This is a genomic window from Pseudoalteromonas sp. SWXJ133 (assembly GCF_015864365.1).
Lineage (GTDB): Bacteria > Pseudomonadota > Gammaproteobacteria > Enterobacterales > Alteromonadaceae > Pseudoalteromonas > Pseudoalteromonas arctica.
Map to the genome: position 1 here is coordinate 1 of NZ_JADYXJ010000019.1, position 57,671 is coordinate 57,671.

At 39.3% G+C, this 57,671-nt stretch carries 51 protein-coding genes (1 of these 51 running past the window's edge); 20 read left to right on the plus strand and 31 right to left on the minus strand.

Annotated features, from left to right (window positions below; translation table 11 throughout):
• Positions 1 to 161 precede the first annotated feature (161 nt).
• From trpS to rpe, 3 genes are read right to left on the minus strand one after another with little or no spacing between them, the layout of a single operon-like run.
• Positions 162 to 1,166 (minus strand): tryptophan--tRNA ligase, encoded by a 1,005-nt coding sequence (trpS, locus tag I6F40_RS13640; protein WP_166378176.1) that lies wholly within the window; start codon positions 1,164 to 1,166, stop codon positions 162 to 164.
• A 32-nt stretch (positions 1,167 to 1,198) separates the two neighbouring features.
• The gene (locus tag I6F40_RS13645) at positions 1,199 to 1,864 is read right to left on the minus strand and encodes a phosphoglycolate phosphatase (protein WP_166378178.1); all 666 of its coding nucleotides are present in this window, start codon (positions 1,862 to 1,864) and stop codon (positions 1,199 to 1,201) included.
• Entirely contained in the window at positions 1,864 to 2,547 is a 684-nt protein-coding gene (gene rpe, locus I6F40_RS13650) for a ribulose-phosphate 3-epimerase (RefSeq protein ID WP_166378180.1), read from the minus strand. Before rpe ends, I6F40_RS13645 begins: the two co-directional genes overlap by 1 nt.
• Before the next feature lie 161 nt (positions 2,548 to 2,708).
• Between rpe and I6F40_RS13655 the strand changes: the two genes are divergently transcribed.
• Together I6F40_RS13655 and I6F40_RS13660 are read left to right on the plus strand one after the other, a co-directional pair.
• Positions 2,709 to 3,011: a hypothetical protein gene (locus I6F40_RS13655; protein WP_166378182.1), complete on the plus strand. Its 303-nt coding sequence runs from the start codon at positions 2,709 to 2,711 to the stop codon at positions 3,009 to 3,011.
• A 3-nt stretch (positions 3,012 to 3,014) separates the two neighbouring features.
• Entirely contained in the window at positions 3,015 to 3,200 is a 186-nt protein-coding gene (locus tag I6F40_RS13660; protein WP_081709141.1) for a DUF2970 domain-containing protein, read from the plus strand.
• Here the strand turns inward: I6F40_RS13660 and I6F40_RS13665 are convergent.
• The 9 genes from I6F40_RS13665 to I6F40_RS13705 form a co-directional block, all read right to left on the minus strand.
• Complete coding sequence (locus I6F40_RS13665; protein WP_166378184.1) at positions 3,157 to 4,014, minus strand: Dam family site-specific DNA-(adenine-N6)-methyltransferase; 858 nt, start codon at positions 4,012 to 4,014, stop codon at positions 3,157 to 3,159. The genes I6F40_RS13660 and I6F40_RS13665 overlap by 44 nt on opposite strands.
• Before the next feature lie 53 nt (positions 4,015 to 4,067).
• On the minus strand, positions 4,068 to 5,420 hold the full coding sequence (locus tag I6F40_RS13670; RefSeq protein ID WP_166378186.1) for an SPOR domain-containing protein: 1,353 nt from the start codon (positions 5,418 to 5,420) through the stop codon (positions 4,068 to 4,070).
• Positions 5,421 to 6,491, minus strand: a complete 1,071-nt coding sequence (gene aroB, locus I6F40_RS13675) for a 3-dehydroquinate synthase (RefSeq protein ID WP_166378188.1) — start codon at positions 6,489 to 6,491, stop codon at positions 5,421 to 5,423.
• 27 nt (positions 6,492 to 6,518) lie between these two features.
• Complete coding sequence (gene aroK / locus I6F40_RS13680; protein ID WP_004589350.1) at positions 6,519 to 7,037, minus strand: shikimate kinase AroK; 519 nt, start codon at positions 7,035 to 7,037, stop codon at positions 6,519 to 6,521.
• 184 nt (positions 7,038 to 7,221) lie between these two features.
• Entirely contained in the window at positions 7,222 to 9,321 is a 2,100-nt protein-coding gene (locus I6F40_RS13685; RefSeq protein ID WP_166378190.1) for a type IV pilus secretin PilQ, read from the minus strand.
• On the minus strand, positions 9,308 to 9,847 hold the full coding sequence (locus tag I6F40_RS13690) for a pilus assembly protein PilP (RefSeq protein WP_166378192.1): 540 nt from the start codon (positions 9,845 to 9,847) through the stop codon (positions 9,308 to 9,310). Before I6F40_RS13690 ends, I6F40_RS13685 begins: the two co-directional genes overlap by 14 nt.
• A complete protein-coding gene (locus tag I6F40_RS13695; RefSeq protein WP_166378194.1) occupies positions 9,844 to 10,449 on the minus strand; it encodes a type 4a pilus biogenesis protein PilO in 606 nt (201 codons plus the stop codon). The genes I6F40_RS13690 and I6F40_RS13695 overlap by 4 nt, the downstream gene beginning before the upstream one ends.
• Positions 10,439 to 11,011, minus strand: a complete 573-nt coding sequence (locus I6F40_RS13700) for a PilN domain-containing protein (protein ID WP_166378196.1) — start codon at positions 11,009 to 11,011, stop codon at positions 10,439 to 10,441. The genes I6F40_RS13695 and I6F40_RS13700 overlap by 11 nt, the downstream gene beginning before the upstream one ends.
• Positions 10,999 to 12,078: a pilus assembly protein PilM gene (locus I6F40_RS13705; RefSeq protein ID WP_166378198.1), complete on the minus strand. Its 1,080-nt coding sequence runs from the start codon at positions 12,076 to 12,078 to the stop codon at positions 10,999 to 11,001. Before I6F40_RS13705 ends, I6F40_RS13700 begins: the two co-directional genes overlap by 13 nt.
• A 130-nt stretch (positions 12,079 to 12,208) precedes the next feature.
• Between I6F40_RS13705 and I6F40_RS13710 the strand changes: the two genes are divergently transcribed.
• Positions 12,209 to 14,701, plus strand: coding sequence for a penicillin-binding protein 1A (locus I6F40_RS13710; protein ID WP_166378200.1), 2,493 nt, complete (start codon positions 12,209 to 12,211; stop codon positions 14,699 to 14,701).
• A gap of 64 nt (positions 14,702 to 14,765) precedes the next feature.
• On the opposite strand, the gene metL is transcribed toward I6F40_RS13710, so the two are convergent.
• Both metL and metB read right to left on the minus strand, forming a co-directional pair.
• Positions 14,766 to 17,111, minus strand: a complete 2,346-nt coding sequence (gene metL, locus I6F40_RS13715; RefSeq protein WP_166378202.1) for a bifunctional aspartate kinase/homoserine dehydrogenase II — start codon at positions 17,109 to 17,111, stop codon at positions 14,766 to 14,768.
• 5 nt (positions 17,112 to 17,116) lie between these two features.
• On the minus strand, positions 17,117 to 18,364 hold the full coding sequence (gene metB / locus I6F40_RS13720) for a cystathionine gamma-synthase (protein WP_197193061.1): 1,248 nt from the start codon (positions 18,362 to 18,364) through the stop codon (positions 17,117 to 17,119).
• Between the two features lie 289 nt (positions 18,365 to 18,653).
• Here metB and metJ point away from each other — a divergent pair, with 289 nt between their 5' ends.
• A complete protein-coding gene (gene metJ, locus I6F40_RS13725; protein ID WP_007586263.1) occupies positions 18,654 to 18,974 on the plus strand; it encodes a met regulon transcriptional regulator MetJ in 321 nt (106 codons plus the stop codon).
• An 82-nt stretch (positions 18,975 to 19,056) separates the two neighbouring features.
• Here metJ and I6F40_RS13730 read toward each other — a convergent pair whose 3' ends face one another.
• Both I6F40_RS13730 and rpmE read right to left on the minus strand, forming a co-directional pair.
• Entirely contained in the window at positions 19,057 to 20,298 is a 1,242-nt protein-coding gene (locus tag I6F40_RS13730) for a malic enzyme-like NAD(P)-binding protein (protein ID WP_007582028.1), read from the minus strand.
• A gap of 687 nt (positions 20,299 to 20,985) precedes the next feature.
• Entirely contained in the window at positions 20,986 to 21,201 is a 216-nt protein-coding gene (rpmE, locus tag I6F40_RS13735) for a 50S ribosomal protein L31 (RefSeq protein WP_007582029.1), read from the minus strand.
• 230 nt (positions 21,202 to 21,431) lie between these two features.
• Here rpmE and priA point away from each other — a divergent pair, with 230 nt between their 5' ends.
• The 5 genes from priA (at position 21,432) to I6F40_RS13760 (ending at position 26,538) form a co-directional block, all read left to right on the plus strand.
• Positions 21,432 to 23,618 carry a primosomal protein N' gene (gene priA, locus I6F40_RS13740; RefSeq protein WP_166378206.1) on the plus strand — a complete coding sequence of 729 codons (2,187 nt, stop codon included), beginning with the start codon at positions 21,432 to 21,434 and terminating at the stop codon, positions 23,616 to 23,618.
• Between the two features lie 20 nt (positions 23,619 to 23,638).
• A complete protein-coding gene (locus I6F40_RS13745) occupies positions 23,639 to 24,166 on the plus strand; it encodes an SPOR domain-containing protein (protein ID WP_007582031.1) in 528 nt (175 codons plus the stop codon).
• A gap of 79 nt (positions 24,167 to 24,245) precedes the next feature.
• Positions 24,246 to 24,764 (plus strand): ATP-dependent protease subunit HslV, encoded by a 519-nt coding sequence (gene hslV, locus I6F40_RS13750; RefSeq protein ID WP_002958366.1) that lies wholly within the window; start codon positions 24,246 to 24,248, stop codon positions 24,762 to 24,764.
• An 11-nt stretch (positions 24,765 to 24,775) separates the two neighbouring features.
• A complete protein-coding gene (hslU, locus tag I6F40_RS13755; protein WP_166378208.1) occupies positions 24,776 to 26,104 on the plus strand; it encodes an HslU--HslV peptidase ATPase subunit in 1,329 nt (442 codons plus the stop codon).
• 59 nt (positions 26,105 to 26,163) lie between these two features.
• The gene (locus I6F40_RS13760; protein WP_166378210.1) at positions 26,164 to 26,538 is read left to right on the plus strand and encodes a gamma-butyrobetaine hydroxylase-like domain-containing protein; all 375 of its coding nucleotides are present in this window, start codon (positions 26,164 to 26,166) and stop codon (positions 26,536 to 26,538) included.
• Between the two features lie 25 nt (positions 26,539 to 26,563).
• Here the strand turns inward: I6F40_RS13760 and I6F40_RS13765 are convergent, their stop codons facing one another.
• From I6F40_RS13765 to I6F40_RS13775, 3 genes are all read right to left on the minus strand, one after another.
• Positions 26,564 to 28,450, minus strand: coding sequence for a methyl-accepting chemotaxis protein (locus I6F40_RS13765; protein ID WP_166378212.1), 1,887 nt, complete (start codon positions 28,448 to 28,450; stop codon positions 26,564 to 26,566).
• Positions 28,451 to 28,571: 121 nt separating this feature from the next.
• Entirely contained in the window at positions 28,572 to 29,603 is a 1,032-nt protein-coding gene (locus I6F40_RS13770; RefSeq protein ID WP_166378214.1) for an MJ1255/VC2487 family glycosyltransferase, read from the minus strand.
• Positions 29,600 to 30,139, minus strand: coding sequence for a phosphatase PAP2 family protein (locus tag I6F40_RS13775; protein WP_166378216.1), 540 nt, complete (start codon positions 30,137 to 30,139; stop codon positions 29,600 to 29,602). Before I6F40_RS13775 ends, I6F40_RS13770 begins: the two co-directional genes overlap by 4 nt.
• A 205-nt stretch (positions 30,140 to 30,344) precedes the next feature.
• Here I6F40_RS13775 and rraA point away from each other — a divergent pair, with 205 nt between their 5' ends.
• Entirely contained in the window at positions 30,345 to 30,842 is a 498-nt protein-coding gene (gene rraA / locus I6F40_RS13780; RefSeq protein WP_002959955.1) for a ribonuclease E activity regulator RraA, read from the plus strand.
• 1 nt (position 30,843) lies between these two features.
• On the plus strand, positions 30,844 to 31,893 hold the full coding sequence (locus tag I6F40_RS13785; RefSeq protein ID WP_166378218.1) for a formimidoylglutamase: 1,050 nt from the start codon (positions 30,844 to 30,846) through the stop codon (positions 31,891 to 31,893).
• Here the strand turns inward: I6F40_RS13785 and I6F40_RS13790 are convergent.
• Positions 31,890 to 33,554: a GGDEF domain-containing phosphodiesterase gene (locus tag I6F40_RS13790; protein WP_166378262.1), complete on the minus strand. Its 1,665-nt coding sequence runs from the start codon at positions 33,552 to 33,554 to the stop codon at positions 31,890 to 31,892. The genes I6F40_RS13785 and I6F40_RS13790 overlap by 4 nt on opposite strands.
• Before the next feature lie 120 nt (positions 33,555 to 33,674).
• Positions 33,675 to 34,922, minus strand: a complete 1,248-nt coding sequence (hutI, locus tag I6F40_RS13795) for an imidazolonepropionase (protein ID WP_024594426.1) — start codon at positions 34,920 to 34,922, stop codon at positions 33,675 to 33,677.
• Positions 34,923 to 35,041: 119 nt separating this feature from the next.
• Between hutI and hutC the strand changes: the two genes are divergently transcribed.
• From hutC to hutH, 3 genes are all read left to right on the plus strand, one after another.
• Complete coding sequence (gene hutC, locus I6F40_RS13800) at positions 35,042 to 35,749, plus strand: histidine utilization repressor (RefSeq protein ID WP_007582045.1); 708 nt, start codon at positions 35,042 to 35,044, stop codon at positions 35,747 to 35,749.
• Between the two features lie 66 nt (positions 35,750 to 35,815).
• On the plus strand, positions 35,816 to 37,489 hold the full coding sequence (gene hutU / locus I6F40_RS13805) for a urocanate hydratase (RefSeq protein WP_166378220.1): 1,674 nt from the start codon (positions 35,816 to 35,818) through the stop codon (positions 37,487 to 37,489).
• Positions 37,490 to 37,491: 2 nt separating this feature from the next.
• Positions 37,492 to 39,027, plus strand: coding sequence for a histidine ammonia-lyase (gene hutH / locus I6F40_RS13810; RefSeq protein ID WP_166378222.1), 1,536 nt, complete (start codon positions 37,492 to 37,494; stop codon positions 39,025 to 39,027).
• Here hutH and I6F40_RS13815 read toward each other — a convergent pair.
• Entirely contained in the window at positions 39,024 to 39,794 is a 771-nt protein-coding gene (locus tag I6F40_RS13815; RefSeq protein ID WP_166378224.1) for an NADP-binding protein, read from the minus strand. The two genes, hutH and I6F40_RS13815, sit on opposite strands and share 4 nt — an antisense overlap.
• Positions 39,795 to 40,360: 566 nt before the next feature.
• Here I6F40_RS13815 and secA point away from each other — a divergent pair.
• From secA to I6F40_RS13830, 3 genes are all read left to right on the plus strand, one after another.
• Positions 40,361 to 43,075, plus strand: a complete 2,715-nt coding sequence (gene secA / locus I6F40_RS13820; RefSeq protein ID WP_007582061.1) for a preprotein translocase subunit SecA — start codon at positions 40,361 to 40,363, stop codon at positions 43,073 to 43,075.
• A gap of 68 nt (positions 43,076 to 43,143) precedes the next feature.
• Entirely contained in the window at positions 43,144 to 43,542 is a 399-nt protein-coding gene (mutT, locus tag I6F40_RS13825) for an 8-oxo-dGTP diphosphatase MutT (protein WP_007582062.1), read from the plus strand.
• Positions 43,543 to 43,564: 22 nt separating this feature from the next.
• Positions 43,565 to 44,665, plus strand: coding sequence for a phosphotransferase enzyme family protein (locus I6F40_RS13830; protein WP_166378226.1), 1,101 nt, complete (start codon positions 43,565 to 43,567; stop codon positions 44,663 to 44,665).
• Between the two features lie 36 nt (positions 44,666 to 44,701).
• Here the strand turns inward: I6F40_RS13830 and I6F40_RS13835 are convergent, their stop codons facing one another.
• The 3 genes from I6F40_RS13835 to pmbA form a co-directional block, all read right to left on the minus strand.
• A complete protein-coding gene (locus I6F40_RS13835; protein WP_166378228.1) occupies positions 44,702 to 46,777 on the minus strand; it encodes a M13 family metallopeptidase in 2,076 nt (691 codons plus the stop codon).
• Positions 46,778 to 47,030: 253 nt separating this feature from the next.
• Complete coding sequence (locus I6F40_RS13840; RefSeq protein WP_166378230.1) at positions 47,031 to 47,510, minus strand: DUF721 domain-containing protein; 480 nt, start codon at positions 47,508 to 47,510, stop codon at positions 47,031 to 47,033.
• Between the two features lie 72 nt (positions 47,511 to 47,582).
• Positions 47,583 to 48,932: a metalloprotease PmbA gene (gene pmbA, locus I6F40_RS13845; RefSeq protein ID WP_007582066.1), complete on the minus strand. Its 1,350-nt coding sequence runs from the start codon at positions 48,930 to 48,932 to the stop codon at positions 47,583 to 47,585.
• A gap of 144 nt (positions 48,933 to 49,076) precedes the next feature.
• Between pmbA and yjgA the strand changes: the two genes are divergently transcribed.
• Both yjgA and hemN read left to right on the plus strand, forming a co-directional pair.
• A complete protein-coding gene (gene yjgA, locus I6F40_RS13850) occupies positions 49,077 to 49,610 on the plus strand; it encodes a ribosome biogenesis factor YjgA (protein WP_007582068.1) in 534 nt (177 codons plus the stop codon).
• Positions 49,611 to 49,734: 124 nt separating this feature from the next.
• Positions 49,735 to 51,108, plus strand: a complete 1,374-nt coding sequence (gene hemN / locus I6F40_RS13855; protein WP_166378232.1) for an oxygen-independent coproporphyrinogen III oxidase — start codon at positions 49,735 to 49,737, stop codon at positions 51,106 to 51,108.
• 93 nt (positions 51,109 to 51,201) lie between these two features.
• On the opposite strand, the gene I6F40_RS13860 is transcribed toward hemN, so the two are convergent.
• From I6F40_RS13860 to I6F40_RS13870, 3 genes are all read right to left on the minus strand, one after another.
• The gene (locus tag I6F40_RS13860; protein ID WP_010553820.1) at positions 51,202 to 51,717 is read right to left on the minus strand and encodes a DUF2489 domain-containing protein; all 516 of its coding nucleotides are present in this window, start codon (positions 51,715 to 51,717) and stop codon (positions 51,202 to 51,204) included.
• 12 nt (positions 51,718 to 51,729) lie between these two features.
• On the minus strand, positions 51,730 to 52,326 hold the full coding sequence (gene yihI / locus I6F40_RS13865) for a Der GTPase-activating protein YihI (RefSeq protein ID WP_007582074.1): 597 nt from the start codon (positions 52,324 to 52,326) through the stop codon (positions 51,730 to 51,732).
• Positions 52,327 to 53,077: 751 nt separating this feature from the next.
• Positions 53,078 to 53,710, minus strand: coding sequence for a c-type cytochrome (locus tag I6F40_RS13870; RefSeq protein WP_007582080.1), 633 nt, complete (start codon positions 53,708 to 53,710; stop codon positions 53,078 to 53,080).
• Between the two features lie 281 nt (positions 53,711 to 53,991).
• Here I6F40_RS13870 and yihA point away from each other — a divergent pair, with 281 nt between their 5' ends.
• On the plus strand, positions 53,992 to 54,660 hold the full coding sequence (gene yihA, locus I6F40_RS13875; RefSeq protein ID WP_166378234.1) for a ribosome biogenesis GTP-binding protein YihA/YsxC: 669 nt from the start codon (positions 53,992 to 53,994) through the stop codon (positions 54,658 to 54,660).
• A gap of 9 nt (positions 54,661 to 54,669) precedes the next feature.
• Here the strand turns inward: yihA and I6F40_RS13880 are convergent, their stop codons facing one another.
• The 3 genes from I6F40_RS13880 to polA all read right to left on the minus strand — a co-directional run.
• Positions 54,670 to 55,188 (minus strand): DUF1285 domain-containing protein, encoded by a 519-nt coding sequence (locus I6F40_RS13880; RefSeq protein ID WP_166378236.1) that lies wholly within the window; start codon positions 55,186 to 55,188, stop codon positions 54,670 to 54,672.
• Entirely contained in the window at positions 55,185 to 55,772 is a 588-nt protein-coding gene (locus tag I6F40_RS13885; protein ID WP_007582084.1) for a YceI family protein, read from the minus strand. The genes I6F40_RS13880 and I6F40_RS13885 overlap by 4 nt, the downstream gene beginning before the upstream one ends.
• A 490-nt stretch (positions 55,773 to 56,262) precedes the next feature.
• On the minus strand, positions 56,263 to 57,671 hold the 3' portion of the coding sequence (polA, locus tag I6F40_RS13890) for a DNA polymerase I (RefSeq protein ID WP_166378238.1). The gene runs 1,327 nt beyond the window's last position; the window shows 1,409 of its 2,736 coding nt (coding positions 1,328-2,736); the start codon falls outside the window, past its right edge; it ends in the stop codon at positions 56,263 to 56,265.

The window sequence follows — 57,671 nt, forward strand, 5'->3', positions numbered from 1 at the left end:
GAACGAGTGAAACGTTATATTCTTCCAGAAAAAAGAAAACGGCCCAAAAGTAGGACCGTTCGAATTTCAAAAACTCGGTACACCATTAAGTCAAAGCATGCTTAACTGAATGGTGTTAGCTTAGTAAAGCGGCATTTTTTGTGTTTAAATTTATATATAATTTAACCGCGAGGTATAAACCCAAGTGCGTCGTATACCGACTTCAGTGTCTTCTCAGCACGTACACTGGCTTTTTCAGCACCTGATTTCATTATGCTATTAAGTAGGTTTTGATCTTCTCTGATCTCTTTAAAACGTGCTTGAATTGGCTCTAACATACTTACTACTGCATCGGCAGTGTCTTTCTTCAAGTGACCATACATTTTGTCTTCATACTCTGGCACTAAGTCTTCAATTGAGCGCTTAGTTGCAACACTCAATAAAGTAAGCAAGTTTGATACGCCTGGTTTTTCTGTGCGATCAAAATAGATGCGCGCTTGCTCATCTGAATCTGTTACTGCTTTTTTAAGTTTTTTCTCAATCTTTTTAGGCTCGTCTAGCATCATTATAAAACCATTTGGGTTTTCGTCAGACTTAGACATTTTTTTAAGTGGATCTTGCAAGCTCATTACGCGAGCGCCAAACTCAGGAATGTACGGCTCTGGTAGCGTAAAAATGTCGCCATATACATTATTAAATCGTGTAGCAATATCGCGCGTTAATTCAAGATGTTGTTTTTGATCATCCCCTACTGGCACTTTATCTGCTTGATATAATAAAATATCAGCCGCTTGCAAAGCTGGATAAGCAAATAACCCCACATTAATATTATTGGCATGTGTTGCTGACTTATCTTTAAACTGCGTCATACGATTAAGCTCACCCATTTGCGCATAACAGTTTAAAACCCAACCAAGTTGAGCATGCTCAGGCACTTGAGATTGTACAAATAATGCAGATTTTTCCGGATTGATACCACATGCTGTATATAACGCAACTCCATCCAGTACGCGAGCGCGAAGTAATTCAGGGTCTTGGCGTACAGTAATCGCATGCAAATCTGCAAGCATAAAGTAGCTATCACATTCTTCCTGTAGCTTAACCCACTGGTTAATAGCGCCAACATAGTTGCCTATTGTCATACCACCGGTTGGCTGCATGCCACTTAATACTACTGGTTTACTCATGATTTTCCTTTATTTAGCTTAATTAATAATATTTAACGCTGCGTTAGAACAGGTATTATATCTAAGAAGTTATCACATAGGTACTGTGGATTATAACCCTCAAGGTTTTCACCTTGGTTATAGCCATAACTAAGTGCAATTACGTCTATATTAGCGGCTTTAGCTGCAAGTATATCGCTTTTAGAATCACCTATCATTATTGCTTTATTAGGCTCCGCATTAAGTTTTTTGCAAGCAAATAGCAATGGCTCTGACGATGGTTTTTTTGCCATGTCGTCACCGCATACAATCACATCAAAATGACTCGTTAGTGCCAGCTTATCAAGTAGTTTTTCTGTAAATATTCGAGACTTATTAGTGATTAGTGCTTTAGGCATACCACGAAGTGCTGCAAGCCCGGTTTCTACATGTTGGTACAAAACACTATACTCACCAACTTGTTGTTCATAGTGCTTATAAAACTGTAATATTGCTTTACTACTAAGTGACTCATCTAGATGTTCACTCACTTGCATATCGCCACTCAAAGCGCGTTTAACGAGGACTTCAACCCCATTACCGACCCAGCTTTCAACCAAGCGCTGGCTAACAATAGGGAAAGCAAGACTGCTCAAGGTTAAATTAATAGCAATATACAAGTCGTAAACGCTATCAACCAAGGTACCATCTAAATCAAATAAGGCGACATCGTACTTCATTACTTAACACTTCCAAGCTGTTTACGCATTTGATCAATCACAACTTTGTAATCTGGCTGATTAAAAATAGCAGAGCCAGCTACAAACATGTCAGCTCCAGCTTGTGCTGCTGCTGCAATGTTATCGACTTTAATACCACCATCAACCTCTAAGCGGATATCACGACCCGATTCAACGATTCGCTGTTTAGCTTGGCGTAGCTTTTCGAGGGTATGAGGAATAAAACTTTGCCCGCCAAACCCTGGGTTTACCGACATTAGTAAAATGGTATCGAGCTTATCAATAACATGGTCTAAATAACTTAGGCTTGTTGCAGGATTGAACACTAAGCCTGCTTTACAGCCATGATCTTTAATTAACTGTATTGTACGATCGACGTGCTCACTGGCTTCTGGATGAAAAGTAATAATTGATGCGCCAGCCTCTGCAAACAATGGAATAAGGCTATCTACAGGCTTAACCATTAAATGTACGTCAATAGGTGCTGTAATGCCGTAATCTCTTAGAGCTTTACACACCATAGGACCGATTGTGAGATTAGGTACATAGTGATTATCCATTACATCAAAGTGGACCACGTCAGCACCCGCTTCGAGAACTTTATCAACATCTTCGCCTAGTTTTGCAAAATCAGCGGACAATATAGAAGGGGCTATTAAATATTTTTGCTCTGGGTTAAACATGATTAACTCCATCAATAAATAGTGTATTGCGTTAATGTAACTTAATTGAAGATGTTACCCAAGTAATATGGCGTAATAGCCCCTATTTCAGGTAACTTTAAGTTTGATATTTAATCAATATTTGCTATGATTAAAAAAGTAACAAATTATTGGATTTCATCATGCGTGCTTTTAAAACTGGGATATTAATTGCGTCGGCAGTACTGCTTATCGGGGCGTTTAGCTTTGGTTCAAGCTCTGAGCAAGAATTAAGCTCAGTGGGTAATTGCCATAATACACAAGTGGTAAGTGCTCAAAACACATTAACTACAATCACGTGTATTAAAGCTGAAGAAGAGTCATCGTGGTTTTCGTGGTTAACTGGCGATAGCCGTAGTGCTCAGTTTCATTACCTCGATTTACTAGAGCTACTTACTAGCCCTGATGATTCTAAAAACACTCCATCTTTAAAACCTTTATTTTAAATAATGCTGCAATTTTTTAGTGCGTTGCAAAGTGTGCTAGCAGCATTTTTTGGTGTTCAGTCTGAAAATAAACGCCAAGTCGATTTTAAACAACACTCCCCTATCTCTATCATTCTAATTGCAATTGTACTATTTATTGCTTTTGTTATCGCAATTTACGCAGTGGTTGCTTGGGTGCTAAATACATAGCCATCAACTCATCAACTTTATTTCTAGAGCCGCCTTTGGGGCTAATAGTGCGCTTTACTTGAATTTGGTCAAGTGATGCTTGGCTATAAATCTTTCGGGTCCACACAGTATCGTGGTTTGAAATAAGAACAGGTGTGTTATTTTCAAATGCAGCCTTCTCAGCCAGATTAGCCAAATTAGCCTGATCATCTAAATTAAACCCCCCTTTAGCGTAAGACGTAAAAGAAGCGGTTTTACTTAATGGTACATAAGGTGGGTCGCAATAAATAACTGCATTGTTAGGCACTAATTTAAAAACGTCATCGTAATCTAAACAGGTGAAGGTTGCTTTTTGTGCTTTTTCAGCAAAAAAATACATTTCTTTTTCAGGAAAGTAAGGCTTTTTATATTTACCAAAAGGCACATTAAAAATACCTTTTAAATTATACCTACAGAGTCCGTTGTAACCATGGCGGTTCATGTATAAAAACAATATTGAACGTTCATATACATCACGACTTTGATTAAACTGCACACGATATTCGTAATACGCATCTGCGTGATTATTAAAATCTACAAATAACTTTTTAGCGTCACTAATCAGCTCATCTGGAGAGCTTTTTAGCTCTTTGTATAAGTTAATTAAGTCTGCATTTATATCGTTGAGAATATAGTGTTTAAAGTCACTATTTAAAAACACAGAGCCTGCACCAACAAAAGGTTCAACCAACGTATCAGCATGCTTGCTAGCTTGATTTAATCGCGCATTAATATTTTCAACTAGGCTGTATTTTCCGCCGGCCCATTTAAGGAAGGCTCTACTCTTTTGCTGCATTGGCTCTTTACTTCAATCTGGTGTTGCGCGATTTTACACTAAAGCAGTGTGTTTTACTGATCAACGAGTGCTATTTCTTGCTTTATTTTACTAATTTTTTTATAGAAAGGTTTATTTTTTTTAACCTCAGCAGATAAAGTATCCATTGCTGATTTTGCTTCGTTTATACTTTCAAAGCTGCCAAATGTAACAACCCACCATATTTTATTATTTCGCTTTGTTTGGTAAGTATGAGTTTGCTGTTGTAGATTAAATTGAGCAATAAAATTATCACTAACTTCCTGCTGAGTTACGGCTAATAATTGAATAACACTATTTGTATCTGTTTGCTGCATGTACCATATATTATCTTGGCTAATCTGAGTTTGCTCTGCTGTATCTACTTTCTTTACTTTTAGAGCTTTAGATTTAACATAACTTGATACACCGTTTTTGTTTTTAGCGCTATCATCAATATCATTGTCTAGTACGCTAACGGTGTTGGCAGATTCGGTAAGGCTTTGCATGATCGCAGGTACGTCGTTAGTGTGCTCGCGCCCTGGCTTAATATCTGGCTCAACTACTTCAGGTTTATTTAAGCCAATTATTGAATCACTTTGCTTTATAACCGGATCATTTACTTGCTCTACAGATATTGCTGTATTTACTATTTTTGCCTCTTCTTGCTGATAATACTGTTGCCACCACTGCGTCATATCCGACTTATAAAGCAGACCAATAATTAAAAGCATAATCAGCAACATTAAAATTAACAAATGCAACCGCCAAGACACTTTGTCTTTAACGATAATATCGGCTACATGCTCACTAGGTTGCCAAGCAAGCAGTAAACTGGGATTACCGTGGGCCTCAGCTAAAAAAGTGCTAAATACAGGGTCCTCGTCATAAGGTAAATCTGTAAAGTACCACTGTAATAACATCTTGCTTTCTCGAAGCGTTAGCGGTTCCAAGTAAATTTCAACAGCGTTATTTAAAGCTAATTTAGACTGTGAAGCTATTATAATATATAGCGTATTTGGGCTGTTTTTTGAAAGCAACTCAAGCTCAATTAACATCTCTTCAGATAATTGCCTACCACCATCAAGTACCCATAAACAAGGTCCGCATGGCTGTTTATCAAGCAGTTGATAATAATTTTCAGGTAAACTTAAGTTATGGTCAATCAGGGGGGAGTTAAAGCTTTGCTCTAATAAGTCACTCATTAGCTGAGCGTCGCTCATTTTTGCACTGACTTGTACAAATGCTTTATTAAAGTCGTTATATTTATCTGTTATGAAGGTTTCGAGCATATAGCTTTTACCTAGCCCAGAAGTGCCAAGTAAAACAATTAAGTTTTGCCCGTACTCAAATTGCAGTGCGATTCTATCCACCAAAGCCGCACGGCTTGGTAAAATTTGTGACTGCATTTATTGCTCGATTAAGTCTCTAACTTGGTCATCAGATACATCATCAACTAACGCACACTGACCAAATTGGGTAGGTAGAATAAAGCGGATAGTCCCTTTTTTATTCTTTTTGTCTTTACGCATATGCGTTAAAAACTGCTCGCTTGTCATTTGCTTTGGAGTTTCTGTTGGTAAATTATACAGCTCAAGCAGCTTGATAATTCGCTCAACTTCATCTGCACTTAAATCTTGGCGTGTTTTCGCAAGTTTAGCTGCTAATACCATTCCTGTTGCAACAGCTTCGCCATGCAACCAAACGCCATACCCCATCTGCGCCTCAATTGCATGGGCAAATGTATGGCCTAAGTTTAACAAAGCTCGTAAGCCATGTTCTTTTTCATCTTGAGCAACTATAAGCGCTTTTATTTCACAACACCTAAAAATAATATGCTGTAAGCATGCTTCATCTAGTTGCTGCAAATTAGCTACATTTCGCTCTAAATATGCAAATAATTCGGTATCGTAAATCAAACCATACTTAATTACCTCAGCCATACCTGCTGCAAACTCTCGTGCAGGTAGAGTGTGTAATGTTTGCGTATCAATAAAAACCGCTTGAGGCTGATAAAATGCCCCTATCATATTTTTACCTAACGGATGATTTACTGCCGTTTTTCCACCTACCGATGAATCAACCTGTGAAAGCACTGTCGTTGGTATTTGAATAAACGGTACGCCGCGCTGATAACAAGCCGCTACAAAACCAGTTAGGTCTCCTACAACACCGCCACCTAACGCAATTAAACACGTATCTCGGCCACAGTTATTTTGTAGTAAAAATGCTGATATGTTTTCAAACCATTCAAGTGATTTATATTGTTCACCGTCAGGAATAATAAAAGATAGCGGATTTAGATCAGCTAATGAAACAAGTAACCTTTGCAAATATAAAGGCGCTATTGTGTCATTAGTAATGATGATAGGCCGACAATCACCAATGTGGTGAACCAGGCGGCCATTATCTTGAAGTGCAGATTGCCCAATATAAATAGGATAACTTCGCTCGTCCAAATTAACAGTTAATTTAAGCATGCTTGGCTATTCCTTTATTATTGGTTTTTAAAAATCTAATTTCTCGATGATTTGGTTAGCAACAACTTTAGCGCTTTGCTCATCGGTACGTACAACAAAATCAGCAACTTCTTTGTATAGTGGCTCGCGTTCTTCTGCTAAGCGCTCTAGTACGTTACGAGGTGCTTCTTCAGTTTGCAGTAATGGGCGACGCTTGTCGCGTTGCGTGCGTGCAACTTGCTTCTCTATAGGTGTCTCTAGGTATACAACGATACCTCGAGCCGAAAGCTTGTTTCGAACTTCTTTGCTCATTACTGAACCACCACCGGTAGCAAGTACAATACCTTGCATTTCGGTTAAATCGCCAATAACAGACTCTTCTCGAAGTCTAAAGCCTTCTTCACCTTCAAGATCGAATACCCATGCAATATCTGCACCTGTGCGGCGTTCGATTTCTTGATCAGAATCAACAAATTCAAGGTGTAATTGGTCAGCGATGTGACGACCAATTGTGCTTTTGCCAGCCCCCATGGGGCCAACTAAAAATATATTACGTTTCTCAGCCATATCTTTTAGTACAAACAAACTCTAAAATTTGAAATAAAACCCCGCCTAACGACCTGGCCCCAAAATTAAGGAGGGGATTATCTCAGTAATTGCAGGGGCATTTCAAGTCAATTAGCATAAAAAGCCATATAACGAGCAATTAATCTAAATAATCACCCGTTGGTTAACATAAAACCACTGTATTTTAATCAATTTGTATTTTTGGTGTCACAAAAATAAGTAATTCACGTTTTTCATTAAACTCACTTGTGGTTTTAAATAACCTTCCTACGTAAGGAATGTCACCTAAAATTGGCACTTTACTTGTAGTATTAATGATCTGTTGCTGGAAAATACCACCGAGTACTACTGTTTGTCCATTCTCAACTAGCACTTGAGTTTGAATCTCTTGGGTATCTATAGACACCGCTTCACCTGTTCCCGTTTGTACAGTATCACCACGTGTATCTTGAGTAATAATTAAGTCTAGAATTACTTTATTATCAGGTGTGATATGAGGTGTTACCTCTAAGCTTAGTACCGCTTTTTTAAAGCTTACAGTAGTAGCACCACTTGAAGCTGACTCAGTGTAAGGGATTTCAGTGCCTTGCTCTATTCGCGCTTTTTGCTGATTGGCCGCTATGATACGCGGGCTAGCAATAATTTCACCTTTGTTCTCTTTTTCAAGCGCACTTAACTCTAAATCAATTAATGTACCGTTGGCCAGCTTTGCTATATGCAAACCAATACTCGCCGCAGGATTTGATGTAGGTAGATTTACGTTTAACCGATCTGAAATACTTGGCGCATTTGAAGTTGATGTCGCGTTATAAATACCTTCTGCACCTTCAAGTGAGCCTGAAATGCCAATACTACTACCTTGATCACTAAAGCCCCAACGTACGCCCAAGTCTTCAGTAACATTATCGCGCACAGTTACCATTCGAGATTCGATTACAACCTGCTGTACTGGAATATCGAGCGTTTCTATCATCCGGCGAATGTTTTCTATACTCTTTACAGTATCTTTTACCAATAAAGTATTTGTACGCTGATCAACCGACACACTACCACGGGCAGTTATAATACTGTTTGTATCTGTTTTTAATAAGTCAGCAAAATTTTCGGCTTTAGCATAGTTTAATCGAATGTATTCACTATAGAGTGGCTCTAAGTCTTCAACTTGCTGTTTCGCTTTTAAATCTTTGGCTTCACGTGCTGCGAGCTCTTCTGCAGGCGCTACCATTAAAATAGAGCCATCCATTCGCTTATCTAGACCTTTAATACGCAGTACTACGTCGAGCGCTTGATCCCATGGTACGCCATCTAAACGCAGTGTTATATTACCTGTTACTGAATCACTGGTTACTAAGTTAAAGTCATTATAGCCTGCAATAATTTGCAGAGCTGCACGAACAGAGATATCTTGAAAATTTAAGGTCATAGGGCGACCTTGATACTCAATCCCACCATCTAAGTATGCGTTTTGTGTTTCATCTTTTTCTACTACTAGCGTTAAAATATTATCTATTTGCTGATACGTAAATGTAAACTGGGCATTTGGTTCAATAACTACGCGACTTAATCCATCTTCTTTAAAAGTCTCGATATTACTTACAACAGTACCAAAATCTAATACATCCAATTCATAAAGTAGATCATCTAAAATATCGGTATGATGAAAGTCAGCATAAATTTTCCCGCCGCTTTCGTGCACTTCTATCGCGGCTTGAGTATCTTGTAGGAACACGAGTACTTTCGCTTCGCCCTTTTCGCCACGTCTAAAATCAATTGACTGGATTCGATTGATGTAATTTCCGCTTGCATCACCTGAGTCCGTCACTACATTTTCAGATTCTGTAAATGGGTTATCAGATACGCGTATAGATACTAAGTTGTTGCGAACCTCAGTTTCATAAATTTTTAATCTATCTAAGTTTACCGTTACTTTTAAACCGCTATCAGTTAAAACGTTAGTAACATTACTAATCCCTGCTTGATTAACTGCAACATCATTTAAACCAACCTCTAACTCTGCGGTATCGAAAAACATTTCAATTCTAGCTGGACTATTGAACACCTGAACTTTTGGCTCAAGGGTTAACTCTTCATCAAAAACAAGTTGTAACTCAGTTTCACCTTTAAGTAATGGGTTATAACGAACATCATAAAGTAGCGGTCCTGCAACAGCTGTATTTATAGTGATTAAAGCAACAGCAGCTAATAATGTTCGTGACATATAATGGAGCCAAAGTACATCCTTATGCATCCTATTTTTACCTTTTTTATTATTAATTTGCGCCATTTTTTGCCGCCTCTAACATTTCTAATTTAGTCAGGCGCTCTTTCCAACAGCCAGACCCATCAGGAATTAATTCCACTAACTCTATATAGTCGTTACTTACTGTTTTTACTTTGCCATCATAACTACCAAGGTAATTTCCTACAGTTACGCGATGCAAAGTGTCATCTGCCGCTGTTATTAATGCCCATATTTGTCCACTAGAACCAATTGTGCCTTTCATTGCTAAGTTATCTAGCGGGTATTTTTCTAACGGTTCGCGGCGACGCTCTTGATCTGGGTGCAAACAGTTTTTTACTTGCGTTAATTTATTTTGGATTATCTCAGGCTGAGGTGCTACAAACGGACTACGTAGCTGGCCAGCGCTATACTCAAATATTTCAAACTTTGTCAGCTCAGGAATTGATTCAACTTTTGGTGTTGTGCTTGCTTTTACCTGATCAATAAATTCTTTTTGCTCAGACGTATCATCATTACAACCACCCAAAAAAAACATCATTGCGATAGGCATTATGCGAAGGAGTTTCATTTTTTCACTCCCTCTTCATAACGATATGTCTTTGCAACAACACTGAATGTTAACTGTTTATCGCCTGATGATAAAATAGAAAAGTCATGTAAGCTTACAATTCGTGGTAACTGAGCTACTTTACCTACAAACTCACCAAATTCATGATAAGTACCTATTACTTCAATTTTAATCGGCAGTTCGGTATAAAATTCTTTCTCAACTTCTGGCAACCAACCTATTTTTAAAAAAGTCAGGCCACTTGTTGTACCAACATATGACAAATCATCAAGTAAACCAGGGGTTTCGTTAGAGGTAGGTAAACGTTTTAATAGCTGTGAAAACGTCTCTTCCATTTCAACCATTTGTTGACGATAGATTTCAAGCTTGCTTGCTACTGCATACTTAGTACGATAAGTAGTGCGTAACTCAACTTCTTTCTCGACTGCACCATGGTAACTGTCAATTTCATCAGAAACTAACAGGCTATAACTGAAAAATAATACAAGCCCGGCAACAAACGCACAGCAAATTGCTTTAACGACAATTGGCCAATCGCCAATATTATCTAGCTCTATTTCATTCCAATCAATTTCACTCAGTGCTTTAAAATCAAGGCTCATTGCTAATCTCACCAATTTTATCAAATGGTTTTACATAAAACTCCATATTAAAGTCACTAAGCAAGCGCGAAGATTGATCGCCTGCAACAATCCCCTGCATTGAAGGATTTTCTAGTAAATATGAGCTTTGTACTTCGCGTAGCATTGTCGATAAACGATTATTCGATTCACTACGCCCCAGCACATGTATTTGACTGCCTCTGCGCTCTAATTTTGTTAAATAAACACCACCTGGCACTATTTTGGCTACTTCATCCATTATTTGTGTACCAAGGTTGCGGCTGCTTTGTAATTCTTCAATGAGTCTCATACGTTGCTGTAAGCTTTCTTTTCTTCTATCCAAGCCCCTTATCTCACTTATCTTTTTATCTAACATGCTAATTTCTGAGCTTAAATAGTTATTTTTTAAGTTTTGGCCGTCTTTTAAAGCACCATAAAACGAGCTCAACAAGTACATACTTGCTAAACAAACCATAACGACACCAATGAGTATGGTCACAAATTTCTTTTTGGACTCTTCGCGTTGTAATTCACGCCAAGGTAGTAAATTTATATGTGGCATGTTGAAAAGCTCCTCAATGCCAACCCGGTCGCAATTGCAAATTGCGTTTTATGACGCTGCATTACGTTGCGATCTACTTTAGGGGAGATTTCCATATTCTCAAAAGGTTCAGCAACAACAGAGTGAATACCGAGTTCTTCAATGAGTAATCGGTCAATGCCTTTTATCATCGATGTACCACCTGTTAATACAATATAGTCGATTTGCTCTTTACCACTGGTTGTTAAAAACATTTGCACTGCACGTCGCACTTGTTGAAGTAACGAAGTTTGAAAAGGGGCTAATACTTCAAAGGTGTAGTTTGGCGGTAAATCACCTGACGTTTTACCAATTTCCGCTTCATCAAAACCTTTATTATAGTAAGCGACAATACTATTTGTATATTGATCGCCACCAAAAACCTGGTCTCGGGTATAAATGGTTTCCCCAGCTTGAACAACGCTCACAAGCATTAAAACTGCACCAATATCAACCACAGCCACACATTTATTAAATGCGTCGCTAGGTAATTGTTGATAGTAAACATCCATAGCACGACTTAATGCGTAACTTTCTACATCAACTATTTTAGCTTCTAAATTAGCGGTCTCTAAAGCGCCTACACGCGCTTCGACACTTTCAGTACGAGCAGCAGAAAGTAAAACATTCATTTTACTAGGATCGGCCTCATTAGTTGAAAGCTTCTCAAAGTCGAGGCTCACTTCATCGAGGGGGTATGGAATTAAACTATCGGCTTCAATTTCAATTTGCGATTCAAGTTCAGCATCAGTTAACGATACATCCATGAAGATTACTTTGGTGATGACTGTTTGGCCAGAAACAGCTACTGCGGCAGATTTCAATGACTTTGGTAGTTTTTTTCTTAATTTTGAAATTACGTTACCTATCGCTTCAATATCTTGAATTGTGCGCTCACTCATTGCACCTTTTGGCATCGGCTCAATTGCAAGTGCTTCGAGCCGAAATCCTGTTTCAATTTCACGTAAAAGCACAGCTTTAATAGAGTGCGATCCAATATCAATTCCTACCATCATTGGGGACGGTTTTTGAAATAGTTGACTTAGCATGTTTCAACATGGCCTTTGTTTTAATAATAAACAAGTTATAATTTTTATATGAAAAAATATTATTCATTTTTTAATCAATATATACTAGCAGTCAAAACTCGCAATTGGGAGTCCATTTAGGGAAATATAAGTGATTTTATTAAAACGAACTTTACAATTTTTTATCATTTGTGTGTTAATTGGTCTGATTACTTTGGTCAGTCTTTATTATTACGTTAAACCTGATATCCCCAGTGTGCAAGTTTTAAAAGACGTGCAATTACAAACCCCTATGCAAGTATTTACTAAAGATGGGCTTTTGATCAATCAATTCGGTGAAAAACGCCGTATTCCAGTGACTATTGATGAAATTCCTCAAATGCTCATCAATGCATTTTTAGCGACGGAAGATAATCGATTTTACGATCATATTGGCATAGATCCTATAGGTATTGTACGCTCAGCCCTTGTTCTAATATCTACCGGCGAGAAAAAGCAAGGCGCAAGTACTATTACTATGCAGCTCGCTCGTAATTTCTTTTTGACACGCGAAAAAGCATATATTCGTAAAGTTAAAGAAATATTTATAGCGCTTCATATTGAAGGAGTGTTAACAAAAGACGAAATTTTAGAGCTTTATCTTAATAAAATAGAATTAGGTAATCGTGCTTTCGGTATTGGTGCAGCAGCGCAAGTTTATTACGGTAAAGAGCTAAAAGATTTAACACTTGCACAAATGGCGATGATTGCAGGTTTACCTAAAGCACCTTCAGCTTTAAACCCAATTCGTAACCCAACGCGTGCAAAAGCACGCCGAAATGTAGTTTTAGGCCGCTTACTGACCGAAGACTATATAACACAAGAGCAATATAACGAAGCAACTAGCCAACCTATTACAGCTTATTTTCACGGTGCAGAAATAAACTTATACGCACCGTATATCTCTGAAATGGTGCGTGCCGAAATGGTTTCGCGGTATGGGGTAGATAAAGCTTACAACTCTGGTTTTAAAATTTTTACCTCAGTAGAGTCAAAGGTTCAAAAAGCAGCGCAAAACGCACTTGTAAATAACTTACACAGTTACGATATGCGTCATGGTTTTAGAGGTCCAACTGATGTTTTATGGAATCCTGAAACACAACCAGCTTTAACTGAGCAACAAATACTCAATAAATTACAGAGCGTAAATGAGTTAGGCACTTTAAAAGTTGCAGCAGTACTCAGTGTTAATAATAAAACAGCTACAGTACTACTTAAAAACGGTGAGCAAACAACTCTCAGTTGGGATAGTTTAAAATGGGCGCGTAAGTATATTACTCGCTACCGCCAAAGCTTTGCTCCAAAAGCAGCTACTGATATTTTAACGCCAGGTATGCAAATATGGGTACGTCAAAACGAAGATAACAGCTACTTATTAAGCCAAATACCAGAAGCATCAAGCGCTATTGTATCCCTCGATCCACAAGACGGTAGAATAAAAGCTATTGTAGGGGGTTACAGCTTTGAGCAAAGTCAATACAACCGAGCGATACAAGCTAAGCGTCAAGTGGGTTCTAATATAAAACCTTTTATATATTCGGCAGCACTTGAAAAAGGTTACACGCTTGCGTCTATATTAAATGATGCACCTATAAACCAATGGGATAAGAGCCAAGGCGTAGCATGGCGTCCTAAAAACAGCCCTGCTGTTTACAACGGTCCTATTCGAATTCGCCGTGCTTTAGCACAGTCTAAAAACGTTATTTCGGTGCGCTTACTACGTGGTGTTGGATTGCAACGTACAGCTGATCACTTACTAAAATTTGGTTTTAAAGACGCTGACATTAATCGCAGTGAATCATTAGCACTTGGTAGTGCTTCCATTACTCCTCTTGAACTTGCAAGAGGCATGAGTACATTTGCCAATGGCGGTCATTTAATTGAACCTTACTTTATCTCAGAAATTCAAGACGCTTACGGCAATGTATTGTTTAAAGCAAACCCTGCTCTTGCCTGTGACGAAGAGCCTTTGCCAACACATAATGCACTCTCAATGCATAATAGTGATGATGAAATGGAGCAAACGAAAAAATGTGCGCCAAGAATTATTTCTAAGCAAAATGCATTTTTAATTGCTGATGCTATGAATAGTGCAATCTGGGGGGGTGGTAGCTGGGCTCATAAAACAGGTTGGAGTGGAACCGCTTGGCGAGCACAAGCGCTAGATCGTCGCGATATTTCGGGTAAAACAGGCACAACTAATGACTCAGTAGATACCTGGTTTAGCGGTTTTAATAGTAATGTGATGACCTCAGTTTGGGTTGGCTTTGATAATCCGGGCAACGCTCTTGGTCGCTCTACATATAATAACAACCTAGATAGCAGTCAAATATCAGGTGCGGAATCTGGCGCTAAAACCGCGCAGCCAGCATGGGTTGAATTTATGAAAGCAGCACTTGAAGGCAAGCCTGAAGCCCCAATTGAGCCGCCTGAGGGACTTGTTTCTATTCGTATTGATTTAGCTACTGGTTTATTAAGCCATAAAAATGACTACACGAGTCGATTTGAATATTTTGAAAAAGGCACCGCACCTACAAAGTATGTGCTATCTCAGCCTAGCGATATATTTGAAGAAGACACTAAAACAGAAGAAGAGCTATTTTAGTAATATGTATGTAATACAAAAACGGCAGCTTATTTAAGCTGCCGTTTTTGTTTAAACCAAAGGTTTATTTTAAGTTTTGAACAAGCCAATATAAATCAGAGTGCACACCCGCAGCGGTCACTTCCCTACCCGCCCCAGGTCCTTGAATCACTAATGCATTATCGCTATACCATTTGCTATTAATTACAAAAATATTATCGCCAGGTGTAAGGTTTGCTAACGCATCGCCATTAGGCACATACGCTATTCCCACTTTAGCAATTACTTCACCTTGTGTGATTTCTAACAAGCCCGTATATCTAAGTACTGAATTTTTAGACTTTGCTGTCACTGCATGCTCTTCGATGAACGCGTCTAGCTGTGCTTTTTTATTTAAAAAGTCATCCCAACTTCCCAGCGCAAGCTCATCTGGCATCAATGCCGATAAGCTAATATCGTCAAGTTCAAGCTCAACACCTAGCTCTCGGGCTAAAATAAGTAGCTTACGCTGCATATCTCGCCCAGATAAATCTTCGCGAGGGTCTGGCTCTGTGAATCCCATTTTCTGAGCTTCCAGTAGCAACTCAGAAAATGGCCTTGTTCCATCATATTTACTGCATAGCCACGAAAGCGTGCCTGAGAAAACACCTTCTATACGTGTTATTTTATCGCCACTATTTTGCAAATCAGCCAAAGCAAAGTTAATAGGTAAGCCAGCGCCTACACTGGTGTTATATCGCCAATGTAAATTACGTTCTGTAATATTACTACGAAGTGCTTTATACCAAGTAGTCGGTGCTGTTCCAGCGTATTTATTAGCACTAATCAAATGACAGTTTCTATCTACAAAGTCTGGATATAACAAGCTAAATTGTTCACTTGCGGTAATATCAATTACAATTTTATGCTCGTAATCGAGCTCATTTATAGCATTCAGTAAATCTGCAGATTGATAGCTATTTGCCTCATGCTGCCATTGAGTTTTCCATTGCTGTGTATTAATACCACTTGCATTAAACAGCATTTTTTTAGAGCGAATTAGACCGACTAATTTAATACTAAAGTCATCCGATAAACGCTCAAATTGTGCCGATAACTGTTTAATGAAAACGTCGCCAACGTTACCAAGCCCCGCAACTATAATTGCGATTTCTTGGCCTTTATTAATTAGCTTATCGTGTAAGTCACTTTGTATATCACTATCTATAAATTGATCGGTAAGCAATAAAGCATAGCCAGTATCTTGATGGACAAAACGAGGTTTTATGCTGTGGAGTTTTAATAAATCTAATGCTTGTAAGCTTAATGTATTAACGTCTTGCTCAGGCGCTACAATTGCACAACCGTTTAAATTTGACTCGCTAATATTTGCCCTACCCGCAAAATAATTAATAACCAGATAAGTTTGTGCTGCAGGTACTACTAAATACACTTCACCATTATGGTTAAAGTGATGAAGGCTATGCTGAATAAGCTGACTAACACTTGCAACCTCACCTTCACTTAATCCTTCAACCATTAATAGGTCAACATTTTGCAACGTGGTTATAAAGCGCTTTTTCTTCGCTGAACCTTCTTTTACTATATCTGTTGGACTTGCTTGTACGTCAAAACTACTGCGAACAGCTAGCTTAATATCTGTGTTTTTAAGAGGCGATAGTGTTTTTGCATGTAATACAGGGTTACCCAAACGAGCTAATAAATTAGCCTGCCCACGGCAAATTTTGCCGTATTTAATCGCTTTTTGTACCTTGCGAGGATCAGTGCTATACACCCCCTGTGTATCAGTCCAAATACATACTTGCTTAGCATTGCAATAATTTGCAAGTAGTGTTGCACTGTAGTCACTCCCATTTCGGCCAAGTGTTACAGTCTCGCCTTTGATATCTGCGGCAATAAACCCAGTAACAACATTTATTTTATCAGGAAAAATTAACTGCCCACATTGCTGCGTATTTTGTGCATGCATTAATTCACCATTATTTAAGGTAAAAAGAGTGCGAGCATCTTGAGCGCATGCCTCAATATTTAGCTGCTGTAAATAAGTAGCGAGTAAACGTGCTGACCACAGTTCGCCATGTGCAAGTAATGCAGCCTCTTTTAGCTGCTCAGCTTGAGCAAGTTCTGCAATATAGCTAAGTTCGATACTTAGTGTTTTAAGTGCACTTCGTTTTAAATCGGCTTCTAATAGCTGCTCTATTAAATCACTTTGATGGTTATTTAACTGCAGTAAAATATCAGCGACAGCTTGCGTGTCTTGCTGCTGATAACTTTGCCACAACGACACAAGTGTATCTGTAGTTTTACCTGCAGCAGACACCACAACACAGTCGCCCGTCTGAGTATGCCCAATAATTATTTTAGCTACGCTTTGATAGCGCTCACTAGAGCTTAAGCTTGAACCACCAAATTTATGTACACAATTGACCATATTAATCACCAAAGCGCCGGACGGGCTGCACTTAATTTAACGTTACCACCAGGAGTGCCTGCTCCTTTGCCTACACGGCCAACATTTTTATTTTTCCCTGGTTTTACAAGTTCAAACACTCGTTCAAAATCAGCGACTAAATCGTGTATATCTTCAATACCTACCGAAATACGAATAAGCGTATCGCCCACACCCGCCTCTAAACGTGCTGTTGCCTCCATACCTGCGTGCGTCATAGTTGCAGGGTGACAAATTAAGCTCTCTACGCCACCTAATGACTCAGCTAAACTAAACGTTTTAAGGCTAGTTAAAAATGCCGCAGCGTCGTTTATATCGCCTTTAATATCAAAACTAACCATGCCACCAAAACCAAGTTGCTGTGCTTTAGCCAGCTCATGTTGAGGATGTGACTCAAGACCTGGGTAGTAAACTTGGCTTACATATTCAGAGCTTTCAAGGTACTTAGCTATTGCCAGTGCATTTTCTTGATGCTGCCTTAGGCGCACATTTAAAGTACGTAAACCACGAAGCGTTAAATAGCTATCAAAAGGCGCACCCGTAATACCAATGTTATTAGCCCACCAAGCAAGCTCATCGCCTAACTCTTGTGTTGCGGCAATAACAGCGCCGCCTACTACATCTGAGTGTCCGTTAATGTATTTAGTGGTTGAATGCACCACAATATCTACACCAAATTTAATAGGGTTTTGTAAAGCCGGCGACAAAAACGTGTTATCTGCGGCAACCAAAGCTCCGCATTGCTTAGCCACATCGGTAACCGCTTTAATATCTGTTAAACGAAGTACTGGGTTACTTGGGGTTTCTATCCAAATAAGCTTAGGTTTAATTACTAAAATTTGTTGAAGGCTTTCTTCTTTTGTTAAATCTAATATTTCGAGCTTTAGTAGCCCGCGTTTTTGTAAAGATGTAAATAAACGATAGCTGCCACCATAACAATCATGCGGAATTACTAACGTATCGTCACTATTAAGTAGCTGAGTAGCTAAATGCACGGCAGCCATGCCTGTAGCTGAAATTATGCCACGAGCGCCACCTTCAAGCTTAGCAAGCGTCTCAGCTAAAATATCACGATTAGGATTACCGCTACGACCATAATCATACTCACGCTTAGTATCAAAGTCGGCAAACGAATAAGTAGTCGATAAATAAATTGGCGGTACCACCGCACCATGATGTTTATCAGCATCAACGCCGTTACGTACAGCAATGGTCGCTTTGTTTTTTTCGCTCATATTCGTCACCTGATTAATTTGGATGTTTAGACGTCTAAAAGAGTAAGTTATCCGTTTTGATAAGTCAAAGTATTTTAAAGCTCTAGATGGCTAAAAGTAGAAGAGGCCTCTGCGAATAACACATTTTAGCTCATAAAAGTGTGCTTATCTTTACACCTACAATAGGCTTATTAAGATAGATCGGTATCTATTATTTGACTATCTTTTTTAAATCGATAGAATTTCACGCATATTTACACGCTTTTTATACCGTGTGAGAAATTAATAATCTGAGGCAACGATACATCTTATGGCTAAATGGAATGGTGAGTATATTCACCCATACGCAGAACACGGTAAAAAATCAGAGCAAGTTAAAAAGATCACCGTTTCGATCCCGCTAAATGTATTAAAGGTATTAACTGACGAACGTACACGTCGTCAAATCAATAACCTTCGCCATGCTACAAATAGTGAATTGCTATGTGAGGCATTTTTGCATGCTTTTACTGGCCAACCTTTACCAAATGATGATGACTTACGTAAAGATAACGCCGAAAAAGTGCCAGAAGAAGTTAAAAAAATAATGCAAGAAATGGGTCTAGAAGTACCCGTTTTAAACGAAGAATAAATATTACAAAGATAAAAAAACCTCAGTAATTACTGAGGTTTTTTTATGTCTAAATTTTATTGCATAGCTCTACTATATAGATTTACTGCATATAGTTTTCAGGTAGCTCAATTTGTGCAACACCTGACTCAATAGCAGCAAGTGCAACAGCTCTTGCTATACGCGGCAGTAAACGTGGATCCATTGGTTTTGGAATAATATACTGCGCACCAAATTCTAGTTTATCTACACCAGCGGCTTTTAAAACTTCTGCAGGTACTGGCTCTTTGGCAATACTTCGAATAGCATCTACTGCAGCAATTTTCATTTCATCGTTAATAGCGCTTGCACGTACATCAAGCGCACCACGGAAAATAAACGGGAAACATAAAACATTATTAACTTGGTTAGGGTAATCAGAGCGCCCTGTTGCCATGATTAAATCATTGCGTGCGCCGTGCGCAAGAGCAGGATCAATCTCAGGATCTGGGTTTGAACATGCAAACACAACTGGTTTTGCAGCCATTAGCTTTAAATCTTCAGCCGCTAATAAGTTAGGGCCAGAAACACCCACAAATACATCTGCATCTGCAATTACATCTTGCAATGTACGCTTATCGGTATTATTAGCAAAAAGCTGTTTGTATTCATTTAAGTCATCGCGGCGGGTATGAATAACACCTTTGCGGTCAAGCATATAAATGTGTTCACGCAGTGCGCCACACTTAATTAACAGCTCCATACACGCAACAGCGGCAGCGCCTGCACCTAAACATACAATAATTGCATCTTCAATTGACTTACCTTGTACTTCTAGCGCATTTAACATACCAGCAGCCGTTACAATGGCAGTACCGTGTTGATCGTCATGAAAAACAGGAATGCTACAACGCTCTATTAATGCTTTTTCAATTTCAAAACACTCTGGTGCTTTAATATCTTCAAGGTTAATGCCACCGAATGTGTCGGCAATATTGGCAACCGTATTAATAAAGTCTTCTGTTGTTTTGTGCTTAACTTCAATATCGATAGAATCAAGCCCTGCAAAACGTTTAAACAATAACGCTTTACCTTCCATTACAGGCTTAGACGCTAAAGGACCTAAATTACCAAGGCCTAGAATTGCAGTACCATTAGTAATAACCGCAACCATGTTACCTTTACCAGTATATTTATAAGCATTTGCAGGATCTGCAGCTATTTCACGTACAGGTTCGGCAACACCTGGGCTATACGCAAGTGCAAGATCATGAGCCGTTTCAGCTGGTTTTGTAAGCTCAATGCTAATTTTACCTGGTACGGGATGTGAGTGGTAATGTAGTGCTTGTTCACGAAAGTCAGACATAACGCGATTGTATCCTGCAATTTAAGTTAAAGTGAGAGATGGAGTCTTGGGGTACGATACCCTTATTATTTTTAAATTCCAAGCAATATCAGGTCTATCCTGTTATATGCTATATCCTTTAATTTTAAGAGGTTTTTCAGTAACTTTGCAGGATTATATCGACATTTAATAAATAAAAATTCACCTAAAAAGTAAGTTTTAAGGTGCTTTTATACCTATCAAAATCTTATAAAATGTATACTTAAAGTAACAGCATAAACTTAGAATAACAGCCTACTACCCTACTTTAAAAACAGATAAGCCCACGTTAGCTACTTTTATCAACCTAGTTAAAAATTGTACTATTTAAAATATAGAGAATATCTATCGATTTGTCTGTAAAGGATTATGCATACTCAGAATAAGAATAGGAAATAGTTATGCAAAAGGAGGGGATAGTTAAAATCAACGAAATAATACCAATCTGCTTATATATGGGGTCTATTTAACGTTAAGAAAATTACGCTAGAACTAGGCAAAAATTTTTGTATCTAGTTGTTCTAAATAAAAATTTTTAACGACGTTATAGTGCAATTTAATTCGTTAAATTGCTCAAAGATTTATGTAGGTTGGTTTAAGATAATAAATAACAAATTTTAGACACAAAAAAAGCACCCTAAGGTGCTTTTTTTAACTAAACAGCAATAATTACTTCTTGCTGGCAAGTGCACCGAAGCGCTTGTTGAAGCGATCAACACGTCCGCCAGTGTCTAAAACTTTTTGCTTACCAGTGTAAAACGGGTGACACGCAGAACATACGTCTAAGTGAATGTCTTTACAAAGAGTTGAGCTAGTTTCGAATTTATTTCCACATGAACATGTTGCAGAAATTACTTCGTACTTAGGGTGAATACCTTCTTTCATAGGAACCTCTAGTTAAGGCCGCATCGCTCTCCAAACCCGGAGTTTGGCACCATACGTCGTTAAAACAAATTTGTTGGTGGCGGATTTTATCCAACAACCTCCCCCCACACAAGTATTTATTTATATTTTTGCCAAAAAAGTGAACAATCTCTGTCTCAAGCGCTATTGCTAGTAGGTTTTTAGCGTTATTTTTAGTACATTACAGCATTAATTTTACGGGTTGAGTTGTTATGAGTTTTGTTGAAGTTGCTATTAAAGTTCCGCTTCCACGCACCTTTGATTATAAAATAGAAGAACAGCTCAGTGGCTTATCAACTCCTTTACTACCTGGCATACGGGTTTTGGTACCTTTTGGTAATCAAAAAAAAGTAGCGGTTGTTTTGGGTATTAAAAGCAGTACCGACATCCCTTTAAATAAAATTAAAAATATTATAGAGGTAATAGACGACGCCCCTATTTTAAGTGCCCAGCATTTAGAACTCCTTAGCTTTACTGCCCGCTATTATTGCTATCCATTAGGCGAAACTATTCATATAGCGCTACCTAGCGCACTTCGCCAAGGTGAATCGCCTGATAAAACCAGTATTAATATGGTTGCCCTGACAGAAAAAGGTGCAAAAGTACCGTCATTAAAAGCTAAAACACAGCTCAACCTATTAAAGCAGTTATCGCAATCAGGTAAGTCATCATTAACTGAGTTAAAAGCACTGGGCTTTAGTAAAAAAACAATAGATAGCCTAATAGATAAAGAACTCATAACACAAACTATTGAGCACGATAACCAATGGCAAAGTGTTGCTCCAACCGTTGGTAGTAAACCAGTGCTTAATAAAGAACAAGCGGTTGCTTGCACAGCTATAAATCAAAGTACTGGCTTTAGCTGCTTCTTATTAGAAGGCGTAACGGGCAGCGGTAAAACCGAAGTGTATTTACAGTGCCTAGAAGAAGTACTCAAACGTGGCGAGCAAGCCCTCGTACTCGTGCCCGAAATCGGCCTAACACCACAAACCGTAAACCGTTTTCGCCGCCGCTTTCCTGATACACCCATTATGCTTTGGCACTCAGCACTTACCGACAACGAACGTTTACAAACATGGCGTTTTTGCGAAAAAGGCAGTTGTGCGATAGTTATTGGCACACGTTCGAGTATTTTTCTGCCATTTTTAAAACTCGGTATGATTGTTGTTGATGAAGAACACGACTCGTCATTTAAACAGCAAGATACCCTTCGTTACCATGCTCGTGATTTAGCCGCTTACAGAGCTTTTCAGCATAAAATTCCGCTTATATTAGGCAGCGCCACACCCGCGCTTGAAACACTACACAAAGCAATTAATAACAAATACCAGCTATTAAGTTTAACCGAGCGTGCACAAACAGCGACTGACAACCAGTTTAAGTTACTCGATATGAAAGGTCAGCCCGACCAAGCAGGTATTGCACATGCAAGCCTTGCTACTATGCGTCAGCACTTAAATCGCGGTAAACAAGTTATGGTATTTTTAAATCGCCGAGGTTTCTCACCCACCCTTATTTGCCATGAGTGCGGTTGGTTGAGCGAGTGTAAACGATGCAGTACCAGCGCTACATTTCATAAAGCGATTGGGCAAATGATCTGTCATCACTGTGGCGACCAGTACCCTGTCCCTCACCAATGCCCTGACTGTGGAAGTACGCAAATATTTCCTAACGGTAAAGGCACAGAGCAAATTGAAGAGTTTTTATCGACCGAGTTCCCTGATACACCCGTTACTCGTATAGACCGCGATTCAACTCGCCGTAAAGGTAGCCTTGAAAAAGCACTTGATGAAATAAACCTAGGGGGCGCACGCATTTTAGTGGGCACACAAATGCTTGCCAAAGGCCATCACTTTGCAGATGTGAGCCTTGTTATAATTTTAGATGTAGATAGCGGCTTATACTCATGCGACTTTAGAGCAACAGAACATTTAGCGCAATTAGTCACCCAAGTAGCGGGGCGTGCTGGACGTTCAGGAGAGCCTGGTCAAGTGTTATTACAAACACACTTTCCAGAACACCCTCTTTTGCAAGACTTAGTTAATAATGGTTACCAAGACTTTGCCCGCTTTGCACTGAGTGAGCGCGATGATGCTGACTTACCGCCCATTACAAATATGGCCATTGTGCGTGCACAAGGACATAGTATTAAACTAGTAGTCGATTTTTTGACGGATTTGGTTCCTGTGAATGGGGTATCTGGTATACAATTGCTCGGTCCGATCCCTGCCCCACTTGAAAGAGTCGCAGGTATGTATCGTTTTCAATTGCATATTCAAGCGCAAGATCGTCGCATATTACATCGGTACCTTGCGCAAATGGTTGATTATTTAAGTACCAGTAAACTTGCACAAAAAGTACGCTGGAGCTTAGACGTAGACCCTATAGACATGATTTAGGTTAAGGCCAAAATAACACCATGGCACAGCACGATTATATTAATAAAAAGCCTGCAGGCAGAAACAGTAAAAAAAACGCACCCGCTAAAAAACCATTTCCTATTCTTTTAGCCGTTATAGCCATCTTACTTGTAGGCGGTTTTGCCTACACACTATGGTTTATAAAAAGTAATGCCGATCCAAAACTTGTCGAAAAACAAGCTAACCCCACTGCACCCGCAAAAGTAGAAGTTGTTATTCCACGTACACCGGAATTTATTAAAGAAATTAGAAACCACGAGATTCAAGTTGAAGTAAAAGAACTTGAGCAAAAAGGTCCTTATGTTATGCAATGCGGTTCGTTCAGAACTCATGCACAAGCTGAATCGTTAAAAGCTAAAATCGCATTTGCAGGGCTCATTTCTGAGATAAAACAGGCTGAAGGCAGCAATGGTACTTGGTATAAAGTACGTTTAGGCCCTTATAAAACCAAACGCCAAGCCGAAAGCGATAAAAACAAACTTAAACGTGTAAAAATAGTCGGCTGCGGAATTTGGGGCTGGACTTGAAAATAAACCATTCACCCATATAACCTCATCATAATCGTTTTTTACGAGTTGCCTCTGCAGCTCGATGATGAGGAATAACATGACTACAATCGTAAGTGTTCGCCGCGGCGACAAAGTTGTAATTGGCGGCGATGGCCAAGTTTCACTTGGTAACACCGTAATGAAGGGCAACGCCCGCAAAGTTCGACGTCTTTATAATGGCAAAGTAATCGCTGGTTTTGCCGGCGGTACTGCTGATGCCTTCACTCTTTTCGAACGTTTTGAAAGCAAATTAGAAATGCACCAAGGTAACCTAACTAAAGCCGCTGTAGAAATGGCTAAAGATTGGCGAAGTGACCGTGCACTTCGAAAACTCGAAGCGCTGCTAGCCGTAGCAGACGAAACAGCCTCTTTAATTATTACCGGTAATGGTGATGTAGTTCAGCCAGAAAACGATTTAATTGCAATTGGTAGTGGTGGTAACTTTGCGCAATCAGCTGCAACCGCCCTTTTAGAAAATACAGATTTAAGCGCTCGTGAAATAGTAGAGAAAAGCTTAACTATTGCAGGCAACATCTGCGTATTTACTAATAACTTCCAAACAATCGAAGAATTATAATAGGAACTATTATGTCTGATATGACCCCAAGAGAAATTGTTCACGAGCTAGATCAGCATATTATAGGTCAGGCTAAAGCTAAAAAAGCAGTCGCTATTGCGCTTCGTAATCGCTGGCGCCGCATGCAATTAAATGAAGATTTACGCAGTGAAGTAACCCCAAAAAATATATTAATGATTGGTCCAACAGGCGTAGGTAAAACAGAAATTGCCCGCCGTTTAGCAAAACTAGCTAACGCACCGTTCATTAAAGTAGAAGCGACTAAGTTCACTGAAGTTGGTTATGTTGGTAAAGAAGTAGATACAATCATACGTGACCTCGTTGATGTTTCAATTAAAATGACTCGCGAGCAACAAACTAAAAAGTTTAAACATCGCGCCGAAGAAGCAGCAGAAGAGCGTATTTTAGATGCACTTTTACCCCCTGCTAAAGATCAATATGGCGAAAGCCAACGCGACGATACTTCATCTACTCGCCAAGCATTTCGTAAAAAATTACGTGAAGGCCAATTAGATGATAAAGAAATTGAGATTGACTTAGCGCAAGCTCAATCAAACGTAGAAATTATGGCGCCTCCTGGTATGGAAGATATGACCAACCAGTTACAAAGCATGTTTCAAAATATGGGCGGCGATAAACGCACTAAACGTAAGTTAAAAATCAAAGAAGCCTTCAAACTATTAACGGAAGAAGAAGCCGCTAAATTAGTAAACCCTGAAGAGCTAAAAGAACAAGCTATTTTTGCAGTAGAGCAAAACGGTATTGTGTTTATTGATGAAATAGACAAAATTTGTAAACGTGGTGATTCTTCAGGCCCTGATGTGAGCCGAGAAGGTGTTCAGCGCGACTTACTACCGCTAATCGAAGGCTCAACAGTAAACACTAAACACGGTATGGTTAAAACAGACCACATGTTATTTATTGCCTCTGGTGCGTTCCAAATGTCTAAACCATCAGACATGATCCCTGAGCTACAAGGTCGTTTACCGATTCGAGTAGAACTTGAACCACTAACTGCTGATGACTTTAAACGTATTCTTACAGAGCCGCATGCATCGCTTACTGAGCAACAACGAGAGCTCCTTAAAACTGAGCAAGTAACGATTGAGTTTAGTGATGATGCTATTGAGCGTATTGCTAAGGCTGCGTGGCAAGTTAACGAGAAAACCGAAAACATCGGTGCTCGTCGCTTACATACTGTGATGGAAAGATTGATGGAAGAAATTTCATACGATGCTTCTGAAAACGCAGGTTCATCGCTTGTCATAGACGCCGCTTATGTTGAGAAACATCTAGGTGCGCTTGTTGAAGATGAAGACTTAAGTCGCTTTATTCTATAAAACGAATATAAACGTTATACTAAAAGCCTCCGCATGGGGGCTTTTTAATGAGATAAAAAATGAAACACGTAACAAAAGTGCATTACCACAGAGTGAGTAAAAACCTAGATGTTTACTTTGACGACGATAGCCAAGCAGTATTTAGCTGTGAATTTTTACGCGTTCACTCCCCCTCTGCTGAAGTACAAGGTCATGGCTCTGGCCCTATGAAACTGGTTTTAAATAAGCAATCAGTCGGTATAAAAAACATAGTTCCTGTTGGGCATTATGCACTGCGTTTAGATTTCGATGATGGTCACAATAGTGGACTGTTCAGTTGGAGTTACTTTGAAAAACTACAAGCGCAGCAAGAAACATTAAGCGATAAATATTCAGCACGCGTAGCTGAGCACGAGCAAAGCAAAGACAGTGTACCAATAAAGTTCATCCCTTAAACTTTATTGGTCACTTTTAGCAGTATTACACTTTAAACTTATCGATAGCAGTAAATAAAACACGCGCCTGCTCTGATACTTCTACGCTTGTTTGTGCATTACTTTCAGCATTCCCTGATGCCGTTTGTGCAATATCACGGATCCGAACAACGTTTTTATTCACCTCTGAAGCAACTTGGCTTTGCTGCTCAATTGCTACGGCAATTTGCGTACTCATTTCCATGATAGTTTTTACATCATCTGTAATTGAACCCAGTAACGCCCCAGTTTTCGTAGCCTGTGATGCACTTTCATCGCCTTGCGTTCGACAATCAAGCATAATACTGACAACTTCCTGAGTTCGCTGTTGTAGTGTATTTATTATACTTTCAATTTCACTTGTTGACTCCTGTGTGCGCTGTGCAAGCGTTCGCACTTCATCAGCAACAACTGCAAAGCCTCTGCCATACTCACCAGCTCTAGCGGCTTCAATTGCTGCGTTTAGTGCGAGTAAGTTAGTCTGATCTGCAATTGAGCGAATAACATCAAGCACAGATCCGATCGTTTCACCGTCTTTCTCAAGCTGAGATACAACAGTTGATGCATTATCTAACGAGTCCGATAACCCTCTAATATGCTTAATTGTGTTTTCGACTTCAGCACGACCTTGCTGCGCGCTTATATTAGTAGATTCTGCTTTTTTTGCTGCTGCTTCTGTATTTTGTGAAATGTCTTGGATAGTTGCTTGCATTTCAGTCGCTGCAGTTGCAACCATATCAGCCTCTTCTAATTGCTCTTGCATGCCAGAGCTTGTTTCGGTAGTACTTCTTGATAAATGTTCTGTTGCAATGTTTAACGTACTTAATGCGCCATTCACTTCGTTGATTAAGTTATTAAAATCACCAATTAAGCTGTTAAAATCAGCACTCATAATGGTAATTTCATCTTTACCTGTTTCTTCGATCGTGATCCTTAAATCATTACTGCGGCGAATATTATTGATGGTGTGATAAACGCGCTCAATTGGAATAATTATAGAACGGCTAGTAAAATAAACTAATACCAATACAATAATACCTGCAATTATAAAAATACTAACGGCTAACGTTTTTGCTTGCGATACGCTTGTTTGCACTTTTAATTTCGTACTTTTTACTACCTGAGTCACGACTGAATCGCTCTTATCAACACTTGAACGCATTGCACCTAATGCGCCTGAATCAAGATCCAAACCAAGTTCCACCTGCGCTTCGACTAACGTTTTAAATGCATTTTGATACGTTGAAAGTAAGTTATTTAAATCATTTTTTGTATTATTGTTTACTGTTGAGTTCGCCAGTTTTGATTGTAAGCTTTCTAGGTCATCATTAAAGCGCGCTAAGTACTTTGTATCAAAACGAAGCATAAAGTCTTTTTCTGAGCGTCTAAGCTGCAACATTAACGTTATTAATTGAAAGTCATTCTGTGTATTTAATAATTCTTCTACTTGATGCACTGCATTTCTAAGCTTGCCATATAACGCATCTTTTGGGTTTAATCCTATTTTTTTTTGTAATAAAACCACATTATCAAAATCGTTTTTATAGGCTTTCAAAAACGTTTCAAATTGTTCTACTTTGCTTATATCTTCAACCATACTAAGTTGGTTCATTGATGCTTCTAATTGATCTAACTTTTGAAGCAATATGCTATATTCTTTCTCGAATGTAGTGAGTGCATCTTCTTGTTTATAAAATAAAAAGTTTTTTTCATGCTTCCGAAGCTCTAATTCATGCATATTAAGCTCTTGGGCTAATTGCACTGTATTATTTAAAGCCATTGTTGTTCGCGACTCATACATGATCACGAATAAAAGCAGTAACATAGCTAAACCCACTACAACTGAGTTTAATTGTAAACGTCGCTTAATTGTTAAATTTTCTAAAAACCGCATGCCAATTCCCTATAATTTATACGCTACATTATTATAACTTAATAATAGGTAATACATTTTTTATTTTTATTGAATTATGAGTTATGAGTTATGAGTTATGAGAGGCTCTCTAAAGTAGAAGTTAGATATGCACATTTTCCCACAAATTATTATGAAGTAATTGAGTGTTATGCCACTGCTTTTTTAACAACCAATCAATTAATGGCGCTGGGTCGCTAGGGTAATTTATTTGCTTATTTTGCGGGGCGCTATTCCAGTCATCAAGGGCTTGCGGGTTTAAATAGCTCATAACATGCGCCATGCCCATGACAAACAAAGTTTGCGCATTTGCGGTTTGCTCAAACTGCCCATCTAAAGGCTTTAATAGTAACTTCTTACCTAACTTAAGCGCTTCACTGGCAAGCTCAAACCCAGCATTACCAATAACGCCACTCGTGTTTGCTAAGTCATTTAAAAAACCAGAACGTGAGGGGACTCGCAAATGTATATGTCCAAAAGACTGATTGCAGGCATTTGGGTGATAACAATAAAATTCTTTTTCGGGAAAGTCTTTTAAGTAATCAACAACGCTATCTAAGTTTTCAAACGGTAAATATACCAATACCTTATTTAGTACCGCAACAGGATTCTCATGATTATGATGAGCAATAAAAGGCGGGATTATATTATTTGCAAATGGCTTCCAGTGTACGCCTAAGTAGGTAGATGCTGGTGCATAAAGCTTGATGAGCGATTTTCTAAGTACACCACGACCAAATATAGGTACGTTTTCTGACAAAAATGCGGCTTGGTGACTAATACCGATAACGGGTATATCGGCCCGTTTTGCAGCCCATGCTGTGACTGGCTCAAAGTCGTTAAGTACAAAATCGTACTGTTTTATATCAAGCGATTTTATATCACTCACCAGCTTACAAACCCGCATGTTTTTAAGTGTTTTTAAATTTTTGACTTGTCCATTTTCAGTACTAAACGATAAGCCCCGATACGCTTTATAATCTGAGAATTCGTGCATATCAAAGTAATCTTTATTTGCTCGCCCTGAAAACACATAATCAACATCAATACCAAGTTTATTAAAGCAGCTTGCCATAACCCTAGCCCGCGTTATATGACCATTACCGGTACCCTGCACTCCATACAATATTTTCATACAGATACCAAGAGCGCTAATGCGAATAAGCCACAAACACTGCCAATAATAGCACCTATAATAATATCAGCAGGAAAGTGTACGCCTAATACAACACGAGAAATAGCCACACCAGCAGCCCAACTAAGTAGTAGCCATATATATTCAGGGAAAAAGTGACTTAGTATAATCGCAACTAAGAACGCTGCAGCGCTGTGGCCCGAGGGCAAACTAAATTTATCACTTGGTACTATGTAAGCATTTGTTACTAAGCAGTCGCATGGACGGATGCGGGCAAATCTATTTTTGGCCAGTAAGTAAATGGGCCTTTCTAAAGCAAAACCAACTAATATCGTTACAGGTAATAATTGTTGCTGCTCATTATTACTAAGCCACCACACCGCCAAACACACAAGTATGTAAAGTCCACCATCACCGCTTTTTGATAATCCAAACGCCATTGTTTTAAACCACTTCGGTGAGTTGCAATTAAACAGAGTTAAAAATAATTGCTCATCTAGCAGAGCTGCCCTTTTAAACATATTATTGTTATCCATCACTTCCCCCTCATTGCATAATATATGAACACCGATTTAGCTTATGTGTTGTAAATAACAATTGAGTGACGCTTTTAAGACACTATTATTGCGATTAATGATTTAGCGCTTGTTTTGTCTAAATTTACTGCGATTAAGTCGTTGTTATTGCTTATAAGGAGGGTATACTGAGGTATAAATTAATGTACCTTTTGAGGATAAAATAATGGATTACAGCACTTCTGATTTATGTGACCACTTTGCTGATGTGGTTGACGTGCTAGAGCCAATGTTCATCAACTTTGGTGGTCGACACAGCTTTGGTGGCCGCATTAAAACGGTTAAATGTTTTGAAAATAATGAACTGATCCGCGAATTACTTTCTCAAGACGGTACAGACTTAGTGCTTCTTATTGACGGTGGTGGCTCAACTCGCCGTGCACTTATTGATATTGAATTGGCCGAACTTGCACTTGAAAATAACTGGAATGGTATTGTTGTTTACGGTGCAGTACGCCACGTTGATGAGCTTGAAGAACTTGATTTAGGCATTCAAGCAATTGCTTCTATCCCTGTTGCAGCTGACAGTGAAGGTGCTGGCGAGGATGCTATAGGCGTTAACTTTGCCGGTGTATCATTTTTTGATGATGACTTTATTTATGCTGATAGTACTGGCATTGTTTTATCTGCAGAAGAATTAGAATTGGAAGTTGTAGAAGTATAACGTGACCTCCCATTTAAAAGTATATGATGAAAGCGCGGTTAGAGCACTTTGCTCTAGCCGCGTAAATGAAAAAAAAGCATGGCAATCAATGGCCTTGCTAGACACTCAAGTAAACCTGCAACAAGCACTTATTGACGCAGCTCAATTTGGCATTCGCTACGTACTTCTTGGTATTTGCGAAGATATTGGCCCAAAAGCAAATTTAGGAAATGGCGGTGCAAACGAAGCATGGTCTGCTTTTTTAAAACGTTTTTTAAACCAACCTCATAATCAATTTATTGCCACTCAAAAAGTACTTTTATTGGGTAAAGTAAATACTGATGATTTAATGGCGCAAAGCAACCAACTTAATAATCAGCAAGCCCAGCAGTTAACTCAATTACGAGATTTATGCCAACAACTTGATGAACGCGTAGAATCAGTATTAAGCCTTATTTTTAAAGCAGGGCTTGAGCCAATCGTCATTGGCGGAGGTCACAATAATTGCTTAGGTATTATTCGCGCGCTAAGTAAGTCAAAAAACACGCCTGTTAATGCTATCAATTTTGACCCTCATGCCGATTTTAGAGAATGTGAAGGTCGCCATAGTGGTAATGGTTTTCGCTACGCGTATAACGAGCAACATCTAAGTAATTACCATGTTATTGGCTTACATGAATTAAAAAATAATCAAGTAATTATAGATGCAATGAGTGAAGCTAACTTTAAGTTTGATAGCTATCAATCTATACAAGTTAAGCGAAAAATTACACTAACGCAGGCAATTGAAAATGCACTAAGTAATTTTAATGATTTACCACTGGGTGTTGAAGTTGATTTAGATAGTATTACTTATATGCCAGTTAGTGCGTATACATATTGCGGATTTAGTGTGAGTGACACTGAGCACTTTGTGCATTTAGCTGCAAGCCACCGGCACTCTAAGTACTTACACTTATGTGAAGCAGCGCCTAACCAGCATCCTAACGGAGTTGAGGCCGGAGCTGCCCATGTAGGGCAAGTGATTAGTGCACTTGTAAATAGCTACCTACAAGCCAAAGAAAGCACTTAACGTTGTTGAACCGATCGCCACTCTTTTAGCCAGCTCATTAAACCGATACTACTTAGCGGGTGACCAAAGTAATAACCTTGGGCAGCATAACCTTTTAAGCTTTTTACAAACTTAAGTTGCTCAAGTGTTTCTACTCCTTCGAAAATTACTTTTGTTTTTTGTTGGCTATGCATATCAACCATTCCACCAACTAAACTGCGTATATTGTTTTGATTACTAAAGTCAGCGGTAAGTGAAGGTGAAACCTTAATATACTCAACCGCTAAACTTGGTAACTTAGAAAGTAGTACCGGGTTATCACCAAGTCCATCCACACATACTTTTAAGCCTATGTTATTAAGCCTTGCGATCATGCCTCGACCTTTGTCATCTAAACCAGCAAAAATATGTAAAGGGCATTCAACAATCAAGTCTCCCGCCTCTAAGTGATGTTCATTTATAACAACATCAACAAATTCAACAAACTCTTCATTTAACATTTCAGGGCCAAATACATTAATGCTAAGCGGTATGGAAATACCTTCTACTCTAAGCGCCATTGCAAGCTCAGCGGCTCTCTCCATTACAAATTTAGCAAGTGGGTAACCAAGCCCTGCTATTCTTATGTCGTCAATAAAACGATTAGCAGATAAAATTCCTTGCTTAGGGTGCTGCCAACGCAGTAGTAATTCTAAAAACTCAATTTGACCGTTTTCGTTACAAATTATAGGTTGAAAATAGAGTTCTAATTCGCTCGAAAAATCAATATTTGCTAATTCTTTTAGTCGCGCTTGTTGCTCTCGCAGTTCAATCATCATTTGTTGATGATAAGGCACAACCTTGCGATTTGGGTGGCTATCGAGTGCTAGGTATGCGTACGATATTAAATTATCAAAGTTATTGTCTTGCTCATTACAATCAACATAACTCGCCCTCGCTTTTACCTCTACAGTGCAGTTAGCAACATTAAATGGCTTAAGTGTTGCACCCAGTATTTGTTCAATAACCAACTCATGTAAATGTTTTTGATTCGCGAAACTACAAATAAATGCAAAGTTAAGGCCCCCTAAGTGGGCTAGCTTTTCTTGCCCAACTAAAGTCACTATTTCGTCACTTGAAAGCAGTTCTTTTATTCGATTAGCCGATTGTGCTAAAAGTATATCGCCAAAGTCACGTCCTATATGCTGGTTAACTTGCTCAAATCCTTCAAGACGAATAACGATTAACGCTGCACTTACTTGCTTGTTGTCGCACCATGCATAGTAACCTTGGCGTAACTGTTTTCTATCTGCAAAAACCGAAAGCGGAGACTCTTCTATAAATGTATCACCTGTAGGTTCTGGCTCTATCACGACTTCTATTTCAGCGCTTTCGTCATTTAAAAAGCCAACAATAGCTAATAATAATATTGCTAACACAACCCAAAATAACGGAACTTCCAATAATAAATGAGCTGAAAATAGAACAACAAATAAAAGACCAGCCATTGAGCTGGTAATAATCATGCTCCAATTATTTCGCTCAAAGGCTTGCCATAAATGAAAGCAAAATCCAAAGGCAAGTAAAATGACAAGCCAAGCTGCGCCCGTACTCAAAATAGCCAAACCAACAGCTGCTGTGCATAAATAGCTAAATTTAATACTGGCATTTTTAACGGCAAATAAAGTGGCAATCATCGCCATCAATAGTGCACCACTAAAAAATATTGGGAAGTTACTGTCGGTTAGTATGTTCAAATTAACGGCATCCGTATTCGCTAAAAAAGTTTAAACCAGATTATATGTGGGCAAAAATAATACAAACTAGTTAATTCTACCCAAAATCCATAAATTTAACAGTTTATTTACGCCAAATTGGTAACTTAATTGTGATGGATGACTTATTTGCCAATGCGCAATATCAGCTCTTGCACCAACCTTTAAAATACCACGGTCGTCTAACCCTAGTGCTTTAGCAGCATTGCGAGTAACACCTGCCAATGCTTGCTCGGGTGTTAATCTAAACAATGTGCATGCCATGTTCATCATCAAGTGCACTGAGCACAGCGGTGAAGTGCCAGGATTAAAATCACTCGCAATAGCTATAGGTACTTTATATTGATTAAGTAACTCAATAGGTGGGAATTTAGTTTCTCTTAAAAAATAAAATGCACCGGGCAGTAATACCGCGACCGTCCCAGCGTTTGCCATGGCTTTTACACCCTCTTCATCGAGATGCTCAATATGATCTGCCGAAAGGCCATTGAACTGCGCCACCAGCTCAGCACCATGTTGATTAGATAACTGCTCAGCATGGCATTTTACTGGGAGGTTATGCTTTTTAGCCGCCTGGAAAACACGTTTGGTTTGCGAATGACTAAAGCCTACATTTTCACAAAATACATCGACTGCATCAGCAAGATTATTAGCCACTACCTGATCAAGCATGTCAGTACATACCAAATCAATATATTCATCAGCACGGCCTTTGTATTCAGGCGGTAGAGCATGCGCCCCTAAAAAAGTAGTTTTAATATCAATAGGATGATGCTCACCTAATAAACGAGCTACTTCTAATATTTTTATCTCGTTTTCAATATCTAGCCCATAGCCCGACTTTATTTCAACGGTGGTTACACCTTCTTTTAACAACGTATTTAAGCGATCTTTTGCATCAACAAATAATTGCTCTCGATCGGCTGCTCTCGTCGCTTTAACCGTACTTGCTATGCCACCGCCTTGTGCCGCAATTTGCTCATAACTTACACCCTGCAAGCGCTGCTCAAACTCTTGCGATCTTGAACCTGCAAACACTAAATGTGTATGACAATCTATTAAGCCCGGCGTTAACCACTGCCCCTTTATACTCAATGTCGGCGTTGCAAACACATCAAAACTGGGCAACGTTGATTGCTCTCCAATCCACGCAATTTCACCATTTTTAATAGCTATAGCAGCATTTTCGATTGCGCCATAAGGGGCATTTATATTGCTATCCATAGTGGCAATATTGGCATCAGTTAAAAGTAAGTCGATTTCTTCTAACTCATAATTTTTTGTTGTGCTTTGCATTTTACAGCCCTTTTTACGCCCAGAGTGATGAAAATATAGTCTAACAACCCATCTTGTATATACAAGGTAATTGTGTCATCTTATTTATATAGTTTATTTTTAATGTAACCATAAATTTAATGACGACACCTAAATTTGCGCAAATAAAACAATTCATTGTTGATAAAATTCGCAGCGGTACGTGGCAAGAAAACCAACGTGTTCCCTCTGAAAACGAACTAAGTAGTCAATTTAGTGTCAGCAGAATGACAGCCCGCCGAGCACTAAGCGAATTAACCGAGGCAGGTATTTTAACCCGCAGCCAAGGGCTTGGTACATTTGTAGCCACATTTAAATCGCAGTCATCGTTACTCGAAATAAAAAACATTGCTGATGAAGTAAAAGAGCGTAACGGCAACTACACCTGTAGTGTACTCATACTTGAATCAATAAATGCAGTCGCACCTATTGCCATTGCGCTTGGTGTTGAGATTGACAGTGTTGTATATCGAAGTGTACTCGTTCATAACGAAAACGACAGCCCCTTGCAGCTAGAAGAGCGTTTTGTAAACCCTGCACTTGCGGCTGGTTACTTACAACAAGACTTTAGCACGCTTACACCTCATGAATATCTATCTAGTGTTGCACCACTTACCCAAGCGAGGCATACCGTAGAGGCTATTATGCCAAACAGCGAAATGTGCCAATGGTTAAATTTATATAACGAAGAGCCATGCTTACAAGTTATTCGACGCACATGGTCTATTAACGGTATTGTAAGCTTTGCGCGCCTTGTATCACCAGGCAGTAAATATCGCTTAGGTGGTCACTTAACATTTAAAAAATAACAAACAATGGCGCTTACTGCGCTTTTTTTATAGCAAATCACCTTGTATATACAACAGGAGCAAAACATGAACAACCGACTCGACACAAGTCGCGTAATACGTGCACCTCATGGCGATAAAATAAGTGCTAAAAGCTGGCAAACTGAAGCTGCTAAGCGCATGCTAATGAATAATTTAGACCCTGAAGTTGCAGAACATCCTCATGCACTTGTTGTATATGGTGGTATTGGCCGAGCAGCTCGTGATTGGCCAAGTTATGACAAAATTATAGAAACCCTCGATAGACTCGAAAGCGACGAAACTCTGCTTGTACAATCAGGAAAACCCGTTGGTGTATTTAAAACCCACAGTAATGCCCCTCGTGTACTTATTGCCAACTCAAACCTTGTTCCACACTGGGCGAATTGGGAGCACTTTAACGAGCTCGATAAAAAAGGCTTGATGATGTACGGACAAATGACAGCGGGTTCTTGGATTTATATTGGCTCGCAAGGCATTGTACAAGGCACTTACGAGACCTTTATAGCCATGGCAAAGCAACATTTTTCAGGCAGTGCTAAAGGCAAGTGGGTATTAACGGGTGGCCTTGGTGGTATGGGCGGTGCTCAACCACTTGCCGCTACAATGGCAGGGTTTAGTGCGCTAGTTGTTGAATGTGATGAAAGCCGTATCGATTTTCGTATAAAAACAGGCTACGTTGATGTAAAAGCAACGAACCTTGAACACGCACTGCAATTAATAACCGACGCGTGCATAAAAGGTGAAGCCCTATCAGTTGGCTTACTTGGTAACGCTGCCGATGTATTTAGTACACTGGTTAAAACAGGTATTACACCTGATGTAGTCACAGATCAAACATCAGCTCACGATCCATTAAATGGTTACTTACCACAAAACTGGACAATGGAGCACGCAGCAAAAATGCGTGAGCAAGATCCAAAAGTGGTAGTAAAAGCGGCTAAACAATCAATGGCAGTCCAAGTTAGAGCCATGCTGGCGCTGCAAAAAGCGGGTGCCGCCACTACTGATTACGGAAATAATATTCGTCAAATGGCGTTTGATGAAGGTGTTACCAACGCGTTTGATTTTCCTGGATTTGTACCCGCCTATATTCGCCCTTTATTTTGTGAAGGTATTGGACCATTTAGATGGGTAGCATTATCGGGCGATCCTGAAGATATATATAAAACCGACGCTAAAGTAAAAGAGCTTATTCCTGATGATGCACATTTGCATAACTGGCTTGATATGGCGCGTGAACGCATTCAATTTCAAGGGCTACCTGCACGTATTTGTTGGGTAGGTTTAAAAGATAGAGCACGCCTTGCACTGGCCTTTAATGAAATGGTTAAAAATGGCGAACTTAAAGCCCCTATCGTTATTGGTCGTGACCACCTCGACTCGGGCTCAGTTGCCAGCCCTAACCGCGAAACAGAAAGTATGAAAGATGGCTCAGATGCGGTATCGGACTGGCCATTACTCAATGCACTCCTTAACACGGCAAGTGGTGCTACTTGGGTGTCTCTTCATCATGGTGGCGGTGTAGGTATGGGCTTTAGCCAACACTCAGGTGTGGTTATTGTTGCCGATGGTACAAATGAAGCTAAAGAGCGTATTGCTCGCGTACTTTGGAACGACCCTGCAACGGGTGTAATGCGCCATGCTGATGCTGGATACGACATAGCAAAGAACTGCGCTAAAGAACAAAATTTAGACCTACCTATGCTAAACGAGGAATGATCATGTTCGAACTTACTCTCACACCAGGCTCACTTAATTTAAACACACTGAGAAAAATTAATAATTCACCGGTAAAGTTAAACCTTGTAAAGCATGCTGAATCACAAATAGCAGCCAGCGCACAAACCGTTCAAAACGTTATTAATGAGCACCGCACTGTATACGGGATTAACACCGGGTTTGGGTTATTAGCTAATACCAAAATTGCCGACGACGAACTTGAATTATTACAGCGCTCCATTGTGCTTTCACACGCTGCGGGCATTGGCGAATACATGGATGACAGCACAGTAAGGTTAATGATCACCTTAAAAGTAAACTCGCTTTCGCGCGGCTACTCGGGTATTCGCCTGCAAGTAATCCAATTTTTTATGCAGCTGCTTAGTAGCGAAGTATATCCGTGCGTGCCTAAAAAGGGCTCTGTGGGGGCATCGGGGGATTTAGCCCCTCTTGCGCATATGTGCCTACCTTTATTAGCTGAAGGTCAAATGCGACATAAGGGAAAAATAATTAGTGCAGCACAAGGGTTAAAAATAGCGGGGCTTGAACCTCTTACCCTTGCAGCTAAAGAAGGCTTAGCATTATTAAATGGTACACAAGCGTCGACTGCGTTTGCACTACAAGGCCTATTTAGAAGCGAGAACTTATATGCACAAAGCTGCGTTATCGGCTCGATAAGCATAGAAGCTGCAATGGGTAGTCGCGCGCCATTTGATGCACGTATTCATGATATTCGTGGTCAGCGCGGACAAATAGACACCGCTCAAGTATTTAGAGAGCTACTCGATACGCACTCTCAAATTAGTAACTCCCACGTCAATTGTGAAAAAGTACAAGACCCATACTGCCTTCGCTGCCAACCTCAAGTGCTAGGTGCTTGCCTAACTCAGATACGTCAAGCCGCAGAAGTATTGTTATGCGAGTCAAACGGTGTAACCGATAATCCGCTAGTTTTTGCCGATGTAGGCGACATAATATCGGGAGGTAACTTTCATGCAGAGCCCGTTGCTATGGCCGCCGATAACTTAGCTATCGCAATTGCCGAAATTGGTGCATTAGCAGAAAGGCGAATTGCATTACTTATCGATTCAAACCTATCCAAATTACCGCCATTTTTAGTTGAAAACGGCGGTGTAAATTCAGGATTTATGATTGCCCAAGTTACCGCAGCAGCGCTTGCGTCAGAAAACAAATCATTAGCACATCCGGCTTCGGTCGATAGCTTGCCTACATCTGCAAATCAAGAAGATCATGTTTCTATGGCAACCTTTGCAGCAAGGCGCTTAGATGAAATGGCCAATAATACCCAAGGTGTTTTGGCAATAGAATGGTTAGCATCGGTTCAAGGGCTAGAATTTAGAAAGCCGCTTGAACCATCACATAAAGTGCAAAGCGCTAAAGCGTTATTACGCGAGCATGTAAGTTATTATGATAAAGACCGCTACTTTGCTCCCGATATCGAAGCTGCTAATACATTACTAAGTGAAGGTAAGCTATGCGACTTCATAGAGAGCAGTCCCCTGCCTTCAGCATATTAAATACCATATTGGTAAGTAAAGCCTAGCGCTTCAATAGCTGAGCCAATAACTTTGCGCTCAGCTTTATCATCACTGGTAAAGCGTGGTAACTCGCCACCATGTTCTGCACACTTCACTGCGTAGTATTCAGCTTTTGTTGGGTGCGCAGGATTAACAACATTATAAATATTTTGCCCTACTTGCCAGTGCTCTATCACCGCAAAAACAGCATTAATTACATCTTGTTGATGCACCATATTTACTACTTGCTCACTTGATGTATTAAGCTCTTTGCCTGCCACAAAACGACCCGGTTCTCTATTAGGCCCTAGTAATCCAGCTAAACGCAGCACTTTCCCGTCTTGCTCAAGTACTTGCTCTTCTGCCTCATAGAGCTTTATTTGGCGCTTGTTTGTGCATGAAATATCGCAACTTTCGCTATATACACCAGGCTCTTGATCGTACACCCCGGTTGATGAGCATAATAAAAAGCCCTTTGCATTTAACTCCTTTGAGAGCTTAAGCGCTGCGGTGAGTGTTTCAGGATAATTACTTTCACTGTGCCTGCTACGTGGTGGAATAGCACATACCCAATAAGCATTTTGTAAATCAACTTGATGTCTTAATTGCCCATCTTCAAGTGTAAACTGACGCTCAAAATCAAACTCGTGTATATCTGTTCTATGCGTTCCTTGTACTTGCCAATCAGCTTTTTGCGCACTTACGCATAAAGCATGTCCTAACCAACCTGCACCTAACACTACTAATTTATTACTTTTATTTGTCATTTTCACCTAAGCCTTTACTTTAAAAGGAAAACAAGTGTAAACCTCTAACTTTAATTCAAATTAAAACTAGATATGATTATAACTACTCTACTAAATCAAAAGCGTATGTGCACTGATGTAAATAATTATTATACAAAAACCAACCAATCATCTTTGAAGTATTGTTGTTGGTTAATCAAATAGATTAGGTGCAAAAATAGCGCGTTTAGAATCCATATCCATGCGTTAAATTTAAGCATGAATGTCCCCTTGTTTTTAATTTATTTAGCACCATATCTTTACAGTTCGCTACTATTTTTACTGTAATTGAGTAATACAAAGTTATTTTTACGAACCAGATCAAATTTTTCGATTTTATACACAGATCTTTTTATTGAGATAGTTTGTTGTTTGGCAGAGTCTGGTATAGTAGCGCACGTAATAAACAGTGCTTTTTGAGCGGTTTAATACAATATTGCTAATTAATATGTTCTAAGTGTTATTTAAAAGCACATATTAATTACCAATTGTTAAAAATGGGTTAGCCGATACTCGGCTGACAAAGAATACATTGTAACGGTTTTATCATGATATCTAATTTATTTACCAAGCTTTTTGGTAGTCGCAATGACCGCACTATTAAAAACTTAAGAAAGACGGTCGCGCTAATCAATGCGCTAGAAACGCAACTTGAAGCGCTTTCTGATGAAGATTTAAGAGCTAAAACAGCTGAGTTTAGAGAACGTTACGATAACGGACAAGGCCTTGACGATATCCTACCTGAAGCTTTTGCTGTGGTACGTGAAGCGTCAAAGCGTGTAAATGGCATGCGTCATTTCGACGTGCAGTTATTAGGTGGTATGGTTTTACATCAAGGTCGCATTGCAGAAATGCGTACCGGTGAAGGTAAAACACTAACAGCTACCCTACCAGCTTATTTAAACGGCTTAACAGGCAAAGGTGTTCACGTAATTACTGTGAATGACTACCTTGCTAAACGTGATGCTGAAACCAACCGTGCGTTATTTGAATTTTTAGGCCTTACTGTAGGCTGTAACGTACCGGGTATGATGCCACAGCAGAAGAAGCTAGCTTATACTGCTGACATTACGTACGGTACAAATAACGAATTTGGTTTTGACTATCTTCGCGATAATATGGCTTTTAGCATTGATGAACGTGTTCAGCGTCCATTATTTTATGCCGTAGTCGATGAAGTGGATTCAATCTTAATTGATGAAGCGCGTACTCCGCTTATTATTTCAGGCCCAGCTGAGGACAGCTCTGAGCTATACACTGAAATAAATACCATCGTTCCTTTACTTGAACTTCAAGAAAAAGAAGACGAAGAAGGTGTTGAAGGCGACGGCGATTACACTATTGATGAAAAGTCTAAGCAAGTTCATTTAACAGAACGTGGTCAAATTAAAGTAGAAGAGCTACTTACTGAACGCGGCTTAATTGAAGAAGGCGATTCGCTTTACTCAGCAGCAAGCATTACGCTACTAAGTCACGTTTATGCGGCCCTTCGTGCTCACAAGCTATACCAAAAAGATGTTGATTACGTAGTAAAAGAAAACGAAGTAATCATTATCGATGAGCATACTGGTCGTTCAATGGAAGGTCGTCGTTGGTCAGAAGGTTTACACCAAGCTGTTGAAGCTAAAGAAGGTGTAAATATTCAGAACGAAAACCAAACACTTGCATCTATTACGTTCCAAAACTACTTCCGTTTATACGAAACACTAGCTGGTATGACAGGTACTGCCGATACTGAAGCTTTTGAGTTTCAATCTATCTACGGCCTAGATACTGTTGTTATGCCAACTAATAAGCCAATGGTTCGTGATGATCGCGCCGACTTAGTTTACCTAACGCAAGAAGAAAAATACGAAGCAATTTTAATTGACATTAAAGACTGTCAAGACCGCGGACAACCGGTACTTGTAGGTACTATTTCAATTGAAAGCTCTGAGTATTTATCACAGTTTTTACGCAAAGAAAAAATTAAGCACAACGTACTTAATGCCAAATTTCACGCGCAAGAAGCAGATATCGTGTCAGATGCTGGCCTACCAGGTACAGTAACAATTGCAACCAACATGGCCGGTCGTGGTACCGATATCGTGTTAGGTGGTAACTGGAACAGTGAAGTTGAAAAGCTTGAGAACCCAACTGCTGAGCAAATTGCTGAAATTAAAGCAGCTTGGAAAATTCGTCATGATGCGGTAATTGATGCTGGCGGTTTACATATCATTGGTACTGAACGTCACGAATCTCGTCGTATAGATAACCAATTACGTGGTCGTTCTGGTCGTCAAGGTGACGCCGGTTCTAGCCGTTTCTACCTATCGATGGACGATGCACTAATGCGTATCTTCGCTGGTGAACGCATGACTAACATGATGCGTAAACTAGGTATGCAACGCGGTGAAGCAATTGAACATCCATGGGTAAACCGTGCGATTGAAAATGCACAGCGTAAAGTAGAAGCACGTAACTTTGATGTTCGTAAGCAATTGCTTGAGTACGATGATGTAGCAAACGATCAACGTCGCGTTGTTTACTCTCAACGTAATGAGCTACTTGAAGAAGGCGATATTTCAGAGACTATCACAGCAATTCGTGGTGATGTTCTTGCTAGTGTAATTGATCAGTACATTGCACCGCAAAGCCTTGCTGAAATGTGGGATATTCCTGGCCTTGAAGAGCGTTTAAAACAAGACTTCTTACTTGAGTTGCCAATCACTCAATGGTTAGCAGATGACAATAAACTATACGAAGAAAAACTTCGTGAGCGTATTGAGCAGGCGGTTGAGCAGTCGTACAAGCAAAAAGAAGAGCAAGTTGGCGACTCTGTTTTACGTCAATTCGAAAAAGCGATTATGCTACAAAGTCTTGATCAGCATTGGAAAGATCACCTTGCTGCTATGGATCACTTACGTCAAGGTATTCATTTACGTGGTTACGCGCAAAAGAATCCTAAGCAAGAGTATAAGCGTGAATCGTTTGAGCTGTTTTCTGAAATGCTTGAAAACTTGAAAGTAGATGTTGTAAGCATCCTAAGTAAAGTACAAGTACGCGCAGAAGAAGATGTTGAAAAAGTAGAAGAGCAACACCGTAAAAGTGAAAATGCTCCTCGCGAATACCAACATGAAGAAGCTGAGCAAGTAGGTGGCGAAGCGCCAGCACCAGAAACAGCTACTGTAATGGCTCGTACAGAACCAAAAGTAGGTCGTAATGACCCTTGTCCTTGTAAATCAGGTCAAAAATTCAAACAATGTTGCGGTAAATTAAAATAGCCCAATATTGTTATTAGCTTATTAAAAAGCGGCGCTAGCGTCGCTTTTTTTTATGGAGTTTTAAAGTAATGACTATAGAAATTGTACATGTAGCTGTTGGTGTTATTAAGAAAAATAACGCTATATTCATTTGTAAACGCGCAGATGAACAACATCAAGGCGGTTTATGGGAATTTCCTGGTGGCAAAGTAGAAGCAGGTGAAAGTGTTTTTGTTGCACTTAAACGCGAGCTTATTGAAGAAGTTGGATTAACAATTCACAGCTCTAGTCAACTTATGGTGATTGAACATGACTACGGCGATAAGTGCGTTAAATTAGATGTACACGTAGTAAGTAACTTTAGCGGTGAAGCACATGGCGCTGAAGGGCAACCTAGTGAATGGGTAGCAATTAGTGAATTAGAAAATTATGATTTCCCTGAAGCAAATGCTGAAATTATCGAAAAAATAGTAGCCCGATACGCTTAATAAATGGGCATAAGTGAGCACAATGAACATCTCAATACAAAATAAGCTAAGCGAACTGTTAGCGCTGCCCCCTGAGTTAACTCAAGTTAGTGCGATTGGTAGCGGCCATATAAATAGTACATGGCTACTTACAAGTATTGATAAACAGTTTATTGTGCAAAAACTAAATACTGAGGTATTTAAGTACCCTGCTCAGTTAGTAAGTAATGCAAAGCTAATTGAGCAGCATTTAAGTACCAAACAACTACAAAGCAACTATCCCCTTGAAACAGTTAGGCATATAGCCACACAAAACAACGAACACTTAATAAAAATTAATAACGCGTATTATCGCGTCCTTAACTATATTAGTGACAGTTACAGCGAAGATGTTGTTAAAAATGCGCAACAGAGCGAGCAAGCGGCTTACGCCTTTGGCGTATTCGCTCATGCATTACAAGATTTTGATACACAACAACTACATACTGTAATCCCTGATTTTCATAACTTAGCGATGCGCTTTGAGCAATTAAATACCGCAACCACAAATAACTCTGTAAATAGAGTAAAGCACTGCGCTGACGAAATAGAATATTGCTTATCGCAGCAACATTTAATCACCGAGCTTAATTGCATAGCTAAGCAGATACCACTTAGAGTGTGTCATAACGATACAAAAATAAATAATATGCTGTTTTGTAGTGCAACTCACAAAGCAAAAGCAGTGATTGATTTAGACACCTGTATGGCAGGATTTCGGCTTTATGATTTTGGCGACATGGTACGCACTTTCTGCTCCCCCGAAGCCGAGGATTCAACAAACTTACGTAACGTTGTTATTCGAAAAGATATATTTTCAGCCATTGTTAAAGGCTATGTAACGCCATTAAAAAGTAGCATGAGTACAAAAGAACAAGAAAGCCTGCTGCTAGGCGCTAAAATAATGCCGCTTATGTTAAGTGTGCGCTTTTTAACTGATTATTTAAATAACGATGTGTACTTTAAAGTGGCTCATGCAGAGCATAATTTGGAGCGAGCACAAAACCAACTCGCGCTTTATAAAAGCATACTTAATAACGAGCAGTGGATGCATGAGTGCTTAGTCGATGAACAAGTTCAAGATACAAAAAAACCAGTAAGCTAAAAACTTACTGGTTTTTTGTTATTTATAGTAATGCAATTACCAGATTTTTACGCGATCTTCTGGTTTGATATACATTTTATCACCTTCTTTTACGTCAAACGCTTCGTAAAACTCAGGCATGTTCGACAAGATACCGATTACACGGTAGTGACTTGGTGAATGAGGGTCTGTTAATAAACGATTACGTAACTCTTCATCGCGATAGTTACGACGCCAAATTTGTGACCAACCCATAAAGAAACGTTGATCGCCTGTGTAACCATCAATCACTGGTGATTTTTTATCACCTAAAGACAGCATATACGCTTTATGCGCAACCGTTAAGCCACCTAAGTCACCAATGTTTTCTCCAAGCGTTAGCTCGCCATTAACACTTGCATCTTCAAAAGGTTTATATTCGTTATACTGTGCAACTAAAGCTGCTGTACGCTCTTCAAATTGCTTAAGGTCAGTCTCACTCCACCAGTTACGTAAGTTACCGTCACCGTCGTATTTAGCACCTTGATCGTCAAAACCATGACCAAGCTCGTGACCAATTACTGCGCCAATTGCACCGTAGTTTACAGCATCATCCGCTTCTAAATTAAAGAATGGTGGTTGTAAAATTGCGGCTGGGAATACAATTTCGTTGTTTACTGGGTTGTAATACGCATTTACTGTTTGCGGAGTCATGTGCCACTCAGAACGATCAACTGGTTTACCCAATTTAGCAATCATGTCTGCGTATGCCCATTCGCTATAACGGATGTAATTACCTACTAACTCATCTGAGTTAATCTCTAGCTCAGAGTAGTCTTTCCACGTATCTGGGTAACCAATTTTAGGTGTAAATTTGTCTAGCTTTTCTTTCGCTGCAAGCTTTGTTTCAGGGCTCATCCACTCAAGGTTTTCAATAGCAACACCGTAACCTTTAATTACGTTATCAACTAACTCTTCCATGCGTGCTTTAGCTTCTGGCGGGAAGTTATCTTTAACGTATACCTTACCTAAAATTTCACCAAGTACACTGTTTGATGCATCAACCGCTTGCTTCCAAAGAGGTGCTTGTTCTTCTACGCCACGAAGCGTTGTGCTGTAAAAGTCAAAATTAAGATTAACTAAATCTTCGCTAAGTAGCTCTGCATAACCACTTACAAAATGGAATTTTAAGTAGTTTTTCCACGTTGCTAAATCAGTGTCTTTGTAAATAGTAGCAAGTGCTTCTAAGTAGCTTGGTTGACGTACAATAATGTCACTCGCAGTCACACCAGCATCTTTAAAGAATGCAGCTAAATCAAGGTCACCCATCAACTTGCTTGCATCTGCTACTGTCATCTTGTTATAAGATTTAGTTGCATCACGGCTTTGCACGCGGCTCCACTGTGCATCAGCTAATGTTTTTTCAAATGCAATAACACTCTTAGCGGCTTCTGCTGCATTTTTAACGCCTGATTTTGCCAAAACGTCAGTGATGTATTGCTCGTAAGAAGCGCGAATTTTAGTGAATTTTTCGTCATCTTTTAGGTAGTAGTCACGATCTGGTAAACCAAGGCCAGACTGAGATAAGTACAGTGCATACTCGCTTGAGTTTTTAGCATCATTATTTACAAACCAACCAAACGGTAAAGTACCGCCTTGTTTTTGAATTTTAGCCATTAAACCCACTAAATCAGCTTTAGATTTAACGCTATCAATTGTATCTAATGACGGTTGCAATGGCGTAATACCTAGCTCATTACGCGCAGCTTGATTCATGTAACTTTTATAAAATGCACCGATTTTGTACTCATCGCTGCCTTTTGCAGCGGCTTTGTTAGCGGCTGCACTTTCAAGGGCTATTTTCATCGCTTTTTGCGACTCATCATATAGCTGCGAAAAAGAACCGTAGTTAGATTTATCACCCGGTATTTCAGTTTTTGCTAGCCACTCACCGTTTACATGGTAGTAAAAATCGTCTTGTGCACGTACTGAACTATCCATATTGGCTAATTCAATACCAAGCTCTAGTGGTTTTTCAGCGAGTGCTGTTACTACTGGAGCGTCGGTTACTTTAGCTTCTTGTTGTTTTTCACCACAACCTACTAAACCAAGTGCAAGCGCAATGCTCGCAGCGGCCATTGTTACTTTATTCATAATGATTCCGTTTGTTAGTTAGAACTTAATACCAACTCCATTAAATTCTTGAATATAGCAGGAATAAAAATAGCACTGCCTACACGCTTTTACTTAATGGAATGGGTATCAAAGAGCTTCAATCAATATAAAGCCTACGCAGTATCATAAACCTCATTAGGCCAACAATAAAATGGAATATGTAACAAAGTATTTTGAATGCGGTGAGCTGCCAAATTAGCCCCACCAATAACAATATGGTGGGTAGTTAAGGCTAACTTTTACTTTTTCCGTGAAGCGCTAAACGCTCTAGCTTTTCTTTTAAAGAAGGAGGGGCCGAAGATGCTATCGCGTTTAAGTAATCAGCTGTTTGCTCACTCATTTTACGAGAGTTGGTAAATGCAGGGCTACCCGACTTATTCGCAGTACTTAATCGTTGAGTTGCTTGCGGATTTGCTGTGATTTTTATTTGCCCGAGCTCTGCCATTCCGGCGGCTCTAAAATGCGAAAGCATATCCATTTTTAAATAATTAAGCCTAAGCGCAATAGGTGCAGATACCGCCTCTATCATTAGCGTGCCATCTCGGTAATTACTTACTCGGCATTTATCACCCAACTTAGGACCTAAAAAATCTTTAAGTAGTGTTTGCTGTGTATCAAGTGCTTGGCTTTTGCCTGCATAAGCCGATAAACGATTATTTAACCCCGCCATAATATCGGTTAGCGGTTTTGGTGCATATCTATCTTTAGCCATTTTACACCTCGTAAAAGCTCACTTAGACCCAGAGATAATACTCTAGGTCTAAGTATACACTGCGTATTAATACTACGCGCCGGCTATTTGCATTTGCTCTATTAATACTGAGCCAGTTTGAATACCACCACGGCGTTCGATGTCACCACCAATAGCAGATATGCCTTTAAACATATCTTTTAAATTACCAGCAATGGTAATTTCGCTTACAGGATATTGGATTTCACCATTTTCAACCCAAAAACCAGCAGCACCACGAGAGTAATCACCCGTTACGGTATTTACGCCCTGCCCCATTAGCTCTGTAACTAATAAGCCGGTGCCCATCGTTTTTAATAGTGCAGTTAAATCGTTATGAGTTTGCTCAACAAGCCAGTTATGTATACCGCCAGCATGCCCTGTTGGGGTCATATTCATTTTACGCGCGGCATAACTTGCTAATAAATAAGTTTGTAGCTCGCCGCCTTGAATAATTTCCCTATCGAATGTTTTAACACCTTCGCTATCAAACGGTGACGACGCCAACCCTTTTAAAATATGTGGGCGCTCGGCAATATTCACACAATTACTAAATACTTGTGTGCCTAAGCTATCAAGTAAAAAACTTGATTTACGATAAAGCGCACCACCACCAATTGCCGACACTAAGTGACCAAATAATGAATTTGCAATATCGGCTCTAAAAATAACAGGCACTTTCATTGTGCCTAACTTTTGGCTATTTAATTTAGCCAATGTTTCAGCTGCTGCTTCAAGCCCAACTGCCGCTGCATCATTTAAACCCGCTTGGTCGCGGGCAACAGTATAAGCAGAGTCGCGTTGCATCTGCTCGCCATCTTGACCTATTACCATAGTACTAATGCTATGACGAGTGCGTGGAAAGCCAGTTATCAAACCATGGCTGTTACCATAAACACGTAATCCTTGGTGAGATGAAAAACTCGCACCATCAGAGTTAACAATGCGCTCATCTGCGTTTAATGCAGCTTGCTCAGCAGCATGACAAAGCTCAATACCTTCTTCAGGGCTTACATCCCAAGGATGGTATAAATCTAAATCTTTAGGATTAAATTCAAGTAACTCTTTATCAGCAACGCCGTTAAATGGGTCATCCGATGTAAATTTGGCTATATCAATCGCTTTTTCGACTACCATGCGCAATGTTTTTGGATTTAAATCAGCGGTTGACGCCGAACCTTTATTATTACCAACGTATACACTAATGCCTAAGCCGCCGTCTTGGTTAAACTCAATGGTTTCTACTTCACCCATTCGTGTACTAACCGATAAACCAGACGTGCTAGACATAGCCGCTTCTGCAGCTGTTGCGCCTAATTTTTTGGCATGTTCGAGTACTTCTGCTACCGCATCTTTAACTTGCGATATTTGAGAATAAATTGGATCGTTTTGTTGGCTTTTCATAAATTAAGTCCTGAGCCTTAGAGGCATAATGCACGCATTTCTTATATTTAAATGCTAACACACTCAATGCATCACATCAGCTAATATTCCTAAGTATCATATTCATGTATAATGGCAAAAGTTATTTTTATTTAAGAGCACCCCATGGCAAAGAAAAAAGGCAAGCCTGCTGAAATTGAAGAAGAAATTGAATATGTATCAAGAACGGAGCTTAAGCGCGAAGCGCAAGAGTTTCATCAGTTAGGTACTGAAATTGCCAAAATGGGTAAAAAACAGCGCGAACGCCTGCCATTAAATGACGATTTAAAAGCGGCAATGGTTGTTGCTGATAAAATAAGTAATAAAAGTGACGCGTACCGCCGTCATTTAAACTACATCGCTAAAACGTTGCGTACTGTAGAAAACATTGACGCTATTAGAGCGATTATCGATGTAATGCTTAATAAAAATAACCAAGCTGAAGTATTGGTCAAAAAAATTGAGCAATTACGTTCAGACCTAATTGAACAAGGTGATGACCTTATCAATGAGACTATTGAACAGTTTCCGTCTCTTGATCGTCAGCAAATGCGTCAATTGGTTCGTAATGCGGCGAAAGAAGCGAAAGCTGAAAAGCCGGGTAAAGGTTATAAAGAGTTATTTCAATATCTCAAAGATGCCCATACTGTTACGTATTAATTAGACCGCATTAATTGATATTTTATTAAAAAAGGTGCTTCGGCACCTTTTTTGTTATAGATCAAACCGCCTCACTGCGTACTTTTTTATAATCACCCCCTAAATAAATACTTAGGTGCGCGTGATGATTAAACTTCCACAATGGGATCAAACCCTAATAAACAAATATAATGTGTCTGGCCCGCGTTATACCTCGTATCCCACCGCTCTATCACTGCGTGATGGGTATCAACAACAAGACCTACTAAGCGCTGTAGAATCGTCAACGAGTCGTTCACTTTCTCTATATATTCATATCCCGTTTTGTAGCCAGCTTTGCTACTACTGTGGCTGTAATAAAATAATTACCCGCCATCAATCTAAGGCCGATACGTATCTCGACTTTTTAGCAAAAGAAATTACTGCCCAAGCTCATTTATTTAAAAACTACACGGTTGAGCAATTACATTTAGGTGGCGGTACTCCCACCTTTTTAACCGCAAAACAAATGACCCGTTTAATAAAGCTTTTAGAGCAGCACTTTAATTTTACAAGCACAACAGAGCGCGGCATTGAAATAGACCCACGCTCACTTGCCGATAATATGCTTGTTGATCTAAGAATACTTGGCTTTAACCGTGTCTCATTTGGGATTCAAGACTTTAACGACGACGTGCAACTTGCTGTTAATCGCCCGCAAAATGCAGATACGGTCAAGCAATTAATTACACAAGCTCGCGAGCTGGGATTTCAATCTATTAATGCAGATATGATTTACGGGCTTCCTCTGCAAACGCCAGAGAGCTTTAAGCAAACTATAGAGCAACTTATTGAGTTAAGCCCTGACCGAGTATCGGTGTTTAACTACGCGCATTTACCAGAGCGCTTTGCCGCACAGCGTAAGATTAAAGATGCAGATTTACCCAGTGCACATAATAAACTCACTATGTTTAAAAACACGCTGGAGCAGATGACGCAAGCAGGCTATCAATTTATTGGTATGGACCACTTTGCAAAAACCGATAACGAACTAGCTATTGCGCAAAATGAAGGCAAGTTACATCGTAATTTTCAAGGTTATACAACACATGGAAATTGTGATTTATTAGGCTTAGGCGTGTCATCAATTTCACAAATTGGCACTGCCATTTTACAAAATCAAAAAGAATTAAAACATTATTACCACAGCATCGAAACACAAATCGGCTGTGCTCTTAATAAAGGTATGCACTTAACGCATGATGATGTAATTCGTGCTGATGCAATTAAGCAGCTCATTTGCCAGTTTGAATTAGATATACAAGACTTTAGCGAAAAGCATGCGCTTATATTTAATGACTACTTTGAGGATGCGTTAATTGCGCTTACGCCACTTATAAAAGATGAACTAGTCACTATAAATGATAATAAAATTAGCGTAACGCCACGCGGCAACTTATTCATTCGTATTATTTGCATGTGCTTTGACGCTCATTTACAAAAACAAATAAATGCGACGCGTTTTTCACGAGTGATTTAACTGATACTAATTTAATGCAATTAGTATGAAAATTTTTACGCATAAAAAAAGCAGACCAAGGTCTGCTTTTTTTGAGTACTCGAAAAACTAAAGCTAGTTAAAAACTACTTTATCGCTGCCAGGAGCGGCTTTAAACTCGATGATAATTTTAGCGCAATCGGCTTTAACTTCATCTTTAAGTGTTTCTTCAGCTTGCCAACGAGCCTTATCTAGCTTAAAAATCTCTTTTTTAGCATATTTTTTACGTGCATCGTGTGTCGGCATTTCTTTAACTACCTGGTACATTTTATAAATGCCAGGATATTGTGTCGTTAAATCACGCTCGCTCTCAAAGCCATATTGAGACATAAGTACCCAAATACGTAAACAGCCTTCAGAAAACTCACACTGCTCTTCATTCATTGCACGCGCAATTAAATGAATACTATCGGCTAGTTTGGCATTTCGCTTTAAACGCGACTTCTCAAGCTTTTGCTTTTGTTCAGCCTGCGTTTTAGCAATTAACTTTTTTTGCGCATTTAACTTATACAGCAACTGACCCGCATAAAATGCCAGACCAACTATTATAGCAGCGCCTAAAAGTAAGGCTAAAATTACCGCGGTACTCATTATTTATCCTTACTATTTGTCGTCTTCATCTAACCATTCGTTGGCTAAATCGTCAGATAAGTATTGATCGAAATCAGAATTGCCTTTGCTTTCAATATCATCTTCAAGGTCATCTTCAAATTCGTCTTCATCCTCGTCTTCAATACCAAGAATTTCACATAACGCCTGATGGCGAGCAATACGGCTATTAAAGTACTTAGCATCTTTACCAGTTAGCATTTCACCTTCTTCATGACGCTCTACTAATTTAAGTAAACGCTCGTCATTCTCAAGTGCTTCTAGCTCTTGTTCAGGTGTAAATTCAGGCTCGATTACCTTTTTCAGCTCAATAGTTGGCTTTAAGTTGCGTTTCATTTCAACTTTAGGCTCAGGCGCAGTTGCAATTAATGGTACAGGCTTTTTACTGCCTACACGCTTATCTTTAGGCGCGTGACCAGCATTATGGCTTTCGCTATCTAGTAAATCTGGCGCGTTACGAGAACCTGGCTTAGCGCCTTTGGTTTTTTTAACTCGCTGCTCTTTTAATGCGCGCATTTCTTTAAGCTTATCTTGGCTTAAACGAACAGGTCCGTTTGCTGGGCTTTTGCGTGACTTTTTAGTTCTACTCATATCTTGATCATCTCACTTAAGAGGTTTTGAGCGAAGCGCAAATTAATGGGCATCGCAGTGCTGGCCTAGCCAGAAGAATTCAGTTTGCGCTTAGAGGTTGGGTCTCTCATTTAAAAGCGCCTTAGCTAATTAATCGCTAATTTTAAACGGTGGGTATTGTAACAGGACAAATAAAAAGGCGGTAGAGAAAACATCTCTACCGCCTGCTAATCTGAGCGCCATTATCTGGACACTTCTCCCTTCGACTTTTTTTAGTCTTTATTATTTTTATTATTATCAGTCCGTATTGTTATTATTTTTACGTTCCTTGTTACATTCCATTTTGTTTTTATTATTAAACTTCCATGAGTTTTTTATTATTTTCGGTCATCCTGACACTTTTTTATTATTTCCTTTAGTAGCACTAATCTTATGCTATGTAGTCATGCCGCGTTACTTTCCTTGATAGTTATTTCCGTTTTGTTATTGTTGTTTTGCGACAGTGGTTAATTTACTCGTTAATGATTTTGTTACAACTGGTTTATATAACTTTTATTATCTTTATTACATTGAGATATAAAAATAAACATAAATTACAATAAGTTAATAAATAATAAAAAATAAAAATAAGACTTTTCTTACAACCAGACATGGTCAATGTCTTACATTAAAACGGACGATATCGTTAATTTTTGACACAAAAAAAGCAGCCTAGGCTGCTTTTTTAACACATTGTAGTTTATTTATTATTAACTGCTAAATAAATACGACTTTAGTGTAAGCCACCTAAATACTGAGAAAGTACTTCGATGTCTTTATCTGTTAATTTTTTTGCAATATCGCCCATCATGCCATTTAAGTCATTATGACGAGTACCATCACGGAATTTTTCAAGTTGAGCCTTGATATATCCTGGATGCTGAAAAGAAATTTTTGGAAACTTAGCAAGTGACGAGCCATTACCACGTGGGCCATGACATGCTGCACATGATGGAATTCCACGTTCTGCATCGCCTGCTTTAAAAAGCATCTCGCCAACTTCAACAACATCTTTAGGTGTAGCACCTTCAGTCATGTTCATTGAAGAAAAATAAGCAGCTAGATCTTTCATGTCTTGCTCGCTAAGTGGCATAGCCATAGCGCTCATTACTGGATCCATACGCCCTTCTTTGCCGCCTGACGTCATACCTAATTTTAAATCCTGAAGTTGCTTAAGGATATAATCTGGATGTTGACCTGCAATTTTAGGGTAAATATTAACCGGCGCATTACCGTCTGGGCCGTGACAAGCCGCACACGTTGCTGATTTTTCTTTACCTGCGTTTACATCGCCATCAAATGCTGTTGCGTTGCTTGCTGACAACGCACCAAGCAATATTGTTAAAGATAGTGCTATTTTTTTCATGGTGAATTCTCTGTTTCCGACCCTGTATCATCTACAATCGTGATGTTGTAATACATATATTCTACACGATAATAAATTCTCTGGCACGTTTTCTACACATATTAAGCTTATAATTTACAGGGTTTTGACTTAGATTAAGCTTTAACATGTTTTAAATGTACCATAGGTGCTGTTTTTAGGTGGTTAAATACGCTTTTTAATACATCCTTTATAGTATAAAATACGCGCCCTGAGTGAATTTGGTTTACTCAACGTTATTTATTTAAGTTTTAGGAGAGCCTGTGCTCAAATCTCGTATCAAATATAATACTGCGTCTTTCGTAACAAGCGCTCCCGACATTACTAAATTACCTGCTGATACGGGAATTGAAGTTGCGTTTGCCGGTCGCTCCAACGCAGGTAAGTCGAGTGCATTAAATGCATTAACCGATCAGAAGCTAGCACGTACAAGTAAAACACCTGGACGTACTCAGCTAATCAATACATTCGATTTAGCTGATGTTGACGATATGCGCCTTATCGATTTACCAGGCTATGGTTTTGCTAAAGTACCAATCGAAATGAAAAAGAAATGGCAAAAATCGCTAGGCGAATACCTACAAAAGCGTCAAAGCCTAAAAGGTATTGTTATTTTAATGGATATTCGTCATCCATTAAAAGATTTAGACCGCGATTTAATTAATTGGGCTATTGGTAGTGAAATTCCAGTATTGGCACTATTAACTAAAGCCGATAAATTAAAGCAAGGCCCTCGTAAATCACAAGTACTGCAAGTTCGTCGTGAATTAAGCACGCTTGATGGGGATATTACAGTTCATGCATTTTCATCATTAAAAGGCACGGGTTTACCAGAAGTAGCTAAAAAACTAGATGAATGGTTTTTAGGTCCTGTTATTGCTGTACCACCTACCGATGAAACAATCACAGACGAAACTAACCCAGAGACTTAAACGCTGGCGTTACGATAAATAAAACTGCTTTCCTGCAGATTTAATAAAATAGCCGAGTTTATCAGACTCGGCTTTTTCAGCCCACTGATAATATACGCTTCGCGCAACACGCGCACTACAGCCATAAGGTAGCTTTAGATAAGGTACTTTTGACCCTTTATAGTCTTTTATAACTAAAGGCTGCTGAGCGTTCACCAACCACTGCCTAGCTAAATTATCAATACAACACAACACCTGCCCTTGCACTGTATTTTCAAAACGCCAATCAACAATAATAAACGGCGCATCATCAACCGTTATTGTTATTTTTTCGACAGGTGTTTTTAAATAAAATTGCTCACCTTCTTTACATAGAACAGAAGCAAACAGCTTCACCATGGCTGGGCGTGTTATTTCGCTGCCATCGTAAAACCATTTCCCCTCATGATTAATGACAATTGGCAGTTCACCACAATGATTAGGCTGCCAACTATCAAAAGGTTTGCTTGGCTCGCTTAATTGCTTGCTAAGCTCACTTAAAGAAATCACTGTTTTTTAAGTGTAATTGCAAATGTAACAGGCACTGCTGTTGCAATTGAAGGTAAGCCCGCTAGCTCTTGCAGCTTTTTAACGCCTTCGGTTACACCAAAATCATCACTATTAATAATAATAGGTGTTAATGATGATACCGTTAAATCACCACTTTGCGTGCTGTTAACGAGTACATCAATTGCCAATGGCTTTTTATTACCGTGAAAATCAAGCTCAGCTTTAATACCCTTCAATACATATTGACCAGGCTTTTTAATATTGCTCAGTTCTTTAGTTAAATTTGCAGTTAAAACAGCATTTGGAAATTTAGCCGCTTCGAATAAAAATGTCGTTAAACGCTCATTACGAATAGGAATTAGAGTTTCAGCTGATGTTAAATCAACATTAACGCTAAACTCGCCTTTATCAGAAAGCATACCTTCAAGGTTAGTAAAATGGTGAGCTTCAGCAATCGAATCTTTTTTAATTGAAACAAAGCTTAGTTGGCTTTTATCATTCACTAGCTGCCAATTGGCCTGAGCAACATTAGAAATAACTAAACTTGATAAAGAAAAACCTGCAATAGCTAATGCTTTAAACATAACGCACTCCTTAGTAATAAAATGAAAAGAATAAAAATAATATCACTTCGATGGTATCACCTGCGATGTACCCAAACCACCTCGAAATGACGAATGAATAATACAATTGGTATAGCGCAATAAAGAATTAATTAGATAGGATTTTCAGGCGTAAAACAAAAAACGGCCCACCAAACAAGTTGGTAGGCCGGTATAGCAAACTGGGGAGAAGCTATCAATTTGTTGCACCCTTTCAGATGCATCATCAACAGGATGTCCTACAGGATAGGACAGGCGGGACTTTAACAAAAGCACGCATTAAAATACAATCATATTCCTGTAAAACAGCTCGAATTGACGAACATATAACTATTTAATACAAATAGTTGCTTAAATTAACCTTATTTTAACTAAAGCTTGCATATACCTGATTGAATCGCTGTTATTCGCCATTTTTATTAAACATAAAAAAAGCGCCAAAAGGCGCTTTAATTAAAATGCTCAAATTGCATTAATGAGCTTGTTCCCAGTTGTCACCTTCATCAGCTTCAACTATAAGTGGTACATCTAGCGCAGCAGCTTGCGACATCAGTTCACAGATGTGTTTTGTGTACTGTGGTGCGCAGTCTGTTTTGATTTCAAATACTAATTCATCGTGCACTTGCATAAGCAGCTTAATTGTATTTGGTGCTTGTTCGTGTACCCAGCGGTTAACGCTCAGCATTGCCTTTTTGATAATATCGGCGGCAGTACCTTGCATTGGTGCGTTTATAGCAGCACGTTCGGCTCCTTTTCTGCGCGCCCCATTACGTGCGTTTATTTCTGGTAAATGTAGGCGACGACCAAATATTGTTTCAACGTAGCCATTTTCAGCTGCTTTTTCGCGCGTTGTTTCCATGTACTCTAATACACCTGGAAAACGCTCAAAGTATTTATCTATGTAATGCTGCGCTTCGTGGCGTGGCACATCTAGTTGACGTGCTAAACCAAATGCCGACATACCGTAAATTAAGCCAAAGTTTACTGCTTTCGCCTTACGGCGCATATCGGTAGTTACATCATCAAGCTCGACACCAAATACTTCAGCGGCAGTTGCACTATGTACATCTAAGCCGTTAGCAAATGCATTTAATAGACCTTTGTCTTGTGAAAGATGCGCCATAATACGCAGCTCAATTTGACTGTAATCGGCAGCAACAATTTTATAACCATCTGCGGCTATAAACGCTTCACGAATACGACGTCCTTCTTCTGAACGAATAGGAATATTTTGTAAATTAGGATCAGTTGAACTCAAGCGCCCCGTAGCTGTAATTGCCTGATGATAAGACGTATGTACACGCTGGGTTTTCTCATTCACCATTAATGGTAATTTATCGGTGTAAGTTGATTTAAGCTTTGATAAACCTCGGTGCTCTATAATTACTTTAGGTAGCGGATAATCATGAGCAAGTTCTTGCAGTACTTCTTCTGCGGTAGAAGGTGCACCTTTAGGCGTTTTTTTAATAATAGGCAGTCCAAGCTTTTCAAACAACAGTACTTGTAGCTGTTTTGGCGAACTTAAGTTAAATGGTTCGCCTGCTATTTCAAACGCTTCTTTTTCAAGCTCAATTAAACGCTCGCCTAAACGCATGCTATGCGCTCCAAGCATATTGCTATCTATCGCAACACCGGTGCGTTCAATATCAGAAATCACACTAATAAGTGGCATTTCTATATCTTCAAATACCGATTTTAGTTTTTCATCAGCTGCTATTTTTGGCCAAAGCACTTCGTGTAAACGCAAAGTAATATCGGCATCTTCAGCGGCGTAAGGTGCTGCTTTTTCAAGTTCAATTTGGTTAAAGGTAAGTTGCTTTTTACCTTTGCCAGCAATATCTTCAAAGCTAATATTTTTATGACCTAGGTATTTAAGTGCTA

Excerpts from the sequence above, each read along its gene's own strand:
- trpS (WP_166378176.1), bottom strand. The coding sequence starts at position 1,166 with ATGAGTAAACCAGTAGTATTAAGTGGCATGCAGCCAACCGGTGGTATG.
- I6F40_RS13645 (WP_166378178.1), bottom strand. The coding sequence starts at position 1,864 with ATGAAGTACGATGTCGCCTTATTTGATTTAGATGGTACCTTGGTTGAT.
- rpe (WP_166378180.1), bottom strand. The coding sequence starts at position 2,547 with ATGTTTAACCCAGAGCAAAAATATTTAATAGCCCCTTCTATATTGTCC.
- I6F40_RS13655 (WP_166378182.1), top strand. The coding sequence starts at position 2,709 with ATGCGTGCTTTTAAAACTGGGATATTAATTGCGTCGGCAGTACTGCTT.
- I6F40_RS13660 (WP_081709141.1), top strand. The coding sequence starts at position 3,015 with ATGCTGCAATTTTTTAGTGCGTTGCAAAGTGTGCTAGCAGCATTTTTT.
- I6F40_RS13665 (WP_166378184.1), bottom strand. The coding sequence starts at position 4,014 with ATGCAGCAAAAGAGTAGAGCCTTCCTTAAATGGGCCGGCGGAAAATAC.
- I6F40_RS13670 (WP_166378186.1), bottom strand. The coding sequence starts at position 5,420 with ATGCAGTCACAAATTTTACCAAGCCGTGCGGCTTTGGTGGATAGAATC.
- aroB (WP_166378188.1), bottom strand. The coding sequence starts at position 6,491 with ATGCTTAAATTAACTGTTAATTTGGACGAGCGAAGTTATCCTATTTAT.
- aroK (WP_004589350.1), bottom strand. The coding sequence starts at position 7,037 with ATGGCTGAGAAACGTAATATATTTTTAGTTGGCCCCATGGGGGCTGGC.
- I6F40_RS13685 (WP_166378190.1), bottom strand. The coding sequence starts at position 9,321 with ATGGCGCAAATTAATAATAAAAAAGGTAAAAATAGGATGCATAAGGAT.
- I6F40_RS13690 (WP_166378192.1), bottom strand. The coding sequence starts at position 9,847 with ATGAAACTCCTTCGCATAATGCCTATCGCAATGATGTTTTTTTTGGGT.
- I6F40_RS13695 (WP_166378194.1), bottom strand. The coding sequence starts at position 10,449 with ATGAGCCTTGATTTTAAAGCACTGAGTGAAATTGATTGGAATGAAATA.
- I6F40_RS13700 (WP_166378196.1), bottom strand. The coding sequence starts at position 11,011 with ATGCCACATATAAATTTACTACCTTGGCGTGAATTACAACGCGAAGAG.
- I6F40_RS13705 (WP_166378198.1), bottom strand. The coding sequence starts at position 12,078 with ATGCTAAGTCAACTATTTCAAAAACCGTCCCCAATGATGGTAGGAATT.
- metL (WP_166378202.1), bottom strand. The coding sequence starts at position 17,111 with ATGGTCAATTGTGTACATAAATTTGGTGGTTCAAGCTTAAGCTCTAGT.
- metB (WP_197193061.1), bottom strand. The coding sequence starts at position 18,364 with ATGAGCGAAAAAAACAAAGCGACCATTGCTGTACGTAACGGCGTTGAT.
- metJ (WP_007586263.1), top strand. The coding sequence starts at position 18,654 with ATGGCTAAATGGAATGGTGAGTATATTCACCCATACGCAGAACACGGT.
- I6F40_RS13730 (WP_007582028.1), bottom strand. The coding sequence starts at position 20,298 with ATGTCTGACTTTCGTGAACAAGCACTACATTACCACTCACATCCCGTA.
- rpmE (WP_007582029.1), bottom strand. The coding sequence starts at position 21,201 with ATGAAAGAAGGTATTCACCCTAAGTACGAAGTAATTTCTGCAACATGT.
- priA (WP_166378206.1), top strand. The coding sequence starts at position 21,432 with ATGAGTTTTGTTGAAGTTGCTATTAAAGTTCCGCTTCCACGCACCTTT.
- I6F40_RS13745 (WP_007582031.1), top strand. The coding sequence starts at position 23,639 with ATGGCACAGCACGATTATATTAATAAAAAGCCTGCAGGCAGAAACAGT.
- hslV (WP_002958366.1), top strand. The coding sequence starts at position 24,246 with ATGACTACAATCGTAAGTGTTCGCCGCGGCGACAAAGTTGTAATTGGC.
- hslU (WP_166378208.1), top strand. The coding sequence starts at position 24,776 with ATGTCTGATATGACCCCAAGAGAAATTGTTCACGAGCTAGATCAGCAT.
- I6F40_RS13760 (WP_166378210.1), top strand. The coding sequence starts at position 26,164 with ATGAAACACGTAACAAAAGTGCATTACCACAGAGTGAGTAAAAACCTA.
- I6F40_RS13765 (WP_166378212.1), bottom strand. The coding sequence starts at position 28,450 with ATGCGGTTTTTAGAAAATTTAACAATTAAGCGACGTTTACAATTAAAC.
- I6F40_RS13770 (WP_166378214.1), bottom strand. The coding sequence starts at position 29,603 with ATGAAAATATTGTATGGAGTGCAGGGTACCGGTAATGGTCATATAACG.
- I6F40_RS13775 (WP_166378216.1), bottom strand. The coding sequence starts at position 30,139 with ATGGATAACAATAATATGTTTAAAAGGGCAGCTCTGCTAGATGAGCAA.
- rraA (WP_002959955.1), top strand. The coding sequence starts at position 30,345 with ATGGATTACAGCACTTCTGATTTATGTGACCACTTTGCTGATGTGGTT.
- I6F40_RS13790 (WP_166378262.1), bottom strand. The coding sequence starts at position 33,554 with ATGGCGATGATTGCCACTTTATTTGCCGTTAAAAATGCCAGTATTAAA.
- hutI (WP_024594426.1), bottom strand. The coding sequence starts at position 34,922 with ATGCAAAGCACAACAAAAAATTATGAGTTAGAAGAAATCGACTTACTT.
- hutC (WP_007582045.1), top strand. The coding sequence starts at position 35,042 with ATGACGACACCTAAATTTGCGCAAATAAAACAATTCATTGTTGATAAA.
- hutU (WP_166378220.1), top strand. The coding sequence starts at position 35,816 with ATGAACAACCGACTCGACACAAGTCGCGTAATACGTGCACCTCATGGC.
- hutH (WP_166378222.1), top strand. The coding sequence starts at position 37,492 with ATGTTCGAACTTACTCTCACACCAGGCTCACTTAATTTAAACACACTG.
- I6F40_RS13815 (WP_166378224.1), bottom strand. The coding sequence starts at position 39,794 with ATGACAAATAAAAGTAATAAATTAGTAGTGTTAGGTGCAGGTTGGTTA.
- secA (WP_007582061.1), top strand. The coding sequence starts at position 40,361 with ATGATATCTAATTTATTTACCAAGCTTTTTGGTAGTCGCAATGACCGC.
- mutT (WP_007582062.1), top strand. The coding sequence starts at position 43,144 with ATGACTATAGAAATTGTACATGTAGCTGTTGGTGTTATTAAGAAAAAT.
- I6F40_RS13830 (WP_166378226.1), top strand. The coding sequence starts at position 43,565 with ATGAACATCTCAATACAAAATAAGCTAAGCGAACTGTTAGCGCTGCCC.
- I6F40_RS13835 (WP_166378228.1), bottom strand. The coding sequence starts at position 46,777 with ATGAATAAAGTAACAATGGCCGCTGCGAGCATTGCGCTTGCACTTGGT.
- I6F40_RS13840 (WP_166378230.1), bottom strand. The coding sequence starts at position 47,510 with ATGGCTAAAGATAGATATGCACCAAAACCGCTAACCGATATTATGGCG.
- pmbA (WP_007582066.1), bottom strand. The coding sequence starts at position 48,932 with ATGAAAAGCCAACAAAACGATCCAATTTATTCTCAAATATCGCAAGTT.
- yjgA (WP_007582068.1), top strand. The coding sequence starts at position 49,077 with ATGGCAAAGAAAAAAGGCAAGCCTGCTGAAATTGAAGAAGAAATTGAA.
- hemN (WP_166378232.1), top strand. The coding sequence starts at position 49,735 with ATGATTAAACTTCCACAATGGGATCAAACCCTAATAAACAAATATAAT.
- I6F40_RS13860 (WP_010553820.1), bottom strand. The coding sequence starts at position 51,717 with ATGAGTACCGCGGTAATTTTAGCCTTACTTTTAGGCGCTGCTATAATA.
- yihI (WP_007582074.1), bottom strand. The coding sequence starts at position 52,326 with ATGAGTAGAACTAAAAAGTCACGCAAAAGCCCAGCAAACGGACCTGTT.
- I6F40_RS13870 (WP_007582080.1), bottom strand. The coding sequence starts at position 53,710 with ATGAAAAAAATAGCACTATCTTTAACAATATTGCTTGGTGCGTTGTCA.
- I6F40_RS13885 (WP_007582084.1), bottom strand. The coding sequence starts at position 55,772 with ATGTTTAAAGCATTAGCTATTGCAGGTTTTTCTTTATCAAGTTTAGTT.